We start from the raw sequence: 57,671 nt of genomic DNA, 5'->3' as shown, positions 1-57,671 counted from the left end.
CGAGGCATGGGCCGAGGAGTACCGCCGGGGCTGAGCCCCATGACGGCCAGGCTCACAGGGCTCCCACCGCTCCCAGGGCGAGGAAGAGTTACCGAGAAGCCTGGTGCAAGGTGATCGCCCGTTGCATCGCCCTGCGGGCGCGTGGGGTGTCGCGGGCGTCGTGGTAGGCGACGGCGAGGCGGAACCAGCTGCGCCAGTCGTCGGGTGCCGCCTCCGTCTCGGCCTTGCGCCGGGCGAAGACCTCGTCGGCGGAGTCGCGGTCGATCCGGCCGCCCGGGGTCCGCTTCAGCTCGTCGACGGGCAGGCCGCCCTCGGCGTCGAGTTCGGCGGCGAGGGCGTTGGCGCGTCGGACGAACTGGGTGTTCTTCCAGAGGAACCACAGTCCGATCACCGGCAGGATCAGCACGGCGATCCCGAAGGTGACGGTCAGCAGGGTGCCGGACCGAATGAGCATGACGCCACGGCTGCCGACCAGGATGAAGTAGACGACGAGGACGGCGGCCGTGATGGCGTAGGAGAGCTTCGCGCGCATGACGTCAGGGGCTCAGTTCAGGTCCAGGAAGTGTTCCAGGCCGAAGGTCAGGCCCGGAGTGGTCACCACGCGGCGGACGCCGAGCAGGATGCCCGGCATGAAGCTGCTGTGGTGCAGGGAGTCGTGGCGGACGGTCAGGGTCTCGCCCTCGCCGCCGAGCAGGACCTCCTGGTGGGCAAGCAGACCGCGCAGCCGGACCGCGTGCACCGGGACGCCGTCGACGTTCGCGCCGCGGGCGCCGTCCAGGGCGGTGACCGTGGCGTCCGGTGCCGGAGCGGAGCCCGCCTTGGCCCGCGCCTCGGCGATGAGCTGGGCAGTGCGCGTGGCGGTGCCGCTCGGGGCGTCCACCTTGTTCGGGTGGTGCAGTTCGACGACCTCGACCGACTCGAAGTACGGCGCGGCGATCTGCGCGAACTTCATGGTCAGAACGGCCCCGATGGAGAAGTTGGGCGCGATGAGCACGCCCGTCTCCGGGGACTGGGCGAGCCATCCCTTCAGCTGTGCGAGGCGCTCGTCGGTCCAGCCCGTCGTACCCACGACGGCGTGAATGCCGTGGCGGACGCAGTAGTCGAGGTTGTCCATGACGGAGGCGGGCGTGGTCAGCTCCACGGCCACCTGTGCGCCGCTCTCGGCCAGCGTCTCCAGCTTGTCGCCCCGGCTCAGGGCGGCCACGAGCTCCATGTCCTCGGCGGCCTCGACGGCCCGTACGGCCTCGGAGCCGATACGGCCCTTGGCGCCGAGGACCGCCACGCGCAGCTTGCTCATCTTCTTGTGTCCTTACCCGAGACGGTTGTTAGGCGACGGCTTCGTGCAGACGGGACGCCTGCTTGTCCTTGAGCGGGCCGATGACCGACAGCGAGGGCCGGCGGCCCAGGATGTCGCGGGCGACGGTGCGGACGTCGTCCGGGGTGACCGAGGCTATCCGGGCCAGCATGTCGTCGACGGACATCTGCTCGCCCCAGCACAGTTCGCTCTTGCCGATACGGTTCATCAGCGCACCCGTGTCCTCCAGACCGAGGACCGTCGAGCCCTGGAGCTGGCCGATGGCGCGGCCTATCTCGTCGTCGGACAGGCCGTGCTCCGCGACATGGTCGAGTTCGTCGCGGCAGATCTTCAGCACGTCGTGGACCTGGCTCGGGCGGCAGCCGGCGTAGACGCCGAACAGGCCGCAGTCGGCGAAGCCGGAGGTGTAGGAGTACACGCTGTAGGCCAGGCCGCGCTTCTCGCGGACCTCCTGGAACAGCCGGGACGACATCCCGCCGCCGAGGGCCGTGTTGAGGACACCGAGGGCCCAGCGGCGCTCGTCCGTGCGGCACAGGCCCGGCATGCCGAGGACGACATGCGCCTGCTCGGTCTTGCGGCCGAGCAGTTCGACCCTGCCGGCGGTGCGCAGGGAGCGGCGGCCGTCGCGCGGGGCGATCGGGTCGGCGCCGGGGTTCTTGAAGGCGCCGGCCTTCTCGAAGGCGGCACGGACCTGTCGGACGACCTTGTGGTGGTCGAGGTTGCCGGCGGCCGCGACCACGAGGTGGGTCGGGTCGTAGTGCTTCTTGTAGAAGCGGCGGATGCGGTCCGCGGTGAGGGCGTTGACGGTGGCGACCGTACCGAGGACGGGGCGGCCGAGCGGGTTGTCGCCGAACATGGTGTGCGCGAACAGGTCGTGCACACAGTCGCCCGGGTCGTCCTCCGTCATGGCGATCTCTTCGAGGATCGCGCCGCGCTCGACGTTGACGTCGTCCTCGAGGATGAGGGAGCCCGTCAGCATGTCGCAGACGACGTCGATGGCCAGCGGCAGATCGGTGTCGAGCACGCGCGCGTAGTAGCACGTGTACTCCTTCGCGGTGAACGCGTTCATCTCGCCGCCGACCGCGTCGATCGCGGAGGAGATGTCGAGGGCGGACCTGCGGGTCGTGCCCTTGAAGAGCAGGTGCTCCAGGTAGTGCGTGGCGCCGTTCAGCGACGGCGTCTCGTCACGGGAGCCCACGTGCGCCCAGATGCCGAACGTCGCCGAGCGGACCGAGGGCAGGGTCTCGGTGACGATGCGCAGGCCGCCCGGAAGGGTCGTCTTGCGGACCGTGCCGATGCCGTTCATGCCCTTGATCAGGGTTTGGGTACGGGCGACGGCCCGCGCCTCCGAGGAGGTGCGGGCCGTCGCCGTGGAGCTGATCGACGTCACTTGTCGGTGTCGTCCTTCTTCTCATCGTCGCCTTCGCCCTCGATGACCGGGATCAGGGAGAGCTTGCCGCGGGAGTCGATCTCGGCGATCTCGACCTGGACCTTCTGGCCCACGCCGACGACGTCCTCGACGTTCTCCACGCGCTTGCCGCCGGCCAGCTTGCGGATCTGCGAGATGTGCAGCAGACCGTCCTTGCCCGGGAGCAGGGAGACGAACGCGCCGAAGGTGGTCGTCTTCACGACCGTACCCAGGTAGCGCTCGCCGACCTCCGGCATGGTCGGGTTGGCGATGCCGTTGATCGTGGCGCGGGCGGCCTCGGCGGCCGGGCCGTCGGCGGCACCGATGTAGATGGTGCCGTCGTCCTCGATCGTGATCTCGGCGCCGGTGTCCTCCTGGATCTGGTTGATCATCTTGCCCTTGGGGCCGATGACCTCACCGATCTTGTCCACGGGGATCTTGACGGTGATGATCCGCGGGGCGTTCGGGGACATCTCGTCCGGCGTGTCGATCGCTTCCATCATCACGTCGAGGATGTGGAGGCGGGCGTCACGGGCCTGCTTGAGGGCGGCGGCCAGGACGGAGGCCGGGATGCCGTCCAGCTTGGTGTCGAGCTGGAGGGCGGTCACGAACTCCTTGGTGCCGGCGACCTTGAAGTCCATGTCGCCGAAGGCGTCCTCCGCACCGAGGATGTCGGTGAGGGCGACGTAGTGCGTCTCGCCGTTGATCTCCTGGGAGATCAGGCCCATGGCGATACCGGCGACCGGGGCCTTCAGGGGCACACCGGCGTTCAGCAGCGACATGGTGGAGGCGCAGACCGAGCCCATGGAGGTGGAGCCGTTGGAGCCGAGGGCCTCGGACACCTGACGGATCGCGTACGGGAACTCCTCGCGCGTCGGCAGCACCGGCACGATGGCGCGCTCGGCGAGGGCGCCGTGGCCGATCTCGCGGCGCTTCGGGGAGCCGACGCGGCCGGTCTCGCCGACGGAGTACGGCGGGAAGTTGTAGTTGTGCATGTAGCGCTTGCGGGTCACCGGGGAGAGGGTGTCCAGCTGCTGCTCCATGCGGAGCATGTTCAGGGTGGTGACGCCCAGGATCTGGGTCTCGCCACGCTCGAACAGCGCCGAACCGTGAACCCGCGGGATGGCCTCGACCTCGGCGGCGAGGGTACGGATGTCCGTGACCCCACGGCCGTCGATGCGCGTCTTCTCCTTGATCACGCGCTCACGCACCAGCTGCTTGGTGAGCGAGCGGTAAGCGGCGGAGATCTCCTTCTCGCGGCCCTCGAACTCCGGCAGGAGCTTCTCGGCGGCGAGGCCCTTGACGCGGTCCAGCTCCGCCTCGCGCTCCTGCTTGCCGGCGATGGTGAGCGCCTGGGCGAGCTCGGGGCGGACGGCGGCGGCGAGCGCCTCCAGGACGTCGTCCTGGTAGTCCAGGAAGACCGGGAACTCGCCGGTCGGCTTGGCGGCCTTCGCGGCGAGGTCGGCCTGGGCCTTGCAGAGCACCTTGATGAAGGGCTTCGCGGCGTCCAGACCGGCGGCGACGACCTCCTCGGTCGGCGCCTCGGCGCCGCCCTTGACCAGCTGGATGGTCTTGTCGGTGGCCTCGGCCTCGACCATCATGATCGCGACGTCGCCGTCCTCCAGGACACGGCCGGCGACGACCATGTCGAAGACGGCGTCCTCGAGCTCGGTGTGCGTCGGGAACCCCACCCACTGGCCGTTGATCAGCGCGACGCGGACGCCGCCGATCGGGCCGGAGAAGGGCAGACCGGCCAGCTGCGTGGACGCGGAGGCCGCGTTGATGGCCACGACGTCGTACAGGTGGTCGGGGTTGAGCGCCATGATCGTGGCGACGACCTGGATCTCGTTGCGCAGGCCCTTCTTGAAGGACGGGCGCAGCGGACGGTCGATGAGGCGGCAGGTGAGGATCGCGTCCTCGGAGGGCCGGCCCTCACGGCGGAAGAAGCTGCCGGGGATCTTGCCGGCGGCGTACATCCGCTCCTCGACATCGACCGTCAGCGGGAAGAAGTCGAGCTGGTCCTTGGGGTTCTTGGAGGCGGTGGTGGCCGACAGCACCATGGTGTCGTCGTCCAGGTACGCCACGGCGGAGCCGGCGGCCTGCTTGGCCAAGCGGCCCGTCTCGAAGCGGATGGTGCGGGTGCCGAAGGAGCCGTTGTCGATGACGGCCTCGGCGTAGTGGGTCTCGTTCTCCACTAGCGTTTTCTCCTCGTCTTCGTCCCTCCGTGCCCGTGTGGCAGGGGGACGGTTGCGGAGAAGCGCTCCGTCTGGTGCGGGCCGGTCTTCGATCGAAGCACCCGGGGCTCACTTCCCCCGGGGGCCACTACCGAGGACCGGCGGCGGCGAGGTGCGCTTCTCCTCGTTCGTCTTGTGACGCCGCGCTACCCGAGCGGGTGCGCGCCATCACGCTGTGTCGTGCGTATTGCGTTGTGCTACCACAGTACAAAGGGGTGGCAACAGTCCGCACGTACAGCAAAGGGAGCGGCCCCCTTCGATCGGGAACCGCTCCCTTCACGGCGTCTTACTTGGCGCCCGCAGCACCGCGGCGGATGCCGAGGCGGTCGACCAGCGCACGGAAGCGCTGGATGTCCTTCTTGGCGAGGTACTGCAGCAGGCGGCGGCGCTGACCGACCAGGATCAGCAGACCACGGCGGGAGTGGTGGTCGTGCTTGTGGGTCTTGAGGTGCTCGGTCAGGTCCGAGATCCGGCGCGAGAGCATGGCGACCTGGACCTCGGGGGAGCCGGTGTCGCCCTCCTTCTGGCCGAACTCGGTGATGATCTGCTTCTTCGTAGCGGCGTCGAGCGGCACGCGTACTCCTCGTAGTCTTCATGTGGCCACCGAGTGCCCCCGGTCTTTGTCTCGGGGGAGCTTCCGTTACTCGGGAGGCGGGGATCCGCTGGGCGCGGCCTCCAGGGCGGTGGGCTCCGGGGGTGCGTACACAAACGGCCGTCACACAGGGTACCAGGAGGTGAGGGGCACTCTCACCGCGGTATCGGAATCACCCGGACGGGCGAGGGACGGCCACTAGGGTGAGCGCTCGGATCGTCGGATCGTTTCGTACGTCGAAGACATCGGACACATCGGACACGTAAGAAACATCGGGAACATCGGGGAGAGGTGTCGCTGCGGCATGACGGAGACGGCAGAGGAGATCAAGGCGCGCAAGGAGCGGGAGCGGGACGAGCTGTACGCCCTCGACATCTCCGGCGTCGAGTGGCACAGCGCACCGGGCACCGAGGAGCACGAGGAGCGGGTCGAGATCGCCTACCTTCCCGCCGGCGCGGTGGCCATGCGGTCCTCGCTCGACCACGACACGGTGCTGCGGTACACGGAGGCGGAGTGGCGGGCCTTCGTGCTGGGTGCGCGCGACGGTGAGTTCGATCTGAAGCCGGCTCCGCACAACGGAGGACTTGACGCGGAGTAGCGGAGTAGCGGAGGGGCGAAGTAGCGGAGTTGCCAACAGTCGGCGGCAGATCCGAGGGGCGGGGCGGCGACGTCCCGCCCCTCGGCGGTTCTCGCACACCTCCGCCGCTCCGCCGCTCCCGCCGGTTCGCCGCTCCGCCGCTCCGCCGCTCCGCGGAGAGTGCGGATTGCGTGGAGATCGGGGGACGCGGGCCGAAGCGCGCACGAAAGAGCCTTTCCGGGTGGGGCGTTCGAAGGTCGGACGTTCGAAGTCCGGCTTCAACTGTGCATGGTTTGTTCACTGATGAGAGAGCTGAGTACGTCCCTTCTGGGCGGGTTGTGATGCAGTGGACGGGCGCTGAGGGGTGGGCGGGCCTGCCGAGTTGGGGCCTGTGGTGATTAGGCTGGGACCGGGCGCGACACCAGACCCGTGGACGGGGTGTCGGTGCCTGAGGGGGAGGGCCGGCGGATCGGACGACCTCGAACGACTACGGACGACAAGCAACTGGTCGCCCCAGCACGGCATGAGGGTGCTCGACCACACCAGGAGGAACTGTGAGCAGCGATCGGGACGGGATCCGCGGGGGCTGGGCCACACCCGGCGATGACCAGACCGACGCGGAGTCCGCCGTCGAGACGACGGGCGAGTTCACCATCGACTACGCGCCGCCTGCCTGGTACACGCAGAACGCGTCGGAGGATTCTGGGAGTTCTGGGAGTTCTGGGAGCGGGGCTTCCGGGGCGGGCTCGGGCCCCGGTTCGGATTCGGGAGCTGGGGCTGCGGGTTCGTCGAACGTGCCGGCTGCGCCGTTGCCCGGGCTGGCGCCTCCTGCCCACTCGCTTCCTTCCTCGGGACCGGCGTCCGTTCCGGCTCCGGCTCCTGGGGCGCCCTTTACGCCGCCCGCGCCTCCGGCGCCGGCGCCCGGAGCTCCGTTCAGTCCGCCTGCTCCGCCGACCGGGAGTCCGGTCGGCGTGCCCAGGCTTCCGGTGGGGAGCGGGTTCGAGCCCCAGTCACCGCAGACCGAGGAGCGGGTGGACGCGCCCGCCGCGGATCCGGCGTCGCCCACGGCCGTACCGAACATGCCTGTTGGGGGCTTCCAGCCGCAGTGGAACGCTCCGGCCCCGGCGGCTGCGCCGGCTACTCCGGCTGCTCCGGCTTCCGAGGAGTCGGAGGACGGGAACCGTGACGTGGAGAGCGGCGCCACCATGCGGTTCTCCTCGGTTGCGCTGAAGCGGGAGATCGCGGAGCGGGCGGCGGCCGCCGAGGCGGAGCGCGGTGTGGTTGACGGCGAGGCCGAGGGCGACGGCAACGGCGACGGGGCTGTTGCTGTGCCGGAGGGGGACACCGACTCGGAGATCGTCACTGACGGTTCGTCCGATGCTGTCGTCGACGACGGTACGGCCGCGGCCCAGGATGCCGACACCGAGGCTTCGGAGCCGGACGGCTCGGACGAGGCCGATGAGGCGGAGCCGGAAGCACAGGCCGAGGCGGACTCAGAAGCGGACTCTGCATCGGAGCCCGCCGAAGCCGAGTCCGGCAGCGAGGCGCCGGAGGACGCCACTCCTGCGGTCACGGAGCCTGCGGTCACGGGGCCTGGGGACGCGGAGCCTGGGGACGCGGTACCGGCGATCGCCGAGCCCGAGGACGCGGTTCCCGCGGACGCGGTACCGGAAGACCCGGCGCCCGCAGACACCGACTCCCAGGACAGTGCCGCACCCGCAGACGCCGAGGCGCAGGACAGTGCCACACCGGAGGATGCCGGTCCTCAGGACAGCGGCTCCGCCCAGGACGCCGTACCGGCGCAGGCCGACCCGCCTCAGGACGCGCTGCCCGCTGCCTGGGCTCCCCCGCCGGCGCCGCAGAGTGGGCTGCCGCCGCTGCCGCCGTCGTATCAGCCCGCCGCGCCCGCACCGGCGGCCCAGTGGCCCGCGCAGCCGCGGCAGGCCGACCCGGTGACGCCTCCTCGGCCGCAGCCGACGGCCGCTCAGGGGCAGCCACCCGTGCCGCCGCAGCAGCCGCCTGCCTTCCAGCCGCAGGCGCCGCAGCCGGCGCCCGCGGCCTGGAACCCCGAGGCCCCTGCGCCGCAGCCCGGCACAGCGCAGCAGCCTCCGGCTCAACAGCCGAGCGGCGCCCCCGCGCCCGCGCCCAACCCACAGGGCGGCTACGGCTTCCCCCAGCCGGGCGCGCCCGCACCTGCGCCGCCCGCGCCCTCGGCTCCGCAGACGCCGACCGACGCGATCGCGCCCGGCGGCGGGTACGGCTTCCCGCAGGCCGGTGACGCACCCGCCCCCTCGACCCCGCAGACGCCCGCCGACCCCAACGCACCCGGCGGGTACGGCTTCCCCCAGCCGGGCGCACCCGTCCCTGCGTCGGCCGCCGCGCCCGCCCCGTCCGCTCCGCAGACGCCGACCGACGCGAACGCACCCGGCGGATACGGCTTCCCGCGCCCCGGCGACGCAGCCAACCCACAGGGCGGCTACGGCTTCCCGCAGCCGGGCACACCCGCACCTGCGCCGCCCGCGCCCTCGGCTCCGCAGACGCCGACCGACGCGAACACACAGGGCGGCTACGGCTTCCCGCAGCCGGGCACACCCGCACCTGCGCCGCCCGCGCCTTCGGCTCCGCAGACGCCGGCCGACGCGAACACACCGGGCGGATACGGCTTCCCGCAGCCAGGCGCACCCTCCCCCGCGCCCACCACCGCCCCCGCTCCCGCCCAGCCGGCCCCGCAGGCTCCGGCCGACGCCAACGCACCCGGCGGGTACGGCTTCCCGCAGGCCGGTGACGCACCCGCCCCCTCGGCCCCGCAGACGCCCGCCGACCCCAACGCACCCGGCGGATACGGCTTCCCACAGGCCACTGGCGCACCCGCCCCCTCAGCCCCGCAGACGCCCGCCGACCCCAACGCACCCAGCGGATACGGCTTCCCACAGCCGGGCGCTGCCGCCCCCCAGCATTCCGGCCCCAACCCCTCTGTCCAGCCGGGTGGTTATGGCTTCCCGCAGGCGCAGCCGCAGGCTCAGCCCCAGCAACCCGTTGATCCCCGTGCCGGTGCCGCATGGCCGCAGCCCGTTCAGCATGATCAGCGGCAGATGACCAACCCCGGTGCCGCGCCTCTCGGTTACACCGCGGCCGTGGAGCTGTCATCCGACCGGCTGCTCAACAACAAGAAGCAGAAGGCGAAGAGCGGGCGGCCCGCCGCGGCCGGCGGCCGGTTCAAGATCGGCGGGAAGAAGGAGGAGGCCGAGCGGCAGCGCAAGCTCGAACTCATCCGGACGCCCGTGCTGTCCTGCTACCGGATCGCCGTCATCAGCCTCAAGGGCGGTGTCGGCAAGACCACGACCACCACCGCCCTCGGGTCCACGCTGGCCACCGAGCGCCAGGACAAGATCCTCGCCATCGACGCCAACCCGGACGCCGGTACGCTCGGCCGCCGCGTCCGCCGCGAGACCGGCGCCACCATCCGTGACCTCGTCCAGGCGATCCCGTACCTCAACTCGTACATGGACATCCGGCGGTTCACCTCGCAGGCGCCGTCGGGTCTCGAGATCATCGCCAACGACGTCGACCCGGCCGTGTCCACGACCTTCAACGACGAGGACTACCGGCGCGCGATCGACGTGCTCGGGCGGCAGTACCCGATCATCCTGACCGACTCGGGTACCGGTCTGCTCTACAGCGCCATGCGCGGAGTGCTCGACCTCGCCGACCAGCTCATCATCATCTCGACCCCGTCCGTGGACGGTGCGAGCAGCGCCAGTACGACGCTGGACTGGCTGTCCGCGCACGGGTACGCCGACCTCGTCTCGCGGTCCATCACCGTCATCTCCGGCGTGCGCGAGACCGGCAAGATGATCAAGGTGGAGGACATCGTCAGCCACTTCGAGACGCGGTGCCGCGGTGTGGTGGTCGTGCCGTTCGACGAGCACCTGTCGGCAGGTGCCGAGGTCGACCTCGACATGATGCGGCCGAAGGTGCGGGAGTCGTACTTCAACCTCGCGGCGATGGTCGCCGAGGACTTCGTCCGCCACCAGCAGTCGCACGGCCTGTGGACGAACGACGGCAATCCGCCTCCGGTGGCCGCGCCGCCGATGCCCGGCCAGCCGCTCCCGGGCCAGCCGGTCCACGGTCAGCAGATTCCCGGTCAGCAGATTCCGGGTCAACAGATTCCGGGTCACCCGGTCCAGGGGCAGTACGTGCCTGGTCAGTACGCGCCTGGTCAGCCCGTACCGGGCCAACAGACCCCCGGCCAGCAGGTGCCAGGACAGCCTGTGCCTGGCCAGCCGATCCCCGGGCAGTCCGTTCCCGGACAGCAGGCCCCCGGGCAGCCCATGCCTGGCCAACCCGTGCCCGGCCAACCCCTTCCAGGACAGCAGACCCCCGGCCGGCACATCCCCAACCAGCCCACCCCTGGTCAGCAGGCCCCTGGGCAGTGGGCACCCGGCCAGCCCGGCCCGTTCCCTCAACAACCCCACCCGCAAGCCGCGCAGCCGTATGCCCAGCCGGGCCAGCCCCACCCGCAGGCCGGACAGCCGTACCCGCAGCAGCCGGGGCAGCCGTACCCGCAGGCCGGGCAGCCCAACGTGCCGCAACAGCCGGGGCAGCCCTACCCACCCCACCAGCCGGGCCAGCCCTACCCCCAGGCCGGACAGCCGTACGCCCAGCCCGGCCAGTCCGGTCCCGCGGGTCAACCCCAGCCCGGCCCGGCAGACCAGCCGGGCCAGCCCGGTCAGCCCGGTCAGCCCGGTCAGCCCGGTCAGCCCGGTCAGCCCGGTCAGCCCCCGGAGGGCTACCCGCAGACCCCGCCCCCGCACCAGCCCCCCGAGCAGTAGCCTCGCCATGACCGTGTGAGCCGTGAACAACGAAGGGCGGCCGGTGCCCACTCGCACCGGCCGCCCTTCGGCGTCGTACGGACGACTACTCGGCGGCTGCCTCCGCCGCGGCGACCAGCTCACGGCAGCGCTTCACGTCCGCCGCCATCTGCTCCAGCAGCCCCTCGATGGACTCGAACTTCGCCTGGCCACGCACGAAGGACAGGAAGTCGACGGCCACGTGCAGGCCGTACAGGTCCAGCCCCACCCGGTCGATGGCGTACGCCTCCACCGTGCGCTCCGTGCCGTCGAACTGCGGGTTCGTGCCGACGGAGATCGCGGCCGGCATCGCCTCGCCGTTCGCGTGCAGCCAGCCCGCGTAGACGCCGTCGGCGGGGATCGCGGTGTGCGGGAGGGTCTCGACGTTCGCCGTGGGGAAGCCCAGCTCGCGGCCGCGCTGGGCGCCGCGGACGACGACGCCTTCCACGCGGTGCGGGCGCCCGAGGATCTCCCCGGCGCCCTCGACGTCGCCCTCGACGACCAGGCGGCGGGTCAGGGTCGAGGAGAAGGGCTCTCCGCCGCCCGCCTCGCCGCACACGAACAGGTCGACGACCTCGACCTCGAAGTCGTAGACCTTGCCCTGCTCGGTCAGGAATGCCACATCGCCCGCGGCCTTGTGGCCGAAGCGGAAGTTGGGGCCCTCGACGACCGCCTTGGCGTGCAGCTTGTCGACGAGGACCTTGACGACGAAGTCGGCGGGCGACAGCTTCGAGAACTCGGTCGTGAAGGGCAGGATCAGGACCGCGTCCACGCCCAGCTCGGCCATCAGCTCGGCGCGGCGGTGGTGCGGGGCGAGCAGCGGAGGGTGGCTGCCGGGGCGGACGACCTCGCTCGGGTGCGGGTCGAAGGTGACGACGACGGAGGGAACGCTCAGCTCACGGGCGCGGTCCACGGCGTGCCGGATGATCAGCTGGTGTCCGCGGTGGACGCCGTCGTAGGAGCCGATGGTGACGACGCTGCGCCCCCAGTCCTGGGGGATGTCCTCCAAGCCACGCCAGCGCTGCACTGTGACCGCTCCTCGTCGCATCCTGTCGCACCCGTGTCCGTGTGTGCCTCTTACGCAGGTCTAAGGGTGCCATGCCCCGTGACCGCGCCCAGCATCGGCATGGGGCTGTGACGGGTCGCACGCGCGTGTACGGGTCATGCGGGCACGCTCGTGCCCGCCAGGTTCTCGATCATCCGGTGGGCGCTGGGGCCCACGATCGCCGTCCACTCCCCCGGGGCGTCGGACAGCCAGCCCGCGATCTGCGCGGCGAAGCCGGGGATCTGGCGGCCGAGGTCGACAAGGACGCGGTCGAAGCGGGTCGCTCCGTCCGGGGTGCGGACGAGGTGGAGGCCGATGCGGTGGACGAGGGCGCGGATGTCGGGTGCGGCACCGGCGCGCTGCTCGACCGCGGTCCGCAGCAGCGCTTCGAGGACCGTGGGGTCGTTTTCGTGCTCCAGGAAGGAGGCGAGGAGTTCCCGGCGGAGGGCGCGGGAGGCGGGGGTGCCCGGGGCTGCGAGTACGGCGGCGAGTGCGGCCCGCGCCGGTGGCGGGCCGGCGTTGACCAGGCCGGTGACCAGCGGGAGGAGGGTGGTGCGGGCGGTGGGGCCGTGGTCGAGGCGCCGGTCGAGGTACGCGGCGAGGTGGACGGCGGTCTCCGGGTGCTCCTGCACGGCTTCCCGGGCCAGGGCACTGACCCGGCGGGTCAGGGTGGGGGTGGTGACGTCGGCGAGCGTCCGCAGTGCATCGCCGGCGTCCGGCAGGCCGAGCCGCGCCCGGAAGGCGTCGAGGACCGGGTCCGGGTGGGTCGGCAGGGCCGCGACCAGCGCGTTCGGCGGGATCTGGGGGTCGCCGGCCGCGAAGCGCGCGAGCGCCTGCGGGAGATGGCGGGCTCTGGTGTACGGGTCCCGCACGAGGAGGGCGAGGGCGCCGCCGTGCAGGGCGGAGTCGACGGGGCGGGCGAGCAGGGCCAGGGCGGCATGGCGGAGCAGTGCGCGGTCGGCCTCGGTGCGGGCGTGGGGCGCGGTGCGCGTCCCGTACGTCATCGCGGCGGCCCGGCGTACGGGCCGCTCGTCGTGCGCCCACCGGTCCACGGCCCGGCAGACGGCGGACGGCTCGTCCTCGGCCAGCACACCGAGCAGCTCCTGGGCCCGCGGGTGGGCACAGTCGACCAGCACGTCCGTCAGGTCGTCCGGCGCCCGGTGCCGGTGCGTGTGCAGCAACGCCTGTGCGGCCTTGGCCACGGTCGCGTGCGGTGTGGCGGGCAACGGCCGCTCGTCCTCGAACCAGCGGAGGAGATGCGGCTGCACGGCGACGGCGTCGGCAGCGAGCATCCCGGCCACGGCATCGAGGAAGCGGGGCGCGACCGTCACTGCCGCAGCAGCATGCCGGGCCGGTGTCGTGTCGTCCGGCGTGCCTGGCGCCGCCCCCGGCGGGCCGTCCGTGAGGACGAGGTCACGGAGCAGGTCCAGGCGGGTGGACTCGGGGAGGGGGAGCGCGGTCCAGAAGGCCGGGCCGAACTCCGGTGGCAGGGGGTGGTCCCGGCGGTCCGCGATTCCCTCGGCCAGCAGCCGCAGCACCGGGGTGTACGGCGTCGCGTCCGGCACGCGCGGCAGGGTTTCGGTGAGGAGTCGCCCGGCCCACCAGGAGGACGGGTCGGCATCCAGGGCGTGCACCAACTTCTCCAGGCGGCGGGCCAGTTGGGGTGCTCCCTGCCGGCGGCCGAGGAGCAGCAGGGCCTGTACGACGGGTCCGATGCGGTGGTGCGGGAGCGGCGGCCGGGGGTCGCGGCGGTGGACGAGGGCGCGCAGGGCCTCGTCCAGGTCGAGGTGCATGCCGTGGAGCCAGTCGGCGAGTTCCTCGTGGGCGAAGCGGTAGCCGTCGCCCGCGGGCACGAGCAGGCCCTCGGCGAGGACGGCGGACGCCCAGCCGGTGCCGCCGCCGAGCCGGGCCGGCGCGGGCCCCCACGGGAACAGCGCCGTGAACGACTCGCGGTCCAGCTGACCGTGCTCCGGGCCGAGGCTGCGGCGGGCGGCCTCGTGCACCTGTCCGGCGACCTTCGCGGCGAGGCGGCGTACGGCGGTGCCGCGCAGGCCGTTCTCCGTGGCGAGCCGGACGGCGATGCGCAGGCACATCAGGTCCAGGTGGGCGGAGAGGACCTGGTCCCGGTCGACGCGGGCGGCGGGGGCGTCCTGGAGGGCGGCGTGGATCTCCGAGTACAGGCGGAGGGTGAGGGGACGGCGGGCGTCGGCTCCGGTCAGGGCGCCTTCCGGGATGCCATGGCGGGCTCGGGCCTCACGGGCTTCGTCCTCCGGGAGTTCGCCGAGGCGCACACAGGCCGGCGTACCGCCCTGCGCCGCGTCCCCCGTGGCGCCGTGCAGCAGCTCCGCCGAGAACCCCGCGGCCGCCTCCTCCCAGAACTCCGCCCGGCACGCCACCACCAGCCGCGCCCCCGTCTCCCGCAGCCAACCGGCCGTCCCCGCCGTCCAGTCCGGCAGCCGGTGGGTCAGGGCGGAAGGCATCTCCTCGGGCCCGTCGAGCAGGATCAGCAGGGGACGGCCTACGGCGTGCGCCAGGCGGGCCAGTCGGTCCGGGGTGAGATCGCAGGCGTCGGCGGAGAGTTCAGGTTGCGACGCCGCGACGGTCCGGGCGGCGGCCCGGACCAGTGCACGGCGCGCCGCGTCCGCCACAGAGCCGTCGTCGCCCATCAGATCGGCGCCCCGCAGCCACAGGGTGGGTGCGGGCTCGTCACTCCGGCCGCGCCGTCCGGCGAGGGCCACGAGTTCCGTCGTACGACCGCTGCCGGGCTCCCCGACGAGACCGAGGACGGCGGCGGGGCCGCGCACGAATGCAGTGAACTCCGCTGCGACGGCGGCCCGTTCGACGCACTCGGCCGCCGGGAGCGGAGCGTGGGTCCCGGGCGGTCCGTCCTGGCCCACTTGAGTGCGCGTCAGTTCCAGTGCGCCGGCCAGGTTGAGGTCCACGCCGTACACGGGGACGGTGGCGGCGTTGTGGGCGAGCAGCTCGGTGAGCGGGTCGTCGGCCACCGACGACCCGGACCCGTCGCGGGCCCCGGAGCCGGGTGGGCGGAGCGGTACCGCGAAGCCGGTGTCACGCTCTCCGCAGTGCAGCGCGGTGCCGAGGACGCCGAGCACGGCGCCGGTTCCGGCGTCGAGCACCGGTCCCCCGGCCGCCCCGCCGCCCGGCCGCAGCGCGTCCCGGCCCGCCGTGCCGATCGCCAGCTCCAGGGCGTCGTGAAGGCGATGGCAGCGGTCCGTGGCCGTGTACGTCACATCGGTCGCGTCCAGCACGCGTGCCTCGCGCCAGCGGCCTGCGGCGATGTGGACATAGGTACCGGGGTCGATCCGGTCCCGCGCGGCGATGGGGAGCGGGTCCACGCCCAAGCCCTCGGTCCGTACGAGAGCGAGGGCCAGTTGGGGCAGCGGGGTCACCGCGTCGGCGGTCACGACACAGCTGCGGTCGCCGGCGGCGTGCAGCACGAGCCGGGGCAGACCGTCGACGGCCTCGTGGCTGGTGATCAGCGTGCCGTCGTGGTCGGCCACGAAGCCGGTTCCGCGCGGGCGGCCCGCCGGGTCCTGGATGCCGACGAGGACCTCGGGGCGCGGCCGACGGGACCGGTCATCATGGCCCCGTCCCGCCATGTCCTACCTCCCCGCCGTGCACCGTGCCCTGTCGTCGACCGTAGGCGCGGGGCGATCAGCGGGAAAGATCGCGTGGCGAAAGCGCCCCCTTCCGCTCCCTCGGTTCACTCCGAGCGCCTGCCCGGACGGGTGAAATGGCGGGGGTTGGTGGATACACCCTAGGGGTGGGGGAACCGAGGGGGGGACCGTGGAGCGGCGGGTAGTGGACACCCGTGACCGCCGCTCCACGGACAACAGGCCCGCGGAACGTCTCACGACGCGCCTTCAGAACGTCACACGGCTCTCAGCCGAAGACCGCCAGGCTCTTCGCCTTGCCCTTGTGTTCCTCGACCAGGGCGATGAAACGGCCCTCCGGGTCGAAGACGGCCACCGCACCTGCTGCCCCGTACTCGTCGGGCATCTCCAGACGTACGCCGTTGGTGAGCAGGCGGGCCCGTCTGGCGTCGACGTCCCAGCGCGGGAACGCGGCTGCCGCGGCCTCCGCGATCGGCATCACGCTCAGCTCCTCCTGGAGCTGGTCCAGGGTTCTGGCGGAGTCCAGCTTGTACGGGCCCACGCGCGTCCTGCGCAGAGCGGTGAGGTGTCCGCCGACGCCCAGGTCGGCGCCAAGGTCCCGGGCCAGCGCCCGGATGTAGGTGCCGGAGGAGCAGACCACCGACACCACCAGGTCGAGCACGGGGGTGCCGTCCTCGGCGACGGCGTCCCGGACGTCGTACACGCTGAACGACGAGACGGTGACCGGCCGAGCGGGAATCTCGAACTCCTCGCCCTCCCGCGCCCGCTTGTAGGACCGCACTCCGTCGATCTTGATGGCGCTGACCCTGGACGGCACCTGCATGATGTCGCCGGTCAGCTTGGCGATCCCGGCGTCGACGGCCTCGCGGGTGACCTTCGAGGCGTCGAGCGACCCCGTGATCTCGCCCTCGGCGTCGTCGGTCAGGGTCGTCTGCCCGAGACGGATCGTCCCGAGGTACTCCTTCTCGGTCAGCGCGAGGTGCCCGAGGAGCTTGGTCGCCTTCTCGACGCCGAGGACGAGCACGCCCGTCGCCATGGGGTCGAGGGTGCCGGCGTGTCCGACGCGGCGGGTCCTGGCGATCCCGCGCATCTTGGCGACCACGTCGTGCGAAGTGAAGCCCGACGGCTTGTCGACGATGACAAGGCCGTCGGGCGTGGTGGTGCGCTTCTGGGTCATTCCGCGGCGTCGCCGTCCGTCTCGTCCTCGGAGCCCGGCTTCCGGTACGGGTCCGCGTCACCGGCGTAGGCGGCGCCCGCGGACGCCTCGCGCACCTTCTCGTCGGACTGGCGTGCCTTGTCGAGGAGATCCTCGATGGTCCGGGCGGTGTCCGGAAGGGCGTCGGCGACGAAGGCGAGGGTCGGCGTGAACTTCACGCCGGCCGCGCGGCCGACCTCGGAGCGCAGGATGCCCTTGGCGCTCTCCAGGCCGGCGGCCGCGGCCGCCCGCTCCTCGTCGTCCCCGTACACCGTGTAGAAGACGGTCGCCTCCCGCAGGTCACCCGTGACCCGGGTGTCCGTGATGGTGACGTGTGAGCCGAGCCGCGGGTCCTTGATCCCGCGCTGCAGCTTCTGGGCCACCACCTCCCGGATGAGGTCCGCCAGCCTTTTCGCCCGCGCGTTGTCGGCCACTGGTCCGTCTCCCGTTCTTTCCTGTCTCGTTCTTGGGTCGTCAGTCGTCTTCGCCGTGGAAGCGCCGTCTGACGGACAGCAGTTCCACCTCGGGGCGTCCGGCGACCAGCCGCTCGCACCGGTCCAGTACCTCGGTCAGGTGCCCCGCGTCGCCGGACACCATCGCCAGGCCGATGGCGGCCCTGCGGTGAAGGTCCATGTGATCCACCTCGGCCGCGCTCACCGCGTACTTCCGCTGGAGCTCGGCGACGATCGGGCGGACGACGGAGCGCTTCTCCTTCAGCGACCGTACGTCGCCGAGGAGCAGGTCGAAGGACAGAGTCCCCACATACATGTGTGTAGCCGGTTCACCCGCCGGTACGGGATCGATGGCCCTGCCATCCACCGGGCAGGGACATCAAGAAAGGTACAACGAACGGGCGGGTGGCTCGACGGGATTTCGCCCGTCTCCTTGGGCCGGTGGAGCCCCGGTACACGGCACGCCGGCCGACGGGAACCTGTCCCGTCGGCCGGCGAAGGAACCGTCGGCCGTTACGCCCGCGGCTTCTCGCGCATCTCGTACGTCGCGATGACGTCGTCGACCTTGATGTCGTTGAAGTTTCCGAGGTTGATACCGCCCTCGAAGCCTTCGCGGATCTCGGTGACGTCGTCCTTGAAGCGACGCAGACCCTCGATGTTGAGGTTCTCCGCGACCACCTTGCCGTCACGGATGAGGCGCGCCTTGGTGTTGCGGCGGACCTCGCCGGAGCGGATGAGCACACCCGCGATGTTGCCCAGCTTGGACGACTTGAAGACCTCGCGGATCTCCGCCGTACCGAGCTCGACCTCCTCGAACTCCGGCTTGAGCATGCCCTTGAGGGCCGCCTCGATCTCCTCGATCGCCTGGTAGATGACCGAGTAGTAGCGGACGTCCACGCCCTCGCGCTCGGCCATCTGCGCGGCACGGCCGGCCGCACGGACGTTGAAGCCGATCACGATGGCGTCCGAGCCCATCGCCAGGTCGATGTCCGACTCCGTGACCGCACCGACGCCGCGGTGCAGGACGCGGATGTCGACCTCTTCGCCGACGTCGAGCTGGAGCAGGGAGGACTCGAGGGCCTCGACGGAACCGGAAGCGTCACCCTTGATGATCAGGTTCAGCTGCTGGACCTCGCCGGCCTTCAGCACCTTGTCCAGGTCCTCCAGCGACACACGGCGCGTGCGCTTGGCGAAGGCCGCGTTGCGCTCACGGGCGGCGCGCTTCTCCGCGATCTGACGGGCCGTGCGGTCCTCGTCCACCACGATGAAGTTGTCGCCCGCACCCGGGACGTTGGTCAGGCCCAGGACCTGGACCGGCGTCGACGGGCCGGCCTCGGCCACGTTGTTGCCGTTGTCGTCGAGCATCGCCCGGACGCGGCCGTACGCGTCGCCGACCACCATCGTGTCGCCGACCCGCAGCGTGCCTCGCTGGACGAGGACCGTCGCCACGGCACCGCGGCCGCGGTCGAGGCGGGACTCGATCGAGATGCCCTGCGCGTCCTGGTTCGGGTTGGCCCGCAGGTCGAGCGAGGCGTCGGCCGTAAGGATCACGGCCTCCAGCAGCGAGTCGATGTGCAGACCCTGCTTGGCGGAGATGTCGACGAACATCGTGTCGCCGCCGTACTCCTCGGCCACCAGGCCGTACTCGGTCAGCTGACCGCGCACCTTGGTCGGGTCCGCGCCCTCGACGTCGATCTTGTTGACCGCGACGACGATCGGGACGTCGGCCGCCTTGGCGTGGTTGAGCGCCTCGACCGTCTGCGGCATGACGCCGTCGTTGGCCGCGACGACCAGGATCGCGATGTCGGTCGACTTGGCACCACGCGCACGCATGGCGGTGAACGCCTCGTGACCCGGGGTGTCGATGAAGGTGATCTTGCGCTCTTCGTCGTTGACCTCGGTCGCGACCTGGTAGGCACCGATGTGCTGGGTGATGCCGCCGGCCTCGCCCGCGATGACGTTCGTCTTGCGGATGGCGTCGAGCAGCCGGGTCTTTCCGTGGTCGACGTGACCCATGACGGTGACGACCGGCGGACGGACGACCAGGTCCTCCTCGGTGCCCTCGTCCTCGCCGAACTCCAGGTCGAAGGACTCGAGCAGCTCGCGGTCCTCCTCCTCGGGGCTGACGATCTGAACCGTGTAGTTCATCTCGTCGGCGAGGAGCTGCAGCGTCTCGTCGGAGACGGACTGCGTGGCCGTGACCATCTCGCCCAGGTTCATCATGACCGCGACGAGCGACGCCGGGTTGGCGTTGATCTTCTCCGCGAAGTCGGTGAGGGAGGCACCGCGCGACAGGCGAATGGACTCGCCGTTGCCGCGAGGCAGCATCACGCCGCCGACCGACGGGGCCTGCATGGCCTCGTACTCCTGGCGCCTCTGCCGCTTCGACTTGCGACCGCGACGCGCGGGACCGCCGGGACGACCGAAGGCGCCCTGCGTGCCACCGCGACCGCCCGGACCACCGGGACGACCGCCGAAGCCGGGACGGCCACCTCCGCCGGCGCCCGCGGGACCGCCGGGACGACCGGCGAAGCCACCGCCACCGCCGCCACCGGGACCGCCGGGACGACCGGCGAAGCCACCGCCGCCACCGCCACCGGGACGACCGGCGAAGCCGCCGCCCGGACGACCGCCGCCGCCACCGGGACGACCGCCGCCGCCGGGACCGCGGCCGCCGGGGCCACCGCCGCCGGGACGCGGGCCCGCAGCGGGACGCTGCGGCATCATGCCGGGGTTCGGACGCGGACCGCCGGGGCCACCGCCGCCGGGACGCGGACCGCCGCCCTGCGGACGGGGCATGCCGCCCGGCGTGGGACGCGCGCCGCCCGGAGCCTGCGGACGGGGACCGCCCGCCGCACCCTGGGGACGGGGACCGCCCTGGCCCTGCGGACGCGGAGCGCCGCCGGGAGCACCGGGGCCGCCGTGGCCACCGGGACGGGGCGCACCGCCCGGACGGGGCGCCTGCGGGCGCGCCATGCCGGTGGAGCCACCGGAGGTGAACGGGTTGTTGCCCGGACGGGGACCGGCCGGACGGGCACCGGGACGCGGGGCCTGGCCACCCGGACGCGGGGCGCCGGGACGCTGGCCCTGGCCGCCGCCCTGACCGGGACCGGCCGGACGGGCACCGGGACGCGGGGCCTGGCCACCCGGACGCGGAGCGCCCGGACGCGGGCCGGAGGCCGGTGCCGCGGGAGCCGACGGGGGTGCCGTGAACTCGGGGGCCGTCGGGGCCGGGGACGCCGGAGCGGGCTTCGGCGCGGGCTTCGGGCCCGGGGTGGGGCGCGAGCCGGGGGTTGCTGCGGGGGCGGCCGGAGCCGCGGGCCGCTCGGCCGCCGCGGGCTTGGGGGCCGCCGGGCGCGGGGCGGCCGGACGGGCAGCCTGCGCCGGGGAGGGGGCTGCCGGCTTCGCCGGGGCAGCCTTGCGGGCGGGGGCGGGCTTGCCGCCTCCGTTGCCCTGCTGGAGGGCGTCCGTCAGTTTGCGGACAACGGGCGCCTCGATGGTCGAGGACGCCGAACGGACGAATTCACCGAGTTCCTGGAGCTTGGCCATGACGACCTTGCTCTCCACACCGAACTCCTTGGCGAGTTCGTATACCCGGACCTTAGCCACTTCGCTCCTTTTAGGTCCGGGTTGCGGCCGGACCGTCGCTACTTCATGGGCGTACTCATCGCGTACTCATCGAGTGCTCATCGCAATCTCGACCTACTTCCGACTCGCGAGGTACCAGGGCCGCACGGGGTTCCGCACGACGCTTCTTACGGTGTTGCCTGCTCAGCAACTGTCTGTCTGCTCGACGTACTGGCGCAACGCCTTTGTGTCGAGCGCTCCCGGGGCGCGCAGCGCCCGCGTGAACGCCCGGCGGCGTACCGCCTGGTCGAGACAGACCAGGGCGGGGTGTACATACGCACCCCGGCCGGGCAGCGTACCGCGAGGATCAGGGACGCACGCGTCCTTGATCGCCACGATCCGCAGCAGATCGGTCTTGGCCGCCCGCTCCCGGCAGCCCACACAGGTGCGTTCAGGGCATGCTCGGGCGTGCGTCCGGCCAGACACCTTTAAGTCTACCTCCCCGCGGCCACCTCACCCCTTTGGGGCAGGATTCGAACACTTGCCGCGCATATATCTGACGTGATCCAACCGACCGCAGGCCGAGATCTATTCCCCTGGCTGTTCGGTGTCCGGACGGATGTCGATCCGCCAGCCCGTGAGCCGGGCCGCAAGCCGGGCATTCTGCCCTTCCTTGCCGATCGCCAGCGACAGCTGGTAGTCCGGCACGGTCACCCGCGCGGACCGGGCCGCCATGTCCACGACCTCGACCTTGGAGACACGGGCCGGGGACAGCGCGTTCGCCACCATCTCGGCCGGGTCGTCCGACCAGTCGACGATGTCGATCTTCTCGCCGTTCAGCTCGCCCATGACGTTGCGCACCCGGCCGCCCATGGGGCCGATGCAGGCGCCCTTGGCGTTCAGACCCGAACGGGTGGACCGTACGGCGATCTTCGTACGGTGACCGGCCTCGCGTGCGATGGCGGCGATCTCGACGGACCCGTCGGCGATCTCCGGCACCTCCAGGGCGAAGAGCTTCTTCACCAGATTGGGGTGCGTACGGGACAGGGTCACCGAGGGACCGCGGACACCCTTCGCCACCCGGACGACGTACGAGCGCAGACGCATGCCGTGCGGGTACGTCTCGCCCGGCACCTGCTCCTGCACCGGCAGGATCGCCTCCAGCTTGCCGATGTCGACGAGCACGTTCTTCGGGTCGCGGCCCTGCTGGACCACACCGGTGACGATGTCGCCCTCGCGGCCGGCGTACTCGCCGAGCGTCGCGTCGTCCTCGGCGTCGCGCAGCCGCTGCAGGATCACCTGCTTGGCCGTGGTGGCGGCGATACGGCCGAAGCCGGACGGGGTGTCGTCGAACTCACGGGGCTCCTGGCCCGGCTCCAGGTCCTCGGGGTCCTCCTTCGCCCACACGGTCACATGCCCGGTCTCCCGGTTGAGCTCCACGCGCGCGTGACGGCGGCTTCCCTCGGTGCGGTGGTAGGCGATGAGGAGGGCCGCCTCGATCGCCTCGACCAGCAGGTCGAAGGAGATCTCCTTCTCCCGTACCAAGCCCCGCAGGGCACTCATGTCGATGTCCACGGCTACGCCTCCTCCTCTTCCTTCATGTCCTTCTTGTCCTTGCGGCTGAACTCGACCTGCACGCGCGCCTTGTCGATGTCCGGGAACGCGAGTCTGCGGGTGGTGGCCTTGCGGCCTTTCACACCGGGAACCTCCACGTCGAGACCGTCCTCGTCCACGGCGAGGATGCGGGCGACGAGCTCGCCCCCCTCGCGCAGTTGGAACTTCACCAGACGGTCGGTGGCGCGCACATAGTGGCGGTGTTCGGTGAGGGCGCGCTCCGCGCCCGGGGTGCCGACCTCGAGGGTGTACTCGCCGTTGCCCATCGCGTCCGTGTCGTCGAGCCTCGCCGAGAGCGCGCGGCTCACATCGGCGATCTGGTCCAGGTCGGCGCCCGTGTCGGAGTCGACGACTACGCGCAGCACACGCTTGCGGCCGACCGAGTCCACTGCGATCTCTTCGAGATCCAGGCCTTGGGAGGTGACGAGCGGTTCCAGGAGCTCTCGCAGCCTCTCGCTCTGGGTGGTGCTCATCCGGGTGACTCCTCGGCCGCGTGTGCTGTTGTGGGAAGGTCGCGTGTCTGGTCAAAGGGTATCCGGTCCCGGAGAGTGTTGCCGTCCACCGGTCGCCGGACCTGCGCCGGGGCGTGGTGGGTGCCGCTGAGTGATGGCGGGCGGGTACACGGGTACGGTGATCACGGGCGTGCCGCCCCGCTCCGGTCTTTCCTTCCTACGAGTTCCCCGAGGACGTCTGCCGTGCCGTTCCCCCCGCCCTCGCGGACCCGTTCCGGGCCGCGTCGAAGAAGCCTGCTCGCCTCGGCCGCGGGCGCCGCCCTGCTGGCCGGCTGCTCCGACGCGTCCGAGGACTCCGCCGGCACGAGCGGCAGCCCGTCGGCCGCCCAGCGGGCACGCGCGCGTGCGGCACGCGAGAGCGGGTCGCTCGTGGAGTCGTACGACGCGGTGCTCGCCGTGCATCCGGCGCTGGCGGAGCATCTGGCGCCGCTGCGGGCGGAGACCGTGCGCCATGCGGAGGCGTTTGGGGGGAGCGGAGCGGCCGGGCAGACCCGGGAGGCGTCCCCGGCGAACTCCTCGGCCCCGGCCCCGTCCTCCGCCGACCCGTCGGCCGACCCGTCGCCCGCGGTGCCGGGGAACGGGCCGGCCGCCGTCCCGGCGAACGAGAAGGACGCGCTCGCCCAGCTCGCCGCGGCGGAGCGCGCGCTCGCCGACCGGCGCACCGAGGCGCTGCTCGGTCTGCCGGGCGAACTGGCCCGGCTGCTGGCCTCGGTGGCGGCGGCCGGCGCGGCGCACGCGTATCTGCTGACGGAGGGTGCCAGGTGAGCGGGGCGAAGGAAGGCGAACTGGAGGCGGTGCAGGCCGCGCTGGCGGCCGAGCACGCGGCGGTGTACGGCTACGGGGTGGTCGGCGGGCGGATCCGCGAGGAACGGCGGACCGAGGCCCGGGCGGCGTACGACGCCCATCGGGCGCGGCGCGACGCGCTGTCGCGCACGGTGCGGGACCTGGGCGGTGAGCCGGTTGCCGCGGCTGCCGCGTACGCGCTGCCCTTCCCGGTGGCGGACTCCGCCACCGCGGTCAGGCTCGCGGCCGAGTTGGAGGACCGGGTGGCCGGGGTGTACTCCGACCTGGTGCGGGCAGCGGAGGGCGAGCGGCGGCGCACGGCCGCCGAGGCGCTGCGGGAGGCGGCGGTGCGGGCGGTGCGCTGGCGCGGCGAGAGCGTAGCCTTCCCTGGTCTCGCCGAGCGGGCCGGCACGCCCGCGCCGTCGGCGACGCCGACGGCATAGGGCACCGCTCAGCACGTACGGGAAGGGAACAACTCGCGCATGGCTTTCGAACCGCCGCAGCGTCTTGTGAGGGCGCTCGGTGAGAGCGCGCCGGACGGTGACGACTGGTTGGACAAGCTGCCCGAGGCGCTACGACAGGCCGTCGCACTGCGCGAGTTGACCGTCGAGCGGGTCCAGGTGCCGGGCGGACGCAGCAGCCTGGTCGTGCTGGTGCGGCGGCCGGACGGCACGCCCGCCGTGCTCAAGCTCGCCCCGCAGCGGGCCCGGCCGGAGAGCGAGCGGGCCGCGCTCGCGCACTGGGGCGGCGCGGGTGCCGTACAGCTTCTGGAGCCGTTCACGGCACCGGGTGTGCTGCTGCTGGAGCGGCTGCACCCGGATGTGTCGGTGCGGTCGCTGCCGGAGGCGAAGGCGCTGCTGGAGGCGGCCGGGACGCTGCGGCGGCTGTGGGTCGAGGCGCCGGCGGGCGGTGCCTTCGAGAGCGTGGCCGAGCGGACCGGGCGGCAGGCCGAGGCGATGCGGGCGAGCGCCGACACCGATGCCGAGGTGGTACCGCTGGTCGCCGCGGCGCTCGCGGCACGCGAGGAACTGCTCGCCGCGCCGCCCGAGCGGCGGCTGCTGCACGGGACCTTCCGGCAGAGCAAGGTGCTCGCCGCCGAGCGGATGCCCTGGCTGGCCGTGGGTCCCGATCCCGTGGTGGGCGAGTGCGCCTTCGATCTGGCACGGCTGGTGCGCGACCGGGTGGAGGACCTGATCGCCTCGCCGTCGGGTGCCGCGACGACCCGACGGCGGGTGAAGCGGCTGGCGGAGTCGCTGGATGTGGACCAGGACCGGTTGCGCGGCTGGACCTTGTTCCGGGCCGTGGAGTCGGGCGTACGGGCACTGCGGGTGGGGCGGCCCCAGGATGCGGAGCTGTTGCTGGAGTTCGCGGGCTGGCTCTAGCCAGGCCTGTCGCCCGGTTCGGTGGAGGATCTGCCGACGCGGTCCGGGAGCGCGCCCCCTGCCGGGGGCGGCAGGGGGCGCTGGGAGTCCGGTCGGCGCACCTCCCGAGCTTGCCGGCCGGAGTCTCGTGGGCCCGCCGGTGCGGTTTCAGTGACCGGCAGGGTGGTCGCTCGGCTCGGTTCCGGTGGTGATGTCGTGGACGGTCGTTTCGAGTGCCAGCAGCCGGGTGTGCCGCCGGATGTGCGCGTACTGGTCGGGGCTGTCGGGGCGGTCGGGGCTGTCGTCGGGCCAGGTCTCCGGGTGGTCCGCGGCCGCTTCGGCGTAGGGCACATGGCGGAACAGGGCGAGGTCGCCGGGCGGGATGCGCCAGGACATCGGCCATCCCCCGGCCACCAGACGCAGCGAGCGGTGCGTGCCGTCCTGCGCGGTGCCGGCGGTCGGCGTGATGACGGCGCTCGCCGGGTGCAGCGCCGCCAGCCAGGCCAGGAGGTGCGCGCGCTCGTGACGGGCTCGGCCGAGCTCCCGCGCGTAGGAGTCGGCGTACTGCTGCCAGTGCGCCACCGCCTGCCGGTGGACGGCGAGGTCGGACTCCAGGCGCCGCCGCGAGGTCTCCCGCCGATGGGCGCCACGGCTCGGCAGGAGGCTGCGGAACAGGCCTCGCAGCCGCGACGATCCCCTGCTGGATACGGACATGGGGTGCTCCGGTGTGCGGTGAAGGGGGTGCCCCATCAGGGGCTGGTCTGCGCCGGTCCCGCCGCCTGCCTCCGGGTGGAACCGGTGCGGCGGTAGTGCCCTGCGCTCCGGGCGTTGGCGGCACGGCACGCGTCATCGACCGGCTCCCGCTTGCGCAGGTGCCGCTGGTACGCCGCCCGAGTACCGCAGGGCGCGGGCTCGCGTCGCGGACGGTCTCCGCCGGGGACCGGCGCCGTGGGGTCCGGCGGCTGGGGCCGGCGCCGGACCCTACGCTCCAGGTCGTACCGCTGGGGTCCGGTGAGCCCGGCGACGATGCCCCCGCGATGGCTCTTCGGCAGCCCCTCCTCGCGTTGCAGTACGGCTGCCCGGCACGGGACGCGTACGGGGCAGGCCGTGCAGATCTCCATCGCCCGTGCCTGTGTGCGGCGGGAGAACCAGAGCTCCGCGTCCTCGTGCCGGCAGGCGGCGCTCAGCTCCCATTCCCGCCCCGGGCGCGGGGCGGTCGCCGACCTCATCGGGGCCGTCCCTCGGCCGGGTGCGCGTCGGGAACCGGCGTCAGCGGGCCCGCGTACGCCTCCACGTTGGCGAGTGAACACCGTTCCGGTCGGCCGTCCGGCGACATCATCGGCATCCCGTCGGGGGTGCGCAGTCCCTGGAAGTACCAGAGGTCCCCCTGGGCATCGCGGTACGGAAGCACCAGGTCGTAGGTGATCCCGCCGAGCCGGAACGGCCGTTTCTCGCGCGCCGCTCCCCCGGCCGCCGCCCCGGGGGACGCGGGCGTGATCCCGAAGTAGGTGCGCCACCGGGCCCATTGGTCCGGGCCCTCGACATGGAGAACGACCCGCACCGTGTCGCCGTCGGCCCGAACGCTCAGCACCCCGGGCCGCCGGCCGATGTCCCGCTCGACGGCGGCGGCCACGCGCCGGGCCCGCCCGCAGGAGGCGTCCCGGGCGAGTGCCTGCCGCTCCAGCTCGGTCGCCCCCCGCGGGGCGGAGGACCAGCCCCCGTCGGCCGTGCGGTGCAGCACGATGCCGAGGAGCCGGCCGGGGTCGGCCAGGAGGCGGGCGGAGTCCAGGGCGTGGGCGATGGCGGCGGCCTGTTCGGGCCGGACGGACGCCACCGTCGTGTGGATCACGCTCACCGCTTCGGACAGGTTCCTGTTCACGCCGGCACCGCCCGGACCGTCCAGCGCAGTCGCCGCAGCGCACGGTGGGTCAGCGCCCGGACGGCGCCGACGGTCCGGCCCATCACGAGAGCCGTCTCCTCGGGCGACAGCCCGCCGAGGTAGCGCAGTTCCACGCAGTACCGCTGGGGCGGGCTGAGCGTCCTCAGGGCGCGCTGAACCGTCTCGCAGGCCTCGACGGCCTCCAGTTCGCGTAACGCCAGGGACTCGGTGCCGCAGTCGGGGGATTCCGTGTCCTGCACCTCGGCGACCAGGGTCTCCAGCCGGGTGCGACTGCGGCTCATCTCGTCGAGGTAGAGATTCCTGGCGATGGTGATCAGCCATGCCTTGAACTCCCTGCCCTGCCAGGCGAAGCCGCCGATGCCCCGCAGCGCGCGCGTGAACACCTCCTGGACCAGATCCTCGGCGAGGTGCGGATCGCGCGTGCGGAGCAGCAGGTATCGGTGCACAAGGCGGTGGTGCTCGCCGTAGAGGACGGCGAACGCCTCGCGGTCACCTGTGCGGGCCCGCGCCACCACCGCGGGCTCCGGACCGCTCGGGGCGGTCCGGGTGTCGGACTGTACGGACACGATCGGTGCTCCTTTCACATCTTCAATCTGCATGTAGATGTAGATTCGCTGCTCGCACATCAGGCACGCTCGGGCTGCTGGTTTCACACAGAGAGCACACCCGCTCCCGGAACTATCTACAGTCTTCACGTAGATGCATATAGTGTCAAGTCGCCTGCGGAGCACGAGAGTTGGGAGTAAGACAAGGCTGATACATCACGCACGAGGGGGCGCGTGATGGCGCGCCGGTCCTTCGAATGCTCCTGCACGCGACCCGGGATGGGGTCCTCGATCTGCAATCTACTTGCGCATGTAGATATTCATGGCCGATCCTCTGACGTGTGACGAGCCAGCCGACACCGCCAGTAGAGCCCGAACCGGGCGACGATCCCGCGCGCCGGGGCGAGGACCTGGCGGCCCTGCTCGAACGTCTCCTGTCGGCGTCGCAGGGCAGGACCCAGAAGGACCTGGCGTCGGAGGCGGGCATCTCGTACCCGACCCTCAACGCGTGGATGAACCGGACGCGCGGCACCTCCCGCATCGACCCGGAGAAACTGCGGGCCATGGTCGAGGTGTTCCGGCGCTGGGGCGTGCGGACGACACCCAGGGAGTTCTTCGAGGCCGTCGGCAGGCCGGTCCCCGGACCCAGCCGGGACGAGCGCGAGGCACGGCTCCTGAAGCTCTACCGGCAGCTGCCCGAGGCCCGCCAGCGGGCGCTGCTCAAGGACGCGGAGGCGATGCTGCAGGTCAGCCGGATCACCTGAGGCGACCCGGCGGCTGCGGCCCGGCCTGGCTGTAGGCCCGGCATTTGCGCCATTTCCGGCCACAGTCACTACCGCCTCCGGATATGCCGAAAACCCCACCGGTGCGCACCGGCCCCGGTACCATCAGTCAGCCGCTGTCCTCCCGGAGCGGATCACTTCATTGCCGTCGTGCATCCCTGGGGAGACAGTCGTGTGCGTCCACGTTTCGATGGCAGACCAACTGCCGGCCATGGTCGTCTGGGACCCGGACGAGGTGTGCGTCCTCGTCGCGCGGGGCTTCCCCGTGCTCGACGTGGTCAGGGAACTGCGGGCCCTGCTGACGATCGATCTGGGTGCGCCCGAGGGAAATGGCAACGTTCTCCTGTGCTTCTGCGGTGCGCGCGTGCCCCTCCCGGCCGAACTCCTCGCCTGTACCGTCGCGGCGGAGGCCTGCTGACGGCGACAAGCGGACGCCGGGTACCGCTATGACCGTTCCCCTCCGTGGTGACGTGGTGTCACGTCCTACGGTCGGGGAACGGCCCGGGAGAACTCTGTGAGGCAGATGCCGGATGCAGCTCAGGCCGTCAGGCGCGCGACGGCCTCCTCGACCGTCAGCTCCTCGCGCTCGCCGGTCCTGCGGTCCTTCAGCTCAACGACGCCCTCGGCGGCCCGCCGCCCGGCCACCAGGATCTGCGGTACGCCGATCAGCTCGGAGTCCGTGAACTTCACGCCCGGGGACACCCCGGGCCGGTCGTCCACCAGAACTCGGACACCGGCCTGAGCCAGCTTCTGGGAGACGTCGAGCGCCAGCTCGGTCTGCAGGGCCTTGCCGGCGGCGACGACGTGCACATCGGCCGGGGCGACCTCCTTGGGCCAGCACAGGCCCTTGTCGTCGGCGGTCTGCTCGGCGAGGGCCGCGACCGCGCGGGAGACGCCGATGCCGTACGAGCCCATGGTGACGCGGACCGGCTTGCCGTTCTGGCCGAGGACGTCGAGCTTGAGGGCGTCGGTGTACTTGCGGCCCAGCTGGAAGATGTGGCCGATCTCGATGGCGCGGTCGAGCTTGAGGCCGGTGCCGCAGAGGGGGCAGGGGTCGCCCTCCTGCACCACGACGACGTCGACGTACTCGTCGACCTCGAAGTCACGGCCCGCGACCACGTTCTTCGCGTGCGTGTGCTCCTTGTTGGCGCCCGTGATCCACGCGGTGCCCGGCGCCACACGCGGGTCGGCGAGGTACTTCAGCTTCTCCCGGCCCTGCGGGCCGACGTAGCCGCGGACCAGGTCCGGGCGGCCCGCGAAGTCCTCGGCGGTGACCAGCTCGACGGCGGCCGGGGCGAAGTGCGCCTCGACCTTGCCCATGTCGACCTCGCGGTCGCCCGGGACTCCGACGGCGACGATCTCGCCGTCGACCTTGACGAGCAGGTTCTTCAGGGTGGCGGAGGCCGGGACGCCGAGGTGGGCGGCGAGGGTCTCGATGGTCGGGGTCTCCGGGGTCGGGATGTCCTCGGCCGCGGGCACGCCGGCGGCGTCCACGGGCTTCAGCTCGTAGGTGATCGCCTCGGTGTTGGCCGCGAAGTCGCAGTTCGGGCAGTCCGCGAAGGTGTCCTCGCCGGCGTCGGCCGGGGCGAGGAACTCCTCGGACTTGGAGCCGCCCATGGCGCCCGCGGTCGCGGCGACGATCCGGTAGTCGAAGCCGAGGCGCTCGAAGACCCGCTGGTAGGCCTGGCGGTGCAGAGCGTACGACCGGGCGAGACCGTCGTCCTCCAGGTCGAAGGAGTACGAGTCCTTCATCAGGAACTCGCGGCCGCGCAGGATGCCGGCACGGGGGCGGGCCTCGTCCCGGTACTTGTGCTGGATCTGGTAGAGGCTGACCGGCAGGTCCTTGTAGGAGGACGCCTGGTCCTTCACCAGCAGGGTGAAGATCTCCTCGTGGGTCGGGCCGAGGAGGTAGTCGCCGCCCCTGCGGTCCTTGAGGCGGAACAGCTCCTGGCCGTACTCGTCCCAGCGGCCGGTCGCCTCGTACGGCTCCCGCGGCAGCAGGGCGGGGAGCAGCACCTCCTGGGCGCCGATCGCGTCCATCTCCTCGCGGACGATGCGCTCCACATTGGAGAGGACCTTCTTGCCGAGCGGCAGCCAGCTCCAGATGCCGGCGGCGGTACGGCGGACGTAACCGGCGCGGACCAGCAGCTTGTGGCTGAGGACCTCGGCGTCCGCCGGGTCGTCGCGCAGCGTCTTCGCCATCAACTGGGACATGCGCTGGACCGGTGCGTTCGCCATGTTCTCGTACTCCTGCTGCGTAAGGGTGATGCCAGGAGGTTAGCGGGGTGGGACGGGACGGTGGAAATCGGTTAGCGGCGAAGGAGAGGCAGCGGGGCGCCCATCACGGCATACGGCTTGGGGGCGCTGGGGAACAGGACCTGGCGAGCCAGGTCCCGGTAGCCGAGGGAGTGGTAGAGGCCGCGGGCGGGGCTGTCGGTGTCGATCGCGGAGAGGATCGAGCGGGGTTCGACGGCGGTGTCCGTGATCGCGGTGATCAGCCCGCGGCCGACGCCCCGGTTCTGGTAGCTCGGGTGGACGTGCAGCTCAGTGATCACGAAGGAGTTGTCGAGCCAGTCGTCGTGGCCCCGGGCGCGCAGATACGGCTCCACGACGGTGGACCACCAGTGGGTGCGGTCGTTGGGCATGCCGTACACGAAGCCGACGAGCCGGCCGGCGGTCGTGGCACCTAGGGCGCGGGCTCCCGGGTAGGCCATGTGCCGCAGGACGATCTGACGGCGTACGGCGATCTCGTCGGCGCCGAGGCCGAAGGCCACCGCCTGGACCGCGAGGGCCTCGTCCACGTGGGCGGAGAGGTCGAGGGGGCCGATCACGATGTCTGCGGGGTGGGGGCGGCCGTGACCGGGAAATCGCATGTGGGGAGAGTACCCGCTCAGAAAAGGACGCTCATGAACTCACCGATCTCCTGGAAGCCCACCCGCCGGTAGGTCCTGCGGGCAGGGGTGTTGAAGTCGTTGACGTACAGGCTCACCACCGGGGCGACGTCCGCGAGCGCGTAGCGGAGCACCGCCGCCATGCCCGGGGCCGCCACTCCCCTGCCCCGGTATGCGGGGTCCACCCACACGCCCTGGATCTGGCAGGCGCGGTCGGTCGCGGCGCCGATCTCCGCCTTGAAGACGACGTTGCCGTCGGGGCCGAGGCGGGCGAAGGAGCGGCCGGAGCCGACGAGTTCGGCGACGCGGGCCTGGTACAGCAGCCCGCCGTCCCCCGCGAGCGGGGAGACGCCGACCTCCTCGGTGAACATCGCCACGCACGCGGGCATGATCGTCTCCATCTCGTCCTTGCGGATACGGCGGACGTACGGATCCGGGGCGATGTCGGCGGGCATGCGGTCGGTGACCATGAGCGGCTGGTGGGCGCGGACCTCGCGGGGCGGGCCCCAGCTGGGTTCGAGCAGACGCCACAGTGCGGCGGTGGGGTCGGCCGGGCCGACGATGGACGAGCAGCGGCGGCCGGCCCGGCGGGCGCGGTCGGCGAAGGCGCGTACGGCCCGCGCAGTGGCGCAGATCGGGACCAGGTTGGCGCCCGCGTAGCACAGGGACGTCAGCATGCCGTCCTCGTACCAGCCCCACATCTCGCCGCCGAGCCGCCAGGGGTCGAGGCCGGCGACCTGCACCCGGGCGGTCACGAAGGCGTTCACGACCGGCTCGCGGTGGAGGACGGCGAGCGCGGCGTCCAGGTCGCTCGGTTCGAGAACCCGGGAGGTGGTCTGGGTCAACACGTGCGGGGCCTCACCTAGGGTCTGCTGATCCCCGCACTGTACCTGCGGAAACTGGGCGGCGCCGCCCCGTGGAGGGTGCCGTACGTCTGCACGTGACCTGAAGCCCTCTGCGGCGCCGGACGTCCCGTCAGCCCGCCACCGAGACCGACGGCTCCCCGCTCGTCGCTCCGTCCGCCTCCATCTGTTCGGCCAGCTTCATGGCCTCCTCGATGAGGGTCTCCACGATCTTGGACTCGGGGACGGTCTTGATGACCTCGCCCTTGACGAAGATCTGGCCCTTGCCGTTGCCGGAGGCGACACCGAGGTCGGCCTCGCGGGCCTCGCCGGGGCCGTTGACGACGCAGCCCATGACGGCGACGCGCAGCGGGACCTCCATGCCGGTCAGGCCGGCGGTGACCTCTTCGGCCAGCTTGTAGACGTCGACCTGGGCGCGGCCGCAGGACGGGCAGGAGACGATCTCCAGGCCGCGCTGCTTGAGGTTCAGCGACTCCAGGATCTGCAGGCCGACCTTGACCTCCTCGGCGGGCGGCGCGGAGAGGGAGACGCGGATCGTGTCGCCGATGCCCTGGGAGAGGAGGGCACCGAAGGCGACCGCCGACTTGATCGTGCCCTGGAAGGCCGGGCCGGCCTCGGTGACGCCCAGGTGCAGCGGGTAGTCGGACTGGGCGGCGAGCTGGCGGTACGCCTCGATCATCACGACCGGGTCGTTGTGCTTGACGGAGATCTTGATGTCCCGGAAGTCGTGCTCCTCGAAGAGGGACGCCTCCCACAGGGCGGACTCGACGAGGGCCTCGGGGGTGGCCTTGCCGTACTTCTGGAGCAGGCGCTTGTCGAGCGAGCCCGCGTTCACGCCGATGCGGATCGGGGTGCCGTGGTCCTTCGCCGCCTTGGCGATCTCCTTGACCTTGTCGTCGAACTGCTTGATGTTGCCGGGGTTGACCCGGACCGCGGCGCAGCCGGCCTCGATGGCCGCGAAGACGTACTTCGGCTGGAAGTGGATGTCCGCGATGACCGGAATCTGCGACTTGCGGGCAATGGTCGCGAGGGCGTCGGCGTCGTCCTGGGTGGGGCAGGCCACCCGGACGATCTGGCAGCCGGAGGCGGTCAGTTCGGCGATCTGCTGGAGCGTGGCGCCGATGTCGGACGTACGGGTCGTGGTCATCGACTGCACGGACACGGGCGCGTCGCCGCCCACCGCCACGGACCCGACCTGGATCTGCCGGCTCTTGCGGCGCTCGGCGAGCTTGGTCGGAACGGACGGCATGCCGAGAGAAATCGCAGTCATCTGCTGTGCAACCCCAAGTCGTGGATCAAGGTCCGGTCCCGTCAGCGGCGGGCTCCAGGCTTCGAGATTACGGCACATGCCAGGGACGGAGCACACCACGCCGGTAACGGCACCCGATGAGAGGCGGCCCGGAAACGAGCATTCCGGGCCGCCTCGAACACCGTGTGACTAGGAGATGCGCACCGGGTTAACCACGTCCGCGATCAGCACCAGGATGGTGAAGCAGACGAAGATCCCGGCGACCACGTAGGCGACCGGCATCAGCTTCGCCACGTCGAAGGGACCCGGGTCCGGCCGGCGCAGCACCTTCGCCGTGTTGCGGCGCAGCGACTCCCACAGCGCGCCCGCGATGTGGCCGCCGTCCAGCGGCAGCAGCGGGAGCATGTTGAAGAGGAACAGGGAGAGGTTGAAGCCCGCGACCAGCATCACGAACATGGCGAGCTGCTGGGTGGCCGGGATGTCGAGGGTGAAGATCTCGCCGCCGACGCGGGCCGCGCCGACCACGCCCATGGGCGAGTCGTCGGCGCGCTCGCCGTCGCCGAAGGCCGCGTCCCACAGGCCGGGGATCTTGGCGGGCAGGGCGGCGAGGGAGTCGACGGCGTCGCCGACCCGGTCGCCCATCCAGGTCACGGACTCGCCGAAGTCCTGCTTCACGATGCCGGTGGCGGCGCTGAAGCCGAGGAAGCCGGCGTTGACGTACTGGTCCGGGACGACCTGTCCGCCGGAGTCCTTCTTCGCGACCTGGTTGGTGGCGATCTTCGCGTGCAGGGTGACGTCCTGTCCCTTGCGTTCGACGACGATCGGCACGTCCTTGCCGGGGTTGGCACGGATGAGGTCGGAGAGCTTGTTCCAGTCGTCGGTCCGCACGCCGTTGAACGAGACGATCTTGTCGCCCGGCTTGAGACCCGCGGCGGCGGCCGGCGCGGCGGGGTCGGACTTCTTGCAGGTGTCGCGGTTCTCGCTCTGTGCGATGACGCACTGGGAGACCGAGCTGACGGTGGTGGTCTGCTGGGCGACGCCGAAGCCCATGAGGACGGCGAAGAACAGGGCCACGGCCAGGATGAGGTTCATGAACGGGCCCGCGAACATCACGATGACGCGCTTCCAGGGCGCGCGGGTGTAGAAGAGGCGGGTCTCGTCACCCGGCTTCAGCTCCTCGAACGCGGCCGAACGGGCGTCCTCGATCATGCCGCGCCAGGGGGAGGTGGAGCGTGCTTCGAGACGGCCGTCGGGTCCCGGCGGGAACATGCCGATCATCCGGATGTAGCCGCCGAACGGGATGGCCTTGATCCCGTACTCGGTCTCACCCTTCTTGCGCGACCAGATGGTCGGGCCGAAACCGACCATGTACTGCGGCACGCGGATGCCGAAGAGCTTGGCCGTGGACAGATGCCCCAGCTCGTGCCACGCGATCGAGACCAGCAGGCCGAACGCGAAGACGACTATGCCGAGGATCATCATCAGGGATGTCATGCACGGGCCTCCGCCGTCTGTGCCGTCAGTTCCCGGGTCCGGGTGCGGGCCCAGGTCTCCGCTTCGAGGACGTCCGCGACGGTGAGCGAGGTTCCCGTGCGCGGGGTGCCGTGCTCCTCCACCACGCGTGTCACCGTCTCCATGATCCCGTTGAACGGCAGCGCGCCGGCCCGGAAGGCCTCCACGCACTCCTCGTTGGCCGCATTGAACACCGCCGGGGCGGTGCCCGCGAGCCGTCCCACGTGCCGGGCGAGGCCGACCGAGGGGAAGGCGTCGTTGTCGAGCGGGAAGAACTCCCACGTCGAGGCGGTGCTCCAGTCGAAGGCCGGGGCGGCGTCGGGGACGCGCTCGGGCCAGCCGAGACCGATGGCGATGGGCCCGCACATGTCGGGGGGCGTCGCCTGGGCCAGTGTCGATCCGTCCGTGAACTCAACCATCGAGTGGACATACGACTGCGGGTGCACGACGACCTCAATGCGATCGAAGGGAATGTCGTACAGCAGGTGTGCCTCGATGACCTCCAGGCCCTTGTTGACGAGGGTCGCGGAGTTGATGGTGATGACCGGCCCCATGGCCCAGGTGGGGTGGGCGAGGGCGTCCTCGACGGTGACGTGCGCCAGCTGCTCCTTGGTGCGGCCGCGGAAGGGGCCGCCGGACGCCGTGACGACGAGCTTGCGTACGTCCGCCCGGGTGCCGGCCGCCAGGGCCTGGAAGAGGGCGGCGTGCTCGGAGTCGACCGGGATGATCTGCCCGGGCTTGGCGAGGGCCTTGACCAGCGGGCCGCCCACGATGAGCGACTCCTTGTTGGCGAGCGCGAGGGTGCGTCCCGCCTCCAGGGCGGCGAGGGTCGGGGCGAGGCCGATGGAGCCGGTGATGCCGTTGAGGACGGTGTGGCAGTCGGAGGCGGCGACCCGGGCGGCCGCCTCTGCTCCGGCGAGGATCTCGGGGATCGGCTCCCCCGCGCCGTACTGCGCGGTGAGCGCCTCACGCAGCGCCGGTACGACGTCCTCGCGGGCGACAGCCACGGTCCGCACCCGGAGCCGGTGCGCCTGCTCGGCGAGGAGGGCGACCCGTCCGCCGTTGGCGGAGAGCGCGGTGACCCGGAAGCGGTCGGGGTTGCGCAGCACGAGGTCGATGGCCTGGGTGCCGATCGAGCCGGTGGAGCCGAGGATCACCACGTCCTTCGGGCCGTCGCCCGCCACGGGGTCGTGGACGAGATGTGGGTCGGCGAGTGGGGCTGGACTGTCGCTCATCCCTCCATTGTTGCCGTAACGCAGCTCCGGGAGGACAGCACGTCCCTCGGGCGGGTGTCTTGTCTGCTCTCGCCACCGAATGAAACAGATTCCCCGTTGTGAAGCCGAGGTGAAGATCGTGTGATAACACTTCTGTCGTGGCCGGTGCATGACCGGCCGAAGGACGACATCCGGGGGGATTTCTCCATGCTTTCCTTGGTTTCCCTGCGCCTGCGCGCAGCCCTGCCCGCGCTCGCGGGCGCCGCCCTGCTCACGGGCACCCTGCTCAGCTCTCCGGCCCAGGCCGCCGGATCCGTTCACCTCTCCAAGGTGTACTACGACAGCCCCGGGTCCCCGGACAGCGGCTCCAACACGAGCCTCAACGGCGAGTGGGTCAGGATCAAGAACTCGACCTCGTCGACGGTCTCCCTCAAGGGCTGGAAGATCAAGGACGAGACGGGCTACACGTACACCTTCGGCGATGTGCGGATCGGCTCCGGCGCCTCCAAGACGGTGCACACCGGCAAGGGCACCAACACCGGGGCCCACAAGTACTGGGGCCGCTCCTGGTACGTCTGGAACAACACCGGTGACACCGCCAAGCTCTACAAGGCGAACGGCACCAAGGTCGACTCGTGCTCGTGGTCCTCGCGGGGCAGCGGCTACAAGTACTGCTGAACTGGCGCCACCGCCCCGCGGGTCACTCACCTGACGGGCCGGTGCACGTTCTCCTTCTCCGAGGGCCCGGGCGTCGCGTCGGCGATCCACGGGCCCTCGCCCGACGGGTCGACGATGCCCTCCTCCAGCCATTCGTAGGTGCCCGCCATGACGCCCTTGACGACCTTGCGGTCCAGGTCGTCGGTGTTGCTCCACAGGCGGCCGAAGAGTTCCTCGACGCGGAGGCGGGACTGGCGGCAGAAGGCGTCGGCGAGCTGGTAGGACTCGCGGCCGTGGTCGCCCTGGCCGCGCAGGAGTTCGGCACGGACACAGGCCGCGCTCATCGCGAACAGCTCGGCCCCGATGTCGACGATCCGGCCCAGGAAGCCCTGCTTGGTCTCCATCCGGCCCTGCCAGCGGGACATGGCGTAGAAGGTGGAGCGGGCGAGCTTGCGGGCCGTGCGCTCGACGTAGCGCAGATGGCCGGAGAGGTCCACGCCGTGCCTGAACTCGCCGTAGGAGCGCGGGAGTTGTCCCGGACCCGCGACGAGTTTCGGCAGCCACTTGGCGTAGAACATGCCCGCGTTGGCGCCCGCCTTCGCCTTGTCCGACAGGGACTTGTCGGGGTCGATCAGATCACCGGCGACCGACAGATGGGCGTCGACGGCCTCACGCGCGATCAGCAGGTGCATGATCTCGGTGGAGCCCTCGAAGATACGGTTGATCCGCAGGTCGCGCAGCACCTGTTCGGCGGGGACGGCGCGTTCACCGCGGGCGGCGAGGGACTCCGCCGTCTCGAAGCCCCGGCCGCCGCGGATCTGGACGAGCTCGTCGGCGATGCGCCAGCCCATCTCGGAGGCGAAGAGCTTGGCGAGCGCGCCCTCGATGCGGATGTCGTTGCGGTCCTCGTCGGCCATCTGCGAGGACAGGTCCGTCACCGCCTCCAGGGCAAAGGTGGTGGCCGCGATGAACGAGATCTTCGAGCCCACCGCCTCGTGCTGGGCGATCGGCTTGCCCCACTGCTCGCGGGCCGCCGACCACTCACGGGCGATCTTCAGACACCACTTGCCGGCGGCCACACAGGACGCCGGGAGGGAGAGCCGGCCGGTGTTGAGGGTGGTGAGGGCGATCTTCAGCCCCGCGCCCTCGGGGCCGATGCGGTTGGCGGCCGGGACCCGGACCTGGTGGAAGCGGGTGACCCCGTTCTCGATGCCGCGCAGGCCCATGAAGGCGTTGCGGTTCTCGACGGTGACGCCGGGCGAGTTGGTCTCCACGACGAAGGCGGTGATGCCGCCCTTGTGGCCCTCGCTCTTCGGCACCCGGGCCATCACGACCAGCAGGTCGGCGACGACGCCGTTGGTGGTCCACAGCTTCACTCCGTCGAGGACGTAGTCGTCCCCGTCGGGCACGGCCGAGGTGGCGAGGCGTGCCGGGTCGGAACCGACGTCGGGCTCGGTGAGCAGGAAGGCGCTGATGTCGGTGCGCGCGCACCGCGGCAGGTACGCCTCCTTCTGCTCGGGCGTGCCGAACAGCTTCAGCGGCTGCGGCAGGCCGATCGACTGGTGCGCCGACAGCAGGACGCCGATCGCCGGGCTGGCCGAGCCCACCAGGGTCAGCGCCTTGTTGTAGTACACCTGGGTCAGGCCGAGCCCGCCGTACTTGGTGTCGATCTTCATGCCGAGGGCGCCGAGCTCCTTGAGCCCGTTGATGACCTCGTCGGGGATCCTGGCCTCGCGCTCGATCAGGGCCGCGTCCACCTTCGTCTCGCAGAAGTCGCGGAGCTTGGCGAGAAACTCCTCGCCGCGCTGCACGGCCTCGGTGGCGGGGGTGGGGTGCGGGTGGACCAGGTCGAGCCGGAAGCGGCCGAGGAACAGTTCCTTGGCGAAGCTGGGCTTGCGCCAGTCCTGTTCCCGGGCCGCCTCCGCCACCTGGCGGGCCTCACGCTCAGTGACGTTGGGTCGGGAAGAGGGGGTGGGTGGAGCGGACATGAGGCTCACCTCGCCGCGAATCGGGATCTTGGACCGTATTGGTTACCGACGGGTGCTACTCGATCGTATGTACCCGATCCCAGGCCTGGCCACCACCCCTCGCGTCGTCGTTCAGCCGATGTCCACCGGGTACGCCCAGGTGTCCGGACGGCCGGAACCCTTGAAAACCTCGGGCCGGACTCGATGCCGGAGACGTACTTGTCGTTGCTGAGCAGTTTGCGCCTAACGAGTGCCTGGGGCTCAGCTCTCGCAAACCGACGTGAGAGAGCGCGCGAGCGCGACCGTGTGCAGCGGATCCGGGTGGGTGTCGCGGTGGACCTGGAGCACGGCGAGGGCGAGCTCCGGCCGGCAGGACGGCGCGGCGCGCTGCGGTGTGGAGACGGCCAGGGCCTGGACGAGCTCGGTGTTGATGCGGTTGATCTTCTGCCGGACGACGTTCAGGTCCGGCTTGGTGGTCGGCGCCTGCTCCGGATGGACGGTCCACCACCGGTGCAACCCACGCTGGACGATCTTGTTCGCCTCGATCTGGTCACGGAAGATCCGCCGCGCCTCGTCCGGATCGGCGCCGATCTGCTCCGCCTGGGCGGCCACGGAGTCGAGAACCTGCTGCTCCCGGGCGGGGTCGTCGATGGGGCTGTCGGTGCCCCACTTCGCGGCAGCGACCAGGTCGGCGGTGGCGAGGCGTTCGGCGGAGAGGATGGCGACGGGGCGCAGTGACGAGGGCGCGGCGGCGGCGGCCGCAGGGCCCGGCGCGGCGAGCAGGGCAGCCGCGGTCAGGGCGGCCGCGGCCAGGACATGACGGTGGGAGGTGGCATGACGCATGGACGTCATGAAACCCGATGCGGCGCGGCGGGCGCGGAGCCGTCCCGGTGAATGACCGGAACGGCTCCCTGTGGCTCAACTGCTACTGACCGTCAGCTCGTTGGTCCGGAAGTCCAGGCCGCCCGAGGACGGAAGGCATCCGTGCCGGGCCCCTTCTTGGACGACCTGATTCGGCTAGAGGGCGAGCCCGGTGAGGACCAGCACGCGCTCGTAGGTGTAGTCGTCCATCGCGAACTTCACGCCCTCGCGGCCCACGCCGGACTGCTTGGCACCGCCGTACGGCATCTGGTCGGCACGGTAGGAGGGCACGTCGCCGATGATCACGCCACCGACCTCCAGGGCGCGGTGCGCGCGGAAGGCGACCTGGACGTCGTGGGTGAACACGCCCGCCTGGAGGCCGTACTTGGAGTCGTTGACGGCCGCGAAGGCCTCGGCCTCGCCGTCCACCTTCTGCACGGTGAGGACCGGCCCGAAGGCCTCCTCGCAGGAGAGGGTGGCGGTCGCCGGTACGTCGGTCAGGACGGTCGGCGCGTACGAGGCGCCGTCCCGCTTGCCACCGGTCAGGAGGCCGGCACCCGCCTCGACCGCTTCCTGCACCCACGCCTCGACGCGCTTGGCGGCGTCCTCGCTGACCAGCGGGCCGACGTCCGTCGTGTCGTCGGAGGGGTCACCGGTGACCTGGGCCTCGACGGCGGCGACGATGCGCGGCAGCAGGCGGTCGTACACGGAGGCGTCGGCGATCACACGCTGCACCGAGATGCAGGACTGGCCGCCCTGGTAGTTGGAGAACGTGGCGATGCGGGTGGCGGCCCAGTCCAGGTCCGTGTCGCTCGCGTAGTCGCCGAGCACGACGGCCGCGCCGTTGCCGCCCAGCTCCAGGGTGCAGTGCTTGCGCGGCACCGAGTCCATGATCGCGTAGCCGACCTTCTCGGAACCCGTGAAGGAGATGACCGGCAGACGCTCGTCCTGGACCAGTGCGGGCATGCGGTCGTTGGGGACCGGGAGGATGCTCCAGGAGCCGGCCGGGAGGTCCGTCTCGGCGAGGAGGTCGCCGATGACCAGGCCGGCGAGCGGGGTGGCGGGCGCCGGCTTCAGGATGATCGGCGCGCCCGCGGCGATGGCCGGGGCGATCTTGTGCGCGCACAGGTTGAGCGGGAAGTTGAAGGGCGCGATACCGAGGACGACACCCTTCGGGAAGCGACGGGTGAGCGCGAGGCGCCCCTGACCGCCGAGGTCGGTGTCGAGGCGCTGGGCCTCGCCGCCGTTGAAGCGGCGGGCCTCCTCGGCGGCGAACCGGAACACGGAGACGGCGCGGCCGACCTCGCCGCGGGCCCACTTGACCGGCTTGCCGTTCTCGGCGGAGATGAGCTGCGCGATCTCCTCGGTGCGCTCGGCCAGGCGCCTGCTGACGTGGTCGAGGGCGGCGGCACGTACATGGGCCGGGGTGGCCGCGAAGTCCTCGCGGACGGCGTACGCGGCGGCGACGGCCTCCTCGATCTGGGCGTCGGTCGGCACGGCGGCCCGGCCTACGAGACGGCCGTCCCAGGGGGAGGCGACGTCGAAGGTGTCCTCGCCGGTGGCCTGGCGGCCGGCGAGCCAGAAGGCGTGGGTGGAAGTCATGTGGGAATCCGGCCCTTCCGCGTCGGGGTACGCATTGCTGTCTGGGTCCACGGTAGGGGCGGGCTGGCGGAGGGGTGCTTGTCCGAGTCGTAGTGGTGTGGGGTGGGGAGTGTGCCGAATTGGCGGGGTGGGGTGGGGGTCTGGGGGGTCTCGGGGTCTGGGGGGCGAAGCCCCCGGCAGGGTCCGCCTCTCGGCCGACCGAGATGGGTGGTGAGTGGGCATAGGCCTGGGGGCCCGGGGGTCTGGGGCGGAGCCCCCGGTCCCCTATCCCGCCGTCATTCCGCCGTCGTCGCCTTCAAAGCCAGCCACAGTTCCATCCGGACGTCCGGGTCGTCCAGAGAGCGTCCGAGGATCTCCTCGACCCTGCGCATTCGGTAGCGCAGCGTATGGCGGTGGACGCCGAGATCCGCCGCCGCCGCGTCCCACTGGCCGTGGCGGGACAACCAGGCCCGCAGCGAGGCCACCAGGTCGCCGCGGCCGGTCGCGTCGTGCTCGTACAGCGCCCGCAGCAGCCCGTCCGCGAACGCCTTCACCGCGTCGTCCGCGAGCAGCGGCAGCACGGAGCCGGCCGCGAGCCGCTCGTGCTCGACGAGCACCCGCCCCCGCCGCCGAGCGACGGACAGCGCCTGGTCGGCCTGCTTGTACGCGGCCGCGGCGGCGATCGGGCCGGCCGGTGCGGACAGGCCCACGACGATCTCGTCCTCGTCCCCCGCCGGTTCGCGCACCGTCAGGGGCGCCCGCGCCGCCTCCAGCGCCGCCGCGTACTCCCCGCAGGCGGCGACCGCGGCGCCCCCGTCCGCGGCCAGCACCACGAGCCGCTCCCCCTCGCCCTCGGGCACCACCAGCAGCGCCTCCCCGGCGCGGGCGGCGGCGGACTCGACGACCTCGGCGAGAGCGCCGAGCGCGTCGCCGCCGGACTCGGCCTCGCTCACGGCCGGCGCGGCGGACGCGGAGGCGGGCGCCGAGGCCGGCTCCGCGACGATCACCCGGAAGGGAGCGTCCAGCAGACCCCCGTACAGGTCCCCGGCCACGGCCCGCGCATGGTCCGGCTCCCCGGCGAGCAGCATGCGCAGCACTGCCGCGCCGATCCGCTGCTCGGCCGCGTGCAGGGAGCGTGAGCGTTCCGTCGTCAGCGTCAGCAGGGCGATGGCCGAGTGGACGGCGTACCGCTCGGCGGTGCCTAGGGCCGCGGCCGTGCCCACGGCCAGCGCGGCCCGGGGCCGCCGCCCCGTGCCGAGGGAGTGCAGCTCGACCCGGTCCGCGGTGTCGGGGTCGTCGGGCCCGCCCACCACCGAGGAGGCGGGCGCGGGCCGCTCCCGCAGCCGCTCCACGTCGGCGGTGAGCCGGGCGGCCCGCCGCCCCGCCCACTCCGGTGCCGTGGCGACCACGGTGCCGGACGCGTCGTAGAGGGCGGCCCAGCCGTCGACCTGGGAGGCGAGGGCGGCGAGGAGTCCCTCGGGACCGTCCGTCAGCGCCTGCCTGGTCAGCTCGCGCTGGGCGGCGAAACCGGCCGTGACGGCGCGGTACTGGTCGGCCGCGATCTCCGCGGACACCGCCTTGCTGATGGCGAGGAAGGGCGTGCGGCGCGGCACTTCGAGGAGCGGCAGCCCTTCCTGCTCCGCCGCGTCGACGAGCGCCTTCGGAATCTCCTCGTAGTTGACCCCGACAGCGAAGCCGAGCCCCACGACCCCGGCTCCGACCAGCCGCTTCACATAGCGCCGCATCGTGTCCGGGTCCTCGGCGTCCAGCTTGAGCGCGGTGATCAGCAGCAGTTCCCCGCCCTCCATGTACGGCACGGGGTCGGCGAGTTCACTGGCGTGCGCCCAGCGGACGGGCACGTCCAGGCGGTCCTCGCCCGCCCGCACGGTCAGCTTCAGCGTGGAGTGGTGAACGAGCGACGCGAGCGTGGGGGGCATGAGGCCTTCAGGTCTGCATCGGGTCTGCTTCGGGCTGTGCGATCTTTGTGATCTTTTGGCCGGGTTGTATGAACGGCTTGTGCCGATTCTGCCTCACCGTACGGTCGACCGGTGACCTCATGCCCATAGATCCTGCTCAGCCGCGCAGATCCACCAGAAGCGGCGGCGCGTGCTCCCCCTTCACCGTGGTCAGCGACAGCACCGCGTGCCCCGGCGGCACCGCATGCGCCAGCTCGGACGCGGACCACCGCTCCCGCTCGACCTGCCGCACGGTCACCGCCCGCGCGGTCGGCGCCTTCCCGGTGATCACCCGCCGCACCATGTGCAGCGCTTTTCCGGCCGGGGTCTCTGCGATGATCTGCCGGTCGGTGACGTCCCGTGCCTCGATCCACTCCTTGCCCCACACCTCGGCGAAGTCCTGACCGTCCCACGGTGTGAGCCCGGACAGCGCCATCCGGCATCCGGTGGCCCCGAGCAGTGGCCCGCGCAGCGGACGCGGTACGTCGTCCAGGGTGCGCAGGGTCAGCACGACCCCGGCGTTGCCGGACCGCAGCCGCTGGATCCCCCGTACGGCCTCGGGCGTCACGACTCCCGTGGCGTCGTCGAGGACCAGGCAGGCGAACAGCGACCGGTCCTCCCGCACCGCGACGCTCGCCGTGAACTGCGCGAGCACCAGCCGCGCCAGCATCCGCGAGGCGTCGGCGTGCCCGCGTTCGGGCAGATCGATGCGCACCCGCACGGGGTGGTCGAGCGCCTTGAGCGAGAAGGGCCGGGACTGCCCCGAGGTGTCGAAGAACCCGGCGAAGGCGGGCCGGTCGAGCAGCGCGACACGATCCGCGAGCACGCCGCCCACATCCCCCGGATGTCCCATCTGCCGCTCCCGCGCGTCCAGTTCCCGCAGCAGCGACTCCTGCCCTGAGCCCTCCAGCGCCTGCCGCAGCGCGGTGAGCGCCCCGGGCGCGCCGTCGAGCAGCTGCCGCAGCTCGGGTACGGACGGGAAGCGCCCGTGCACTGCCTTGAACGGCCCGAGGAGCTGGGCCAGGACGCTGGTGGACCGGCGGGTGTCGCCGCCCTGGTGCGGTTCGGCGAGGTCCCCGACGAGCGCCTCGGCGAGCACGGCCGCCGCCTCGTCGGGGTCGGTGGTCCCGCCGTACAGGTCGAGGTCGTAGACGGATTCCTGGTTGCCGATCCGTACGACGACGTCGTAGGCGTCGGCCGGGCCGAGCCCCGCGCCCGCCGCGCCGACCACGACGACCGCTGCCCGCCCGGCGAGCGCGTGCAGGCACAGCGACTCGGCAAGCGGCCGCACCACGGTGCCGGTCTTGCCGGAGCCGGCCGGTCCGACGGCGAGCAGCGAGGTGCCGAGCAGATCGGGTCCGAGACCGAGGCCGGCGCCACGGTAGGCGTACGGGTTGCGGGCGTCGTCGGCGGTGGTGCCGAGGCGCACCTGGCCGGTCACCAGGTCGTGCCGGGCGAGCCGGGCCGGCAGATCGCGCTCCCCGGAGGGGTGCAGACAGGCGGCGGAGCCCTCCTTGAGCACCGAGCCGGTGAAGGCGGCGAGGCTGTGCCGGCCACTGCGCACGCCCTGCCAGGCGCGGACGATCCGGGCGTGGTCGACGTCTCGCATCAGCCCGGCACGGGCCTCGCCGGCCAGCCGTGCGGCAGCGTCGGCGGCACCGGCGGCGCGCAGCTCGGGCCACTCGGCAGGGTCGTGTTCCGGCGTCGGGGGCCGCTCGGGGGCGGGTACGGTCCGGCGCCAGGCGGGCGGGCCCCAGCGGCGCCAGACCTCGCTCCAGCGGCCGAGGCGGCCGACGACGAGCATGATGCCCAGGGCGATCAGCGTGTAGTAGCCGTACCAGAGGACCGCGTTGCCGACGCGGTCGTTGTTGTGGAGCCAGGAGTCCGGCGTGAAGAGTTCGAGGGGCAGGACCCACCAGCCGCCGAGGTAGCCGTTCCACAGCAGCGACCAGACCAGCCAGCCCACGAGGAAGGCGATCACCGCCCCGCTGAGCAGCTGCCGCGCCGGGATCAGCTCGGGCTCCTCCTGCGGCCGGGGTGTGTGCCCGAGCCGCCACACGCCCGGCGCCGCGTCCGGCCGGGGGGTGCGCAGCCAGGTCAGGAACGCCGAACCGTCCGGAGGCGGCGGCATGCCCGGGGCACGAGCCGGCCGTGGTGGCGCGGCAGGCACCTCTGGAGGCCCTGCCGGGCGCGGCACCGGGTTCGCGTGCGTGCCCCGCGCCTCCTGCGTCCCGTCGCTGTCCATCGCCCTTGCCCCCTGACCAGCCGTTCCGTCCACCATCAGCGGTCAATCTAACGCCCCCGCAAGGGGAGTTCACCGTTACGCGGCCGGGCCCGGGGTGACCGGGCCGTACTCCTCTATGTCCAAGGCGGACAACCGGGCACGCCGAAAACGCCCACATGGAGCATGCCCACCCCTCCTTCCCCGTCCTAGCCTGCGAGAAAAGAAGAGATGTGTCCGCAAGACCCCCAGGAGCCCCTCATGACCGCACTTCCGCAGGAGCGCCGCGTCGTCACCGCCATCCCCGGCCCGAAGTCGCAGGAGCTGCAGGCCCGCCGTGTCGCCGCGGTGGCGCAGGGCGTGGGCTCCGTGCTGCCCGTGTTCACCGCGCGCGCGGGCGGCGGCATCATCGAGGACGTCGACGGCAACCGTCTCATCGACTTCGGTTCCGGTATCGCGGTCACCTCGGTGGGCGCGTCCGCCGAGGCCGTCGTACGCCGGGCCTCGGCGCAGCTCGCCGACTTCACCCACACCTGTTTCATGGTCACGCCGTACGAGGGGTACGTGGAGGTCGCCGAGGCGCTCGCCGAGCTGACCCCGGGCGACCACGCCAAGAAGAGCGCGCTGTTCAACTCGGGCGCCGAGGCGGTCGAGAACGCGGTCAAGATCGCCCGCGCCCACACCAAGCGCCAGGCGGTCGTCGTCTTCGACCACGGCTACCACGGCCGTACCAACCTCACGATGGCGCTGACCGCGAAGAACATGCCGTACAAGCACGGCTTCGGCCCGTTCGCGCCCGAGGTCTACCGGGTGCCGGTGGCCTACGGCTACCGCTGGCCGACCGGCCCGGAGAACGCGGGCCCCGAGGCCGCCGCGCAGGCCATCGATCAGATCACCAAGCAGGTCGGCCCGGACAACGTGGCCGCGATCATCATCGAGCCGGTGCTCGGTGAGGGCGGCTTCATCGAGCCGGCCAAGGGCTTCCTGCCGGCGATCCGCCAGTTCGCCGCGGACAACGGCATCGTGTTCGTCGCGGACGAGATCCAGTCCGGCTTCTGCCGTACGGGCCAGTGGTTCGCCTGCGAGGACGAGGGCATCGTCCCCGACCTGATCACCACCGCGAAGGGCATCGCCGGCGGTCTCCCGCTCGCTGCCGTCACCGGCCGCGCCGAGATCATGGACGCCGCGCACGCCGGCGGCCTGGGCGGTACCTACGGCGGCAACCCGGTCGCCTGCGCCGGTGCGCTCGGCTCGATCGAGACGATGAAGGAGCTCGACCTCAACGCCAGGGCGAAGACCATCGAGTCGGTCATGAAGGCCCGCCTCACCGCAATGGCCGAGAAGTTCGACATCATCGGTGACGTCCGGGGCCGGGGCGCGATGATCGCCATCGAGCTGGTCAAGGACCGCGCCACCAAGGAGCCGAACCCGGAGGCGACGGCCGCGCTGGCGAAGGCCTGCCACCAGGAGGGCCTGCTGGTCCTCACCTGTGGCACCTACGGCAACGTGCTCCGCTTCCTGCCGCCGCTGGTGATCGGCGAGGCCCTGCTGAACGAGGGTCTCGACATCATCGAGCAGGCGTTCACCCGCATCTGAGCGAGTGGCCCGCACGTCTGAAAGGGCCTAGCGTCGGAGGGTGTGAAGAACGTGTGCGAGGTGCATGGCGGGACGGGAATTGGCCTGTCTCACCCTCATCCCCTGTCGTAGGTTTTCTTCCAGATGAGAGATACACCCCGCTCACAGGGCACTGTGGGCGACAACAGGCCGGGGCCTCCCCAGCTACGGTCTGGTCGTGCCCTCGCGCACACAAACGGGGCTTCTGGCTCCGGATCTCCTCACCGATCGGACAGTCGCCCGCCCCAAACCCCCCGGGGCGGCCGGCCATCCGATCAGGACGGCCGCCTCGGAACTACCCCCCCCTGTTCCGGGGCGGCCGACCTCCTTCCTCCTCTTCCTCCTTCTCGGCCTCCCGGCCTCCCTCTTCGCGGTGATCACCTGGCAGGTCGTCGCCGACGGTGCCCTCATACGGGCGGACAAGCGCCTCAGCCGCGCTCTGGTCCACCCGGACCACGCCTCCGAACTCCTCGCCGATCTCGGCAGTGTCCAGGTCGCGGTGCCGGTCCTCGCGGTCGTGCTGGTGTACGTCGCCTGGCGGGCCCGCCGCGCCGGCAGGGACCGCTGGTGGCTGCCGGCGGTCGCGGCGGCCGTTCTCATGGCCCTTCTCCCGGCGCTGATCGTTCCGCTCAAGGAACTGACCGACCGTCCGGGCCCGCCGGTCAACCCTCCCAGCAACACCGGCTTCTATCCCTCCGGCCACACCGCGACCGCCGCCGTCGCCTATGGCTCCGCGGCGTTGCTCCTCCTTCCCTGGCTGTGTGGCGCGTACACCCGTCTCGTGCTTCTCGCCGCCTGCGTCGCCGTCAACACGGCTGTCGGCTTCGGTTTGGTGCGGCGCGGCTACCACTGGCCCCTGGACGTGCTGGCCAGTTGGTGCCTCGGTGCGGTGCTGCTGACGGGGCTCGCGATCGCCCTCAGCCGAAGTAGCCGTCGAACGTCCGCTGGAACTCCCAGCCCCCGTAACGGTCCCAGTTGACCGACCACGTCATCAGACCGCGCAGGGCGGGCCAGATGCCATGGGTGGCGTACGAGCCGCAGTTCGTCTTCTTCGTCAGACAGTCCAGGGTCTTGGTGACCTCGGACGGGCTGACGTAGCCGTTGCCCGCGTTGGTGGAGGCCGGCATGCCGATCGCCACCTGGTCGGGGCGCAGCGGCGGGAAGACGTTGTTCGCGTCGCCCGCGACCGGGAAGCCGGTCAGCAGCATGTCGGTCATCGCGATGTGGAAATCGGCACCGCCCATCGAGTGGTACTGGTTGTCGAGGCCCATGATGGGACCCGAGTTGTAGTCCTGGACGTGCAGCAGCGTGAGGTCGTCGCGCATCGCGTGGATGACAGGCAGATACGCTCCCGCGCGCGGGTCCTGGCCGCCCCACTTGCCGGTGCCGTAGTACTGGTACCCGAGCTGGACGAAGAAGGTCTCCGGCGCCATCGTGAGCACGAACTTCGAGCCGTACTTGGCCTTCAGGGTCTTCAGGGCCGAGATCAGGTTGACGATCACCGGCGTCTTCGGGTTCTTGAAGTCCGTGTCGTCGGCGTTCAGGGAGAGCGAGTGGCCCTCGAAGTCGATGTCCAGTCCGTCGAGGCCGTACTGGTCGATGATCTTCGAGACGGAGGAGACGAAGGTGTCGCGGGCCGCCGTCGTGGCCAGCTGCACCTGCCCGTTCTGGCCGCCGATGGAGATCAGCACCTTCTTGCCGGCCGCCTGCTTCGCCCTGATCGCCGCCTTGAAGTCGGCGTCGCTCTCGACGTTCGCGCACTCGGTGACCGGGCAGCGGTTGAAGCGGATGTCGCCGGAGGTCACCGACGTCGGCTCGCCGAAGGCCAGGTCGATGACGTCCCAGCTGTCGGGAACGTCGGCGAGGCGCGTATAGCCGGAGCCGTTGGCGAAACTCGCGTGGAGGTAGCCGACGAGGGCGTGGGCGGGCAGGTCGGCCGAGCCGCCGGAGCCCGCCGAGGTGGTCGCGGTCACCGTGGCGGACTTCGCGGACTCGCCGGCGTCGTTCAGGGCGGTGGCCTGGAAGGCGTACGCCGTCGACGGCGCGAGTCCGGTGACGGTCGCCGACGTCCCGCTCACCGTCTGGACCTTGGCGCCGTCGCGGTAGACGGCGTAGCGCGTCGCTCCGGCGACCGCCGACCAGGACAGGTCGACGCTGGACGAGGTGACGGTGCCGGCCTTGAGGCCGGTCGGGGCCGCGGGCGGCTGACCCGCGTCCACGCCGGGGCCGGTCAGCGAGATGTCGTCTGCGTAGTAGGCGCCGGTGCCGTACCAGCCGTGGGTGTAGATCGTGACCCTGGTGGTGGACGGGCCGGTGCGGAAGGTGGTCGTCAGCTGCTGCCAGGCCGGGGCGGACTGGGTCCAGGCGGACACGTCGGTGGTGCCGGTGCCGCTCGCGCCGAGATAGACGTAGGAGCCGCGGACGTAGCCGGACAGCGTGTACTGGGAGTCCGGCTTCACGGTCACCGTCTGGGCGCACCGGGCGTTGTCGCTGCCGGCCGGGGTCGCCTGGAGCGCCGAACTTCCACTCCGCACCGGTGAAGCGACGGTGACTCCGGCCGAGCAGGTCCAGCCGTCGAGGCCCGCCTCGAAGCCGCCGTTGCGGGCCAGGTCGGCGTCGGCCGCGCGGGCGGCCGACGAGAGCGCGGTGATGCCGGATGCGGCCAGCAGCGTGGCCGTGAGCGCGGCGAGAACGGATCTGGTGCGATCCACAAGTGCCTCCGGGAGTGGGGGAATTGGAGGGTGGAGCCCGCTCAATTTGGTCCAGACCAATTAGGTTGTCAAGGGCCTCGGGAGACATTCGGAGACATTCGGAGACGTCCTGAGACGTCCGGAGACGTCAGAGTCCGTTGGTCACCAACTGCTGCCATCCGTCGCCAGATCCGCCGCCGCCTCGTGCATGGCGAGTTCGAGGAGAGCCGGATCGGTGAGGGTGCCCGAGCCGTCCGGCGGGACCAGCCAGCGGATGCCACCGCACGAACGCCCCGGGTACGGCACGACGATCCAGGTGCCGGGGCCCGCCGTACGGATGCCGGTGCCGAGCCAGTGGGCCGCCGTGCCCGGCGGCACGAAGAAGCCCGTCCGCGCGTCGCCGAAGTCGACCAGCACCGGGCCGGGCCGGTCGAGGACGCGGGTGAGGACGTCGAGCGTGGGGTACCCGAGCCGACCGGGCAGGATCAGCACGTCCCAGGCCTTGCCGGCGGGCAGCAGCGAGATCCCGCGGGGGTTGCGCTCCCACTCACGGCGGCAGCTCTCCGGGTCCGCTGCCACCGATGCCAGCCACTCGACCGCCCTTTTCGCCCCAGTCATGATGAGCCCCCCTGCTTCGTCGTGAACGCGTGTCGCGTCACGGGAGAGGGAGGTCTCCTGCCAGGCATTACGCGTGTTCCGGCACCCCGTTGGAGTGAACCGGAACACGCTCAGCTGTCGAAGCCGAGCCCCAGCTTGTCCATCGTCCGCAGCCACAGGTTGCGGCGGCCGCCGTGCGTGTCGGCGCGGGCCAGCGACCACTTGGTGAGGGCGATGCCGGTCCATGCGAAGGGCTCCGGCGGGAAGGGCAGCGGCTTCTTGCGGACCATCTCCAGCTCGGTGCGCTCCGTGCGCTTCCCCGCCAGCAGATCCAGCATCACATCGGCGCCGAACCGGGTCGCGCCCACGCCGAGACCCGTGTAGCCGGCCGCGTACGCGACCATGCCGTGGTGCGCGGTGCCGAAGAACGCCGAGAAGCGCGAGCAGGTGTCGATCGCACCGCCCCAGGCGTGGGTGAAGCGGACGCCCTCCAACTGCGGGAAGCAGGTGAAGAAGTGTCCGGCGAGCTTGGCGTACGTCTCCGGGCGGTCGTCGTACTCGGCGCGCACCCGGCCGCCGTACGGATAGATGGCGTCGTAGCCGCCCCACAGGATCCGGTTGTCGGCGGACAGCCGGAAGTAGTGGAACTGGTTCGCCGAGTCCCCGAGTCCCTGGCGGTTCCGCCAGCCGACGGACGCCAGTTGGCCGGCGGTCAGCGGCTCGGTCATCAGCGCGTAGTCGTAGACCGGGACCGTGTAGGCGCGGACCCGCTTGACCAGGTTCGGGAAGATGTTCGTGCCGAGCGCCACCCGGCGTGCGCGGACCTGGCCGTACGGGGTGCGTACGGCCATCCCGGCACCGTACGGCTTCAGGCTGAGGGCGGGCGTGTGCTCGTAGATGCGGACGCCGAGGCCGAGGCAGGCGCGCTTGAGGCCCCAGGCGAGTTTGGCGGGGTGCAGCATGGCCACGCCCCGGCGGTCGTACAGCCCGGCCAGGAATGTCGGTGAGTCGACCTGCTCCCGGACCGCCTCCCGGTCCAGGAACTCGGTGCCGTCGGCGAGGCCCTGGCGCTCCATCTCGGCGTACCAGTCGCGCAGTTCCCCGGCCTGATGGGGTTCGGTGGCGACGTCGATCTCGCCGGTGCGCTCGAAGTCGCAGTCCAGGGAGTGCCGGGCGACCGCCTTCTCGATCTCGTCGAGATTGCGCGCGCCCAGTTCCTCCAGCTTGCGGATCTCGTCCGGCCACCGGGTCAGGCCGTTGGGCAGGCCGTGGGTGAGGGAGGCGGCGCAGAAGCCGCCGTTGCGGCCCGAGGCGGCCCAGCCCGCCTCGCGGCCTTCGAGCAGCACCACGTCCCGCTGCGGATCGCGCTCCTTGGCGTTGAGTGCGGTCCACAGTCCGCTGTAGCCGCCGCCGACGACCAGCAGGTCACAGGTCTCGGCGCCGGTGAGCGCGGGCTCGGGGTGGGGCTTGCCGGGGTCTTCCAGCCAGTACGGGACCGGCCGGGCTTCGGAAAGAGACGTTGTCCAACGGTTCATGGCGCTTGGGGCCATGATTTCAACTCCCCACAGGATGCTTGCGGTTATGCCTTCTGCCGGTTACGGCGATTGCTGACGACCATCGAGGCCAGGACGAGCAGAACGGCGACGAGGAACATGGCCGTACCGATGACATTGATCTGAACGGGCGTACCGCGCTGCGCCGATCCCCACACGAACATGGGGAAGGTGACCGTCGAGCCCGCGTTGAAGTTGGTGATGATGAAATCGTCGAAGGAGAGCGCGAAGGCGAGCAACGCACCCGCGGCGATTCCCGGTGCCGCGATGGGCAGGGTGACCCGGAGGAAGGTCTGGAGCGGTCCGGCGTACAGGTCCTGAGCGGCCTGTTCCAGCCTCGGGTCCATCGACATGACGCGCGCCTTCACGGCCGTCACGACGAAGCTGAGGCAGAACATGATGTGGGCGATGAGGATCGTCCAGAAGCCGAGCTGAGCGCCCATGTTGAGGAACAAGGTGAGCAGCGAGGCCGCCATCACGACCTCGGGCATCGCCATCGGCATGAAGATCAGCGAGTTCACGGCGCCCCGCGCGCGGAAGCGGTAGCGGACCAGCGCGAAGGCGATCATCGTGCCGAGGAGGGTGGCGCCGACCGTCGCCCAGAGGGCGATCTGAAGGCTGACCGACAGCGAGCCGCACATGTCGGCGACGCCACACGGGTCCTGCCAGGCGGCCGTGGAGAACTGCTGCCATTCGTAGTTGAAGCGCCCCTTCGGCTGATTGAAGGAGAACACCGTCACCACGACGTTCGGCAGGAGCAGATATCCGAGTGTCACCAGTCCCGCGATGACGACGAGATTGCGCTTGAGCCAGTTGACGAAGGCCATTTAAACCAGATCCTCCGTGCCGGACTTGCGGATGTAGAGCGTGACCATAATGAGGATCGCGGCCATCAGGATGAACGAGAGCGCCGCGGCCGTCGGGTAGTCCAGAATGCGCAGGAACTGCGTCTGGATGACGTTGCCGACCATGCGGGTGTCCGTGGAGCCGAGCAGGTCCGCGTTGACGTAGTCGCCGGCCGCCGGGATGAAGGTCAGCAGCGTGCCGGAGACCACGCCCGGCATCGACAGCGGGAAGGTGACCCTGCGGAACGTCGTGACCGGCTTGGCGTACAGGTCGCCCGCCGCCTCGTGGAGCCGTACGTCGATGCGCTCCAGCGAGGTGTAGAGCGGCAGGACCATGAACGGCAGGAAGTTGTACGTCAGACCGCACACCACCGCGAGCGGTGTGGCGAGGACACGGTCGCCGGAGGTCATGCCGAGCCAGCTGGTGACGTCCAGGACGTGCAGCGTGTTGAGGGCGCCGACGACCGGGCCGCCGTCCGCGAGGATCGTCTTCCAGGCGAGCGTGCGGATCAGGAAGCTGGTGAAGAACGGTGCGATCACCAGGATCATGATCAGGTTGCGCCAGCGGCCGGCGCGGAACGCGATCAGATACGCGAGCGGATAGCCGAGGATCAGACACAGCACGGTCGCCGAGCCCGCGTAGAGCACCGAGCGCAGGAACTGCGGGTAGTACTCGGACAACGCGTCCCAGTAGGTGCTGAGGTGCCAGGTGACCTTGTAGCCCTCCTCCAGGGAGCCCGTCTGCACGGACGTGGAGGCCTGGTAGATCATCGGCAGCGCGAAGAAGATCAGCAGCCACAGGATGCCGGGCAGCAGCAGCCAGTACGGCACCAGCCGGCCGCGTTTGCGCGGCGGCGTCTCCTCGGGAGCGGTCGGGGTCAGAGGCGGTGGCGCCTCGGTGAGGGTCGCCATCACACCGCCGCCTGTTCGTCGATGCCGGCGGAGTCCACTGTCCCAGCAAGCAGGGACTGGGCCGCGTCCAGCCCGAAGGTGTGCGCCGGGTTCCAGTGCAGGACGACCTCGGCGCCGGGCACGAGCCGGGCGTCGCGGTCGATGTTCTGGGCGTAGACCTCGAACTCGGGACAGACGGGGCTGTCGATGACGTACTGCGTGGAGACGCCGATGAAGCTGGAGTCGGCGATCCTGCCGGTGATCCGGTTGCGGCCCTCGGGTATCTCACCCGCCTCGTCGGCGTGGGTGAGGGAGATCTTCTCCGGGCGGACGCCCACCAGCACCCTGCCGCCGGTCGTCGTCGGGGCGGAACACCGCGCCTCGGGCAGCACCAGCTTGCCGGCGCCGCCCGCCTTGAGGACGATGTCGCCGTTGGTCTTGGAGTCGACCTCGGCCTCGATCAGGTTCGAGGTGCCGAGGAAGTTGGCGACGAACGTGGTCTGCGGGTTCTCGTAGAGGTCGGTCGGCGAGCCCAGCTGTTCGACACGGCCCGCGTTCATCACGGCGACCGTGTCGGCCATGGTCATGGCCTCCTCCTGGTCGTGCGTGACATGCACGAAGGTGATGCCGACCTCGGTCTGGATGCGCTTGAGCTCCAGCTGCATCTGGCGGCGCAGTTTGAGGTCGAGGGCGCCGAGGGGCTCGTCGAGGAGAAGCACCTTGGGGTGGTTGATCAGCGCGCGGGCCACCGCCACCCGCTGCTGCTGGCCGCCGGAGAGCTGGTGGGGTTTCTTACGGGCCTGCTCGCCGAGCTGCACCAGGTCGAGCATGTCCTCGACCTGCTTCTTCACCGACTTGATGCCGCGCCGGCGCAGACCGAAGGCGACGTTCTCGAAGATGTCGAGGTGCGGGAAGAGGGCGTACGACTGGAATACCGTGTTCACGGGCCGCTTGTACGGCGGCAGATGGGTCACCTCCTGGTCGCCGAGGAAGACGGTGCCGGAGGAGGGTTCCTCCAGGCCCGCGATCATGCGCAGGGTGGTCGTCTTGCCGCAGCCGGACGCTCCGAGCAGCGCGAAGAAGGAGCCCTGCGGCACGGTCAGGTCCAGCGGGTGTACGGCGGTGAAGGAGCCGTAGGTCTTGCTGATTCCGGTGAGGCGGACGTCGCCGCCGTGGTCGGTCTTGTTCGTCACGGTGATCACGCCCCAGTCAGCTTCGCGAACTTCTCTTCAAAGGCCGTCTCTTCCTTCGAGCTCAGTGAGCGGAAGGCGTGCGACTTGGCGGCCATGGCCTTGTCGGGGATGATCAGCGGGTTGTTCGCCGCATCCTTGTCGATCTTCTCCAGTTCGGTCTTCACCCCGTCGACCGGACAGACGTAGTTGATGTACGCGGCGAGCTCGGCGGCCGGCCTCGGCTCGTAGTAGAAGTCGATGAGCCGCTCGGCATTCGTCTTGTGACGGGCCTTGTTGGGGATCAGCATGTTGTCGGTCGACGTCATGTACCCGCTGTCCGGGATCAGGAAGTCGATGTCCGGGCTGTCCGCCTTGAGCTGCACGACGTCACCGGCCCAGGCTATGCAGGCGGCGAAGTCGCCGCTGGTCAGGTCGGAGGTGTAGTCGTTGCCGGTGAACCGGCGGATCTGGCCCTTGTCGACGGCCTTCTGGATCCGGGCGATCGCCGCGTCGTAGTCGTCGGCGGTGAAGTTCGCCGGGTCCTTGCCCATGTCGAGCAGCGTCATGCCCATGCTGTCCCGCATCTCCGACAGGAAGCCGACGCGCCCCTTGAGCTTGGCGTTGTCGAGCAGGTCGGACACCGACTTCACCTCGACACCGTCGAGCGCCTTCTTGTTGTAGGCGATGACCGTGGAGATGCCCTGCCAGACGTACGAGTAGGCGCGGCCCGGGTCCCAGTCGGGGTCACGGAACTGCGCGGACAGGTTGGCGTAGGCGTGCGGCAGGTTGGACGGGTCCAGCTTCTGCACCCAGCCCAGACGGATCAGCCGGGCCGCGAGCCAGTCGGTGAGGACGATGATGTCGCGGCCGGTGTCCTGGCCCGCCGCCAGCTGCGGCTTGATCTTGCCGAAGAACTCGACGTTGTCGTTGATGTCCTCGGTGTACTTGACCTTGATGCCGGTCCGCCGGGTGAACTGGTCGAGCGTGGGGTGGTGCCGCTCGCTCTCGTCGACGTCCATGTACTCGGTCCAGTTGGAGAAGTTGACGCTCTTCTCCTGCGCCGAGCGGTCGTCCGCGGAGACGCCGCCCTCGGTGTTGCCCGCCGCGGGAATGCCGCAGGCGCTCAGGGCGCCCAGTCCGCCGGCCGCAAGCGCGCCGCCTGCGGAGGCGCGCAGCAGCGAACGGCGGGTGAGGGAAGCCCTGCCGTTGCGGAAGCTGCGCCGCATGGCGGCCACTTGGGCCGGGGACAGGCGGTCGGGCTCGTACTGCTCCATGCGCTTGTGCCCTTTCGGGAGGGATGAGGTGGCCGGGATTCTGGCGGTCTGTGCACCGCCGGGCGTAGCTGCCTGAGGCCGATGTCCGGCTACCGCCGGGTGGCGGCTACGTCCGGTCCCCGAAGATCGTGCGGTGCCAGTCCTTCTCGGCCACCTCGGTGTTGTCGAACATTACGTGCTTGATCTGTGTGTATTCCTCGAACGAATACGAGGACATGTCCTTGCCGAAGCCGGATGCCTTGTATCCGCCGTGCGGCATCTCGCTGATGATCGGAATGTGGTCGTTGACCCACACGCAGCCCGCCTTGATCTCGCGGGTCGCGCGGTTCGCCCGGTAGACGTCACGGGTCCAGGCGGAGGCGGCGAGGCCGTACGGGGTGTCGTTGGCCAGCCGGATGCCCTCGTCGTCGCTGTCGTACGGCAGCACGACCAGAACCGGTCCGAAGACTTCTGACTGTACGACCTCGCTGTCCTGAGCAGCGTCCGCGATCAGGGTGGGACGGTAGTACGCACCGCTCTTGAGGTCGCCCTGGGGCGCCTCACCGCCCGTGACCACGCGCGCGTAGCCACGCGCCCGGTCGACGAAACCGGCCACGCGGTCACGCTGGACGTGCGAGATCAGGGGACCGAGGTCGGTGCCCGTCGCGAACGGGTCGCCGAGACGGACGGTTTCCATGAGGGCCGCCGTCTTCTCGACGAACGCCTCGTAGAGGGGCCGCTGCACATACGCGCGCGTGGCGGCCGTGCAGTCCTGGCCGGTGTTGATGAGCGCGCCCGCGACCGCGCCGTTGACCGCCGCCTCCAGATCGGCGTCGTCGAAGACCACGAAGGGCGCCTTGCCGCCCAGTTCCAGGTGGAGCCGCTTGACGGTGGCGGTGGCGATCTCGGCGACACGCTTTCCGACGGCGGTGGAGCCGGTGAAGGAGGTCATGACCACATCGGGGTGCCCGACGAGGTGCTCGCCGGCCTCCCTGCCGGTGCCGGTGACGATGTTGATCACCCCGTCCGGGATACCGGCGTCCGTCGCGGCCCGGGCGAACATCAGCGAGGTCAGCGGGGTGAGCTCGGCGGGCTTGAGCACGATGGTGTTGCCCGCTGCGATCGCCGGGAGGATCTTCCAGGCGGCCATCTGGAGGGGGTAGTTCCAGGGCGCGATGGAGCCGACGACACCGATGGGCTCGCGGCGGACGTACGAGGTGTGGTCGCCGGAGTACTCGCCCGCCGACTGCCCCTGCAGATGCCGGGCGGCACCGGCGAAGAAGGCGGTGTTGTCGATGGTGCCGGGAACATCGAACTCGCGGGTCAGCTTCAGCGGCTTGCCGCACTGGAGTGACTCGGCGCGGGCGAAGTCCTCGGCACGCTCGGCGAGCACGGCCGCGAAGCGGTGCAGGGCGTCCGAGCGTTCGCCGGGGGTGGCGGCGGCCCAGCCCGGGAAGGCCTCGCGGGCGGCGGCGACGGCGGAGTCCACGTCGTCGGTGCCGGCCAGCTCATAGCTGAGGACGGCCTCGCCGGTGGCCGGGTCGACGACCGTGTGTGTGCGACCGGAGGTGCCCTTGGTCAGGCGGCCCGCGATGTACTGCGCGCCGTCCGCGAATCGTTCCTGGGCCGGAAATCGGTCCGGGTTCTGCATGTCGCTCTCCTCCGCCGTCGTCCCGCGTTCCCGGAGACGGATGGCGTAGCTCCAGCTCGATTTGAGT

At 71.2% G+C, this 57,671-nt stretch carries 48 protein-coding genes and 1 pseudogene (1 of these 49 cut by a window edge); 12 read left to right on the top strand and 37 right to left on the bottom strand.

The annotated features are described in order from the left end of the window. On the top strand, positions 1-34 hold the 3' portion of the coding sequence (locus F7R91_RS30860; protein ID WP_150954275.1) for a PH domain-containing protein. The gene continues 521 nt to the left of window position 1, outside the view; only the last 34 of its 555 coding nucleotides appear in the window; its start codon lies beyond the left edge, outside the window; the stop codon is at positions 32-34. Positions 35-88: 54 nt separating this feature from the next. Here the strand turns inward: F7R91_RS30860 and F7R91_RS30855 are convergent, their stop codons facing one another. From F7R91_RS30855 to rpsO, 5 genes are all read right to left on the bottom strand, one after another. After that, positions 89-532, bottom strand: coding sequence for a tetratricopeptide repeat protein (locus F7R91_RS30855; protein ID WP_150954272.1), 444 nt, complete (start codon positions 530-532; stop codon positions 89-91). 12 nt (positions 533-544) lie between these two features. Then, on the bottom strand, positions 545-1,297 hold the full coding sequence (dapB, locus tag F7R91_RS30850) for a 4-hydroxy-tetrahydrodipicolinate reductase (RefSeq protein ID WP_150954269.1): 753 nt from the start codon (positions 1,295-1,297) through the stop codon (positions 545-547). Positions 1,298-1,325: 28 nt separating this feature from the next. Then, the gene (locus tag F7R91_RS30845; protein WP_150954266.1) at positions 1,326-2,705 is read right to left on the bottom strand and encodes a M16 family metallopeptidase; all 1,380 of its coding nucleotides are present in this window, start codon (positions 2,703-2,705) and stop codon (positions 1,326-1,328) included. Then, positions 2,702-4,918 (bottom strand): polyribonucleotide nucleotidyltransferase, encoded by a 2,217-nt coding sequence (locus F7R91_RS30840; protein ID WP_150954263.1) that lies wholly within the window; start codon positions 4,916-4,918, stop codon positions 2,702-2,704. Before F7R91_RS30840 ends, F7R91_RS30845 begins: the two co-directional genes overlap by 4 nt. A 325-nt stretch (positions 4,919-5,243) precedes the next feature. Next, complete coding sequence (gene rpsO / locus F7R91_RS30835) at positions 5,244-5,531, bottom strand: 30S ribosomal protein S15 (RefSeq protein ID WP_003993372.1); 288 nt, start codon at positions 5,529-5,531, stop codon at positions 5,244-5,246. Between the two features lie 322 nt (positions 5,532-5,853). Here rpsO and F7R91_RS30830 point away from each other — a divergent pair, with 322 nt between their 5' ends. From F7R91_RS30830 to F7R91_RS30825, 3 genes and pseudogenes are all read left to right on the top strand, one after another. Then, a complete protein-coding gene (locus F7R91_RS30830) occupies positions 5,854-6,147 on the top strand; it encodes a DUF397 domain-containing protein (RefSeq protein ID WP_150954260.1) in 294 nt (97 codons plus the stop codon). A gap of 533 nt (positions 6,148-6,680) precedes the next feature. Further along, positions 6,681-6,809 (top strand): annotated as a pseudogene (locus tag F7R91_RS44380) (SCO5717 family growth-regulating ATPase); the annotation flags it as partial. A gap of 288 nt (positions 6,810-7,097) precedes the next feature. Further along, a complete protein-coding gene (locus F7R91_RS30825; protein WP_408056073.1) occupies positions 7,098-10,958 on the top strand; it encodes an AAA family ATPase in 3,861 nt (1,286 codons plus the stop codon). An 85-nt stretch (positions 10,959-11,043) separates the two neighbouring features. Here F7R91_RS30825 and F7R91_RS30820 read toward each other — a convergent pair whose 3' ends face one another. The 9 genes from F7R91_RS30820 to rimP all read right to left on the bottom strand — a co-directional run bounded on the left by F7R91_RS30820 (position 11,044) and on the right by rimP (position 22,957). After that, complete coding sequence (locus tag F7R91_RS30820; protein ID WP_150954254.1) at positions 11,044-12,003, bottom strand: bifunctional riboflavin kinase/FAD synthetase; 960 nt, start codon at positions 12,001-12,003, stop codon at positions 11,044-11,046. A gap of 134 nt (positions 12,004-12,137) precedes the next feature. Beyond that, positions 12,138-15,641, bottom strand: a complete 3,504-nt coding sequence (locus F7R91_RS30815) for a trypsin-like peptidase domain-containing protein (protein ID WP_150954251.1) — start codon at positions 15,639-15,641, stop codon at positions 12,138-12,140. A 283-nt stretch (positions 15,642-15,924) separates the two neighbouring features. After that, entirely contained in the window at positions 15,925-16,833 is a 909-nt protein-coding gene (gene truB, locus F7R91_RS30810; protein ID WP_150954248.1) for a tRNA pseudouridine(55) synthase TruB, read from the bottom strand. Then, on the bottom strand, positions 16,830-17,285 hold the full coding sequence (gene rbfA, locus F7R91_RS30805; protein ID WP_150954245.1) for a 30S ribosome-binding factor RbfA: 456 nt from the start codon (positions 17,283-17,285) through the stop codon (positions 16,830-16,832). Before rbfA ends, truB begins: the two co-directional genes overlap by 4 nt. Before the next feature lie 40 nt (positions 17,286-17,325). Further along, positions 17,326-17,619 carry a DUF503 domain-containing protein gene (locus F7R91_RS30800; protein ID WP_150954242.1) on the bottom strand — a complete coding sequence of 98 codons (294 nt, stop codon included), beginning with the start codon at positions 17,617-17,619 and terminating at the stop codon, positions 17,326-17,328. Positions 17,620-17,816: 197 nt separating this feature from the next. Further along, positions 17,817-20,912 carry a translation initiation factor IF-2 gene (infB, locus tag F7R91_RS30795; protein WP_150954239.1) on the bottom strand — a complete coding sequence of 1,032 codons (3,096 nt, stop codon included), beginning with the start codon at positions 20,910-20,912 and terminating at the stop codon, positions 17,817-17,819. Between the two features lie 162 nt (positions 20,913-21,074). Further along, positions 21,075-21,356, bottom strand: a complete 282-nt coding sequence (locus F7R91_RS30790; RefSeq protein ID WP_150954236.1) for a YlxR family protein — start codon at positions 21,354-21,356, stop codon at positions 21,075-21,077. A 102-nt stretch (positions 21,357-21,458) separates the two neighbouring features. Then, a complete protein-coding gene (nusA, locus tag F7R91_RS30785) occupies positions 21,459-22,445 on the bottom strand; it encodes a transcription termination factor NusA (RefSeq protein WP_150954233.1) in 987 nt (328 codons plus the stop codon). 2 nt (positions 22,446-22,447) lie between these two features. Further along, positions 22,448-22,957 carry a ribosome maturation factor RimP gene (gene rimP / locus F7R91_RS30780; protein WP_150954230.1) on the bottom strand — a complete coding sequence of 170 codons (510 nt, stop codon included), beginning with the start codon at positions 22,955-22,957 and terminating at the stop codon, positions 22,448-22,450. A gap of 222 nt (positions 22,958-23,179) precedes the next feature. On the opposite strand from rimP, the gene F7R91_RS30775 reads away from it, so the two are divergent. From F7R91_RS30775 to F7R91_RS30765, 3 genes are read left to right on the top strand one after another with little or no spacing between them, the layout of a single operon-like run. Further along, positions 23,180-23,761 carry a hypothetical protein gene (locus F7R91_RS30775; protein WP_150954226.1) on the top strand — a complete coding sequence of 194 codons (582 nt, stop codon included), beginning with the start codon at positions 23,180-23,182 and terminating at the stop codon, positions 23,759-23,761. Next, complete coding sequence (locus F7R91_RS30770; RefSeq protein WP_150954223.1) at positions 23,758-24,222, top strand: ferritin-like domain-containing protein; 465 nt, start codon at positions 23,758-23,760, stop codon at positions 24,220-24,222. The genes F7R91_RS30775 and F7R91_RS30770 overlap by 4 nt, the downstream gene beginning before the upstream one ends. 39 nt (positions 24,223-24,261) lie before the next feature. After that, on the top strand, positions 24,262-25,161 hold the full coding sequence (locus F7R91_RS30765) for an aminoglycoside phosphotransferase family protein (protein WP_150954220.1): 900 nt from the start codon (positions 24,262-24,264) through the stop codon (positions 25,159-25,161). Between the two features lie 147 nt (positions 25,162-25,308). On the opposite strand, the gene F7R91_RS30760 is transcribed toward F7R91_RS30765, so the two are convergent. From F7R91_RS30760 to F7R91_RS30745, 4 genes are read right to left on the bottom strand one after another with little or no spacing between them, the layout of a single operon-like run. Continuing rightward, positions 25,309-25,854: a hypothetical protein gene (locus F7R91_RS30760; RefSeq protein WP_150954217.1), complete on the bottom strand. Its 546-nt coding sequence runs from the start codon at positions 25,852-25,854 to the stop codon at positions 25,309-25,311. Positions 25,855-25,889: 35 nt separating this feature from the next. Beyond that, entirely contained in the window at positions 25,890-26,369 is a 480-nt protein-coding gene (locus tag F7R91_RS30755; RefSeq protein WP_150954214.1) for a WhiB family transcriptional regulator, read from the bottom strand. Beyond that, the gene (locus tag F7R91_RS30750) at positions 26,366-27,019 is read right to left on the bottom strand and encodes a BN159_2729 family protein (RefSeq protein WP_150954211.1); all 654 of its coding nucleotides are present in this window, start codon (positions 27,017-27,019) and stop codon (positions 26,366-26,368) included. The genes F7R91_RS30755 and F7R91_RS30750 overlap by 4 nt, the downstream gene beginning before the upstream one ends. Beyond that, positions 27,016-27,606 (bottom strand): RNA polymerase sigma factor, encoded by a 591-nt coding sequence (locus tag F7R91_RS30745; RefSeq protein WP_225320868.1) that lies wholly within the window; start codon positions 27,604-27,606, stop codon positions 27,016-27,018. The genes F7R91_RS30750 and F7R91_RS30745 overlap by 4 nt, the downstream gene beginning before the upstream one ends. A 320-nt stretch (positions 27,607-27,926) precedes the next feature. On the opposite strand from F7R91_RS30745, the gene F7R91_RS30740 reads away from it, so the two are divergent. Together F7R91_RS30740 and F7R91_RS30735 are read left to right on the top strand one after the other, a co-directional pair. Further along, complete coding sequence (locus F7R91_RS30740; RefSeq protein ID WP_150954206.1) at positions 27,927-28,349, top strand: helix-turn-helix domain-containing protein; 423 nt, start codon at positions 27,927-27,929, stop codon at positions 28,347-28,349. Between the two features lie 190 nt (positions 28,350-28,539). Next, on the top strand, positions 28,540-28,785 hold the full coding sequence (locus tag F7R91_RS30735) for a hypothetical protein (protein ID WP_150954203.1): 246 nt from the start codon (positions 28,540-28,542) through the stop codon (positions 28,783-28,785). A 119-nt stretch (positions 28,786-28,904) separates the two neighbouring features. Here F7R91_RS30735 and F7R91_RS30730 read toward each other — a convergent pair whose 3' ends face one another. The 6 genes from F7R91_RS30730 to dxr all read right to left on the bottom strand — a co-directional run bounded on the left by F7R91_RS30730 (position 28,905) and on the right by dxr (position 36,117). Then, positions 28,905-30,605: a proline--tRNA ligase gene (locus F7R91_RS30730; RefSeq protein WP_150954200.1), complete on the bottom strand. Its 1,701-nt coding sequence runs from the start codon at positions 30,603-30,605 to the stop codon at positions 28,905-28,907. Between the two features lie 71 nt (positions 30,606-30,676). Further along, positions 30,677-31,240: a GNAT family N-acetyltransferase gene (locus tag F7R91_RS30725; protein ID WP_150954197.1), complete on the bottom strand. Its 564-nt coding sequence runs from the start codon at positions 31,238-31,240 to the stop codon at positions 30,677-30,679. 17 nt (positions 31,241-31,257) lie between these two features. Beyond that, positions 31,258-32,106: a GNAT family N-acetyltransferase gene (locus tag F7R91_RS30720; RefSeq protein WP_150954193.1), complete on the bottom strand. Its 849-nt coding sequence runs from the start codon at positions 32,104-32,106 to the stop codon at positions 31,258-31,260. Between the two features lie 127 nt (positions 32,107-32,233). Further along, a complete protein-coding gene (ispG, locus tag F7R91_RS30715; RefSeq protein ID WP_150954189.1) occupies positions 32,234-33,391 on the bottom strand; it encodes a flavodoxin-dependent (E)-4-hydroxy-3-methylbut-2-enyl-diphosphate synthase in 1,158 nt (385 codons plus the stop codon). 168 nt (positions 33,392-33,559) lie between these two features. Continuing rightward, positions 33,560-34,852, bottom strand: a complete 1,293-nt coding sequence (locus tag F7R91_RS30710) for a M50 family metallopeptidase (RefSeq protein WP_150954325.1) — start codon at positions 34,850-34,852, stop codon at positions 33,560-33,562. 8 nt (positions 34,853-34,860) lie between these two features. Further along, on the bottom strand, positions 34,861-36,117 hold the full coding sequence (gene dxr, locus F7R91_RS30705; RefSeq protein WP_150954184.1) for a 1-deoxy-D-xylulose-5-phosphate reductoisomerase: 1,257 nt from the start codon (positions 36,115-36,117) through the stop codon (positions 34,861-34,863). Between the two features lie 186 nt (positions 36,118-36,303). Here dxr and F7R91_RS30700 point away from each other — a divergent pair, with 186 nt between their 5' ends. Then, positions 36,304-36,774, top strand: a complete 471-nt coding sequence (locus tag F7R91_RS30700) for a lamin tail domain-containing protein (protein WP_150954181.1) — start codon at positions 36,304-36,306, stop codon at positions 36,772-36,774. Positions 36,775-36,800: 26 nt separating this feature from the next. Here the strand turns inward: F7R91_RS30700 and F7R91_RS30695 are convergent, their stop codons facing one another. The 5 genes from F7R91_RS30695 to F7R91_RS30670 all read right to left on the bottom strand — a co-directional run bounded on the left by F7R91_RS30695 (position 36,801) and on the right by F7R91_RS30670 (position 45,362). Then, the gene (locus F7R91_RS30695; protein WP_150954178.1) at positions 36,801-38,741 is read right to left on the bottom strand and encodes an acyl-CoA dehydrogenase family protein; all 1,941 of its coding nucleotides are present in this window, start codon (positions 38,739-38,741) and stop codon (positions 36,801-36,803) included. Positions 38,742-38,981: 240 nt separating this feature from the next. Then, positions 38,982-39,563 carry a chorismate mutase gene (locus F7R91_RS30685; RefSeq protein ID WP_150954176.1) on the bottom strand — a complete coding sequence of 194 codons (582 nt, stop codon included), beginning with the start codon at positions 39,561-39,563 and terminating at the stop codon, positions 38,982-38,984. Positions 39,564-39,737: 174 nt separating this feature from the next. Then, entirely contained in the window at positions 39,738-41,183 is a 1,446-nt protein-coding gene (locus F7R91_RS30680) for an aldehyde dehydrogenase family protein (protein WP_150954173.1), read from the bottom strand. Positions 41,184-41,458: 275 nt separating this feature from the next. Beyond that, on the bottom strand, positions 41,459-43,099 hold the full coding sequence (locus F7R91_RS30675; RefSeq protein WP_150954170.1) for a PucR family transcriptional regulator: 1,641 nt from the start codon (positions 43,097-43,099) through the stop codon (positions 41,459-41,461). A gap of 136 nt (positions 43,100-43,235) precedes the next feature. Further along, complete coding sequence (locus F7R91_RS30670; protein WP_150954168.1) at positions 43,236-45,362, bottom strand: ATP-binding protein; 2,127 nt, start codon at positions 45,360-45,362, stop codon at positions 43,236-43,238. Between the two features lie 237 nt (positions 45,363-45,599). On the opposite strand from F7R91_RS30670, the gene gabT reads away from it, so the two are divergent. After that, entirely contained in the window at positions 45,600-46,934 is a 1,335-nt protein-coding gene (gabT, locus tag F7R91_RS30665) for a 4-aminobutyrate--2-oxoglutarate transaminase (RefSeq protein ID WP_150954165.1), read from the top strand. Positions 46,935-47,325: 391 nt separating this feature from the next. Next, the gene (locus F7R91_RS30660) at positions 47,326-47,931 is read left to right on the top strand and encodes a phosphatase PAP2 family protein (protein ID WP_150954162.1); all 606 of its coding nucleotides are present in this window, start codon (positions 47,326-47,328) and stop codon (positions 47,929-47,931) included. Here the strand turns inward: F7R91_RS30660 and F7R91_RS30655 are convergent. From F7R91_RS30655 to F7R91_RS30620, 8 genes are all read right to left on the bottom strand, one after another. After that, positions 47,870-49,663: a chitinase gene (locus tag F7R91_RS30655; RefSeq protein ID WP_191971696.1), complete on the bottom strand. Its 1,794-nt coding sequence runs from the start codon at positions 49,661-49,663 to the stop codon at positions 47,870-47,872. The two genes, F7R91_RS30660 and F7R91_RS30655, sit on opposite strands and share 62 nt — an antisense overlap. A gap of 141 nt (positions 49,664-49,804) precedes the next feature. After that, complete coding sequence (locus F7R91_RS30650) at positions 49,805-50,260, bottom strand: hypothetical protein (protein WP_150954159.1); 456 nt, start codon at positions 50,258-50,260, stop codon at positions 49,805-49,807. 110 nt (positions 50,261-50,370) lie between these two features. Then, positions 50,371-51,789 carry an NAD(P)/FAD-dependent oxidoreductase gene (locus tag F7R91_RS30645; protein WP_150954157.1) on the bottom strand — a complete coding sequence of 473 codons (1,419 nt, stop codon included), beginning with the start codon at positions 51,787-51,789 and terminating at the stop codon, positions 50,371-50,373. Between the two features lie 29 nt (positions 51,790-51,818). Beyond that, entirely contained in the window at positions 51,819-52,619 is an 801-nt protein-coding gene (locus F7R91_RS30640; protein WP_150954154.1) for an ABC transporter permease, read from the bottom strand. Further along, positions 52,620-53,549 carry an ABC transporter permease gene (locus tag F7R91_RS30635; protein ID WP_150954150.1) on the bottom strand — a complete coding sequence of 310 codons (930 nt, stop codon included), beginning with the start codon at positions 53,547-53,549 and terminating at the stop codon, positions 52,620-52,622. After that, positions 53,549-54,730, bottom strand: a complete 1,182-nt coding sequence (locus F7R91_RS30630) for an ABC transporter ATP-binding protein (protein ID WP_150954147.1) — start codon at positions 54,728-54,730, stop codon at positions 53,549-53,551. The genes F7R91_RS30635 and F7R91_RS30630 overlap by 1 nt, the downstream gene beginning before the upstream one ends. Further along, positions 54,727-55,974 carry a polyamine ABC transporter substrate-binding protein gene (locus F7R91_RS30625; protein WP_150954144.1) on the bottom strand — a complete coding sequence of 416 codons (1,248 nt, stop codon included), beginning with the start codon at positions 55,972-55,974 and terminating at the stop codon, positions 54,727-54,729. Before F7R91_RS30625 ends, F7R91_RS30630 begins: the two co-directional genes overlap by 4 nt. A 106-nt stretch (positions 55,975-56,080) precedes the next feature. Next, positions 56,081-57,604: a gamma-aminobutyraldehyde dehydrogenase gene (locus F7R91_RS30620; protein WP_150954141.1), complete on the bottom strand. Its 1,524-nt coding sequence runs from the start codon at positions 57,602-57,604 to the stop codon at positions 56,081-56,083. Positions 57,605-57,671 lie beyond the last annotated feature (67 nt).

The organism is Streptomyces luteolifulvus, from assembly GCF_008806595.1.
Classification (GTDB): Bacteria; Actinomycetota; Actinomycetes; order Streptomycetales; family Streptomycetaceae; genus Streptomyces; species Streptomyces luteolifulvus.
The sequence above is the reverse complement of the archived record's forward strand: the minus strand, read 5'-3'. Positions and strand labels throughout refer to the sequence as shown.

Bases quoted from the DNA above. Each gene is read 5' to 3' on its own strand.
- F7R91_RS30645 (WP_150954157.1), bottom strand. From the start codon at position 51,789: ATGGCCCCAAGCGCCATGAACCGTTGGACAACGTCTCTTTCCGAAGCC.
- dapB (WP_150954269.1), bottom strand. From the start codon at position 1,297: ATGAGCAAGCTGCGCGTGGCGGTCCTCGGCGCCAAGGGCCGTATCGGC.
- F7R91_RS30695 (WP_150954178.1), bottom strand. From the start codon at position 38,741: ATGTCCGCTCCACCCACCCCCTCTTCCCGACCCAACGTCACTGAGCGT.
- F7R91_RS30685 (WP_150954176.1), bottom strand. From the start codon at position 39,563: ATGCGTCATGCCACCTCCCACCGTCATGTCCTGGCCGCGGCCGCCCTG.
- F7R91_RS30625 (WP_150954144.1), bottom strand. From the start codon at position 55,974: ATGGAGCAGTACGAGCCCGACCGCCTGTCCCCGGCCCAAGTGGCCGCC.
- ispG (WP_150954189.1), bottom strand. From the start codon at position 33,391: ATGACTGCGATTTCTCTCGGCATGCCGTCCGTTCCGACCAAGCTCGCC.
- F7R91_RS30730 (WP_150954200.1), bottom strand. From the start codon at position 30,605: ATGGCGAACGCACCGGTCCAGCGCATGTCCCAGTTGATGGCGAAGACG.
- F7R91_RS30700 (WP_150954181.1), top strand. From the start codon at position 36,304: ATGCTTTCCTTGGTTTCCCTGCGCCTGCGCGCAGCCCTGCCCGCGCTC.
- rimP (WP_150954230.1), bottom strand. From the start codon at position 22,957: ATGAGCACCACCCAGAGCGAGAGGCTGCGAGAGCTCCTGGAACCGCTC.
- F7R91_RS30620 (WP_150954141.1), bottom strand. From the start codon at position 57,604: ATGCAGAACCCGGACCGATTTCCGGCCCAGGAACGATTCGCGGACGGC.
- F7R91_RS30830 (WP_150954260.1), top strand. From the start codon at position 5,854: ATGACGGAGACGGCAGAGGAGATCAAGGCGCGCAAGGAGCGGGAGCGG.
- F7R91_RS30710 (WP_150954325.1), bottom strand. From the start codon at position 34,852: ATGATGATCCTCGGCATAGTCGTCTTCGCGTTCGGCCTGCTGGTCTCG.
- F7R91_RS30755 (WP_150954214.1), bottom strand. From the start codon at position 26,369: ATGAGGTCGGCGACCGCCCCGCGCCCGGGGCGGGAATGGGAGCTGAGC.
- F7R91_RS30640 (WP_150954154.1), bottom strand. From the start codon at position 52,619: ATGGCCTTCGTCAACTGGCTCAAGCGCAATCTCGTCGTCATCGCGGGA.
- F7R91_RS30855 (WP_150954272.1), bottom strand. From the start codon at position 532: ATGCGCGCGAAGCTCTCCTACGCCATCACGGCCGCCGTCCTCGTCGTC.
- gabT (WP_150954165.1), top strand. From the start codon at position 45,600: ATGACCGCACTTCCGCAGGAGCGCCGCGTCGTCACCGCCATCCCCGGC.
- F7R91_RS30765 (WP_150954220.1), top strand. From the start codon at position 24,262: ATGGCTTTCGAACCGCCGCAGCGTCTTGTGAGGGCGCTCGGTGAGAGC.
- F7R91_RS30650 (WP_150954159.1), bottom strand. From the start codon at position 50,260: ATGACTGGGGCGAAAAGGGCGGTCGAGTGGCTGGCATCGGTGGCAGCG.
- F7R91_RS30725 (WP_150954197.1), bottom strand. From the start codon at position 31,240: ATGCGATTTCCCGGTCACGGCCGCCCCCACCCCGCAGACATCGTGATC.
- F7R91_RS30815 (WP_150954251.1), bottom strand. From the start codon at position 15,641: ATGGCGGGACGGGGCCATGATGACCGGTCCCGTCGGCCGCGCCCCGAG.
- truB (WP_150954248.1), bottom strand. From the start codon at position 16,833: ATGACCCAGAAGCGCACCACCACGCCCGACGGCCTTGTCATCGTCGAC.
- F7R91_RS30760 (WP_150954217.1), bottom strand. From the start codon at position 25,854: ATGTCCGTATCCAGCAGGGGATCGTCGCGGCTGCGAGGCCTGTTCCGC.
- F7R91_RS30800 (WP_150954242.1), bottom strand. From the start codon at position 17,619: ATGTATGTGGGGACTCTGTCCTTCGACCTGCTCCTCGGCGACGTACGG.
- F7R91_RS30635 (WP_150954150.1), bottom strand. From the start codon at position 53,549: ATGGCGACCCTCACCGAGGCGCCACCGCCTCTGACCCCGACCGCTCCC.
- F7R91_RS30675 (WP_150954170.1), bottom strand. From the start codon at position 43,099: ATGCCCCCCACGCTCGCGTCGCTCGTTCACCACTCCACGCTGAAGCTG.
- F7R91_RS30680 (WP_150954173.1), bottom strand. From the start codon at position 41,183: ATGACTTCCACCCACGCCTTCTGGCTCGCCGGCCGCCAGGCCACCGGC.
- F7R91_RS30670 (WP_150954168.1), bottom strand. From the start codon at position 45,362: ATGGACAGCGACGGGACGCAGGAGGCGCGGGGCACGCACGCGAACCCG.
- dxr (WP_150954184.1), bottom strand. From the start codon at position 36,117: ATGAGCGACAGTCCAGCCCCACTCGCCGACCCACATCTCGTCCACGAC.